Source organism: Chitinophaga sp. YR627, from assembly GCF_900114995.1.
Classification (GTDB): domain Bacteria; phylum Bacteroidota; class Bacteroidia; order Chitinophagales; family Chitinophagaceae; genus Chitinophaga.
On sequence record NZ_FOUX01000009.1, the window covers coordinates 173,015 to 230,685 of the forward strand.

A 57,671-nucleotide genomic window follows, 5' to 3' on the forward strand; every position below is an offset into this window, starting at 1 on the left:
GTGGCCATCATCTGAAAAGCCAGCCCTGTGTACCGGATTATCAGCCTGTTATCTGGCTTCTTCTTCAGCTTTTTGCTCGACTTTTGATTCGGATTTTGTTGAGGTGACTGGTTTTCCATTTTTTTCTTTCTGATTTGCAGCTGCTACTTCCTCAGGCTCCATATAGCAACGACCGTTGAATTTCGCTGTTGGCTCCATCTCAAAATGTGCAGTGTACAGATCACCTTTCACCAACGCATTGCCTTTCAGGAAAAGCAGATCTTCCACTTTAATAATACCAGTTACTTTACCCAGAATGTCTGCACTCTGACATATCAGATCACCGGTAATTTCTCCTTCCGGACCTACTACAATTTTAGCTTTTGTTGATACGAGGCCGTTCACCTGACCGTCAATGCGAATATCTCCTTCGCTTACGATATCTCCCTGAATGGAAGTTCCAGCACCGATAATGTTTACGTTGGAAGAAGGCATTACTGATTTACTCTCGCTTCTTGCATTACGATTGTTGTTGCTAAACATAGGATTCTAGGTTTTTCAGCTTTTAGTTAGTGTGATGTAAGATAGTATTATTTATTAACATATTATTTCCGATTGACAATCACTTCTTTCAGAAGTTATTCACATCTTCCCTTAACGGTATACGGCCCCCTTTGCGTATCTGACCTTCTTATATATTTTGTCCCGCAATATTTTATGTGCCTGACCTGAAATAGTTAGTATGTACTGTTATCGACTTTCGGAACTTTAATAGTAGTTGTGTCCAGTTTGCTTGTGGAATAGTCTCCGCTGATAACCTTCTGAATATTGTCCAGGTATTTATCGCGGGCATTAATAGCAGCTTCCAGTGAATCTGTGCGCATTTTTAACCGGATGAATTCCCTCCGTTGCTTCAGGTCACCATATCCCGGGATATAATAACGCAACGGTGTAAATACAACGGTGGCGACCGTAATTGTCACCAGCAGCACAAATAAAGTACTTAAAGCAATATACACACTCATTCGTGATAATTTAAACGATGTCACCTCTTCGTAGGTATTGTCGTTCATAATTACCAGGCGGTATCGGTTACCGATCCGTCCCACATTTCTGCCCTTTTTATCACGCTTATTAGCCATATCCGCTATAAAACTGAATAATTTTTCTGATTATCAACCGGCTAAAGTTAAACATTTATATTATTTCGTATTTAAAAAATTGGATAGGACTCATTTTTAATCGTAATATGCACTTTTGACAGCCTCAAAAAAATAATCCTATCTTTAAAAAATAATTTCCTGACATATAAGTTATATAGGTAAGCCTATACACCCTGGCATCCATGAATTATTACAGATCAGTTCGCAATTTTCTATCATATACCTGTTTAGTAAGTCTGTTCTTGTGCTGTATTGAAATTAACAGGGTCAGCGCCCAGCGACGGGATACCACGGTTACAAATAACCAGTCCAGAAATAACAATAGCAGGGCCCCTCAGCGGACCATGCAAAAGCCGCTTGTTCCAAAAGTAGCGCAGCCGAAAGGTGAAAACAGACGTATTCCCGCAGAAATGCTGGCTGAACGCAGATGGACCATTAAACGGAAGCTGGTACAGAACATGCTGGCCAGGTATAACTATTTGTTCAATGCCCGCAAAAAACTGGCCCTCATCACCCACAACGTGAGCCGCCAGGGACAGGATAACTACAATTACCTGCTCCCCTTTTACCCTTACAGCCTGCAAAGTCTTGGCCTCAGCGTCGGTGACCTGGATACGGTCATCGAAAAAGCCTCCATCAACATACAGATACACGATCCCCGCAGTAAATGGATCGACGATAGCTATCTCCTTATCGGTCAGGCATATTTCTTCCAGGGAGAATGGGATAAAGCCAACCGTACCTTCCAGTTTATCAACACTACCTACGCACCTAAAAAGAAATCAGACTATAAAGCCGTAGTCGGTTCCAGCGAAAAAGACCAGCTGTCTATCGCTTCCCGCGAAAAGCGGAAACCGCCTTTCGGCTACTTCAAACATACCTACGCCCGTAACGACGCCTTCGTCTGGAGAGCTAAAACCCTCCTGGAAATGAAGGAGTTTGACGAAGCCCGTTCCATGATGAACATCCTGGAACAGGACCCCTACTTCCCTAAACGACTGGCTGGCGAAATGGCTGAAGTAAGAGCCTACGCCCTTTACAAACAGGAACGTTTTGCAGAAGTGATCAATCCCCTGCAGATTGCTGTAAAGTCCAAAGGCAACAAAGATGAGCGTGCGCGTATGTACTTTATTCTGGGTCAGCTGTACACCAACTACAGCAAACCGGATTCTGCTACCATGATGTTCCATAAGGTGATCAAACAGAAGCCCGACCCGATCATGGACTTCCAGGCGCGTATCCAGATCGCCAAACTGGACGCTACCCGTGAAGGTGGTTCACTGGATGAAAGCCTTGCCCGCCTGAAACGCATGGTCCGCAAAGAGAAATACTTCGAGTTCCGCGACGCGATCTACTATACAATGGCTAACCTCATATTGCCAAAAGATCAGGACCAGGCAATGGAATACCTGCGCCAGTCACTCAAGGTAGAGAGCAACAACACCATGCAGAAAGCGCTGTCTTTCAAAGGTGTAGCTGATATCTACTACGGACAGCGCCGCTATCGTCTGGCCCGGGACTACTACGACAGTACCGCCTCTGTAATGCCGCCTGAATTCACAGATTCCGCCATCGTCAATAAACGTAAACGCGTTCTCAGTGATGTAGCGACCCGTGTGGAAGCTATTCAGCGTGAGGATAGCCTGCAACGTATTGCCGCTATGCCGGAATCTGACAGGACGATCTTCCTGGAAAAGATGGCTGGTCAGATGCGTAAGGAAGCTGAAGAGAAAGCGAAAAAAGACAAGGAAAATGCAGAAAAAGGGATTGTTGATCCACAACAGATGGCCAACAATAACCCGCTCTCCAATATGATGAATAACAATAGCCCTGCCGCACCTAAAGCGGATGATAAGGGTGAATGGTATTTCTATAATAATGCTACCAAAGCAGCTGGTTTTTCAGAGTTTAAAAAACGCTGGGGAAACAGACCATTGGCGGATAACTGGCGCAGAAGCCAAACCGGTCCTGTTGCAGCCAACCAGCCTGTAACACTGGAAGACGAAAATGGCAATCCGGTTAGTGGTGCTGGTAAAACACCTGCCGACAGCACCAATGCCAAATCACTGGCCGCTGGTCTGCCACTTACACCAGACGACCTCCTGAAATCCAATATCATCGTAGAAGACGCCTATTATGACCTGGGTAAACTCTATAACGATCAGCTGGACAATACAGAACTCGCTATCGAAACTTACGATACCCTGCTGAACAGATATCCACAGCACCCGCATAAGCAGGAAGTGATCTATTCATTATATATCTGGCATACCAAGCTGGGACATACCGCTCTGGCAGCCAAGTATAAACAGAATGTAGTGACGCAGTTCGGCGACTCCAAATTTGCCAGCATTATCAAATATGGTGCGCTACAGGACATCAACGAAAGCAAAAAGAAAGAGATCTCCACATCATACGATTCCGTTTATGTGAATTACCTGCGGGGTAACCTGGAAGAAGCCTACAATATGAAAAAGGCGGCTGATTCCAGCTACGGACTGAACTTCATGCAGCCTAAATTCGACCTCCTGGAAGCCATGATCATCATGAAAATGGATACCTGTGAGTTTGGCCGTCAGGCAGTTGTGAATGTTATCAACAAGTATAAACAGGATGATGCAGTACAGGAAAAAGCCAAATCACTGCTGGAAGCACTGGATAACAGGGCAGCTCTCGTGGTGTACCTCGCCAGACTGGAAATAGAAAAAAGCCGGGATAATGGCAATGTGGTGGATGAAAACATATCTATCCAATACCCATGGCAGAAACCGGAGCCTAAATTTGAAACAGATAAGGTAAAAACAGCTGCTACTGACTCAGTCAAGGTGGATGCAAGCACCGCCAATGCAGCGCTGCAGGTAAAACCTTTGCCGGCGCCACTGAAACCTGTCACTATCTATAAACTGGACGCCAAGAACCCACATTTCGTCATCATGTATTTCCTGCGTACCAATAAAGCCGCTATAGAGGAAGCACTGACACAATTCACCCGGTATAACGCTGAGAAACACGGCGGAGAAAATATTCAGGTGGCCAACTTTGTGTTGACCCAGCAGGATGTCATGCTGATATTCAGGTTGTTCCCGAATGAAGACAAGGCACTGGACTACTATGATGAGATCAGGAGTGATGCTGAGAAGATCGTTCCGCGTATCCGTCCGTCCGATTACACCATGTTTATCATTTCCAGGGATAACTTTATCCAGATGAACAGTACGAAAGACGTGGAAGGCTACCGGAAATTCTTTAACGATACCTACATTACACAATAAGGGACAATAAGATAGAAAACATATTAATTCATTTGACAAGATAAATCAGCCTTTTAACATTAAAAGGGGGGCATCACTCGTTTTTTTTAATAGTTTTGCCCGCTATTACAAGCTATTGCATTTAAGGCCCGCAAATTGCTATAACAGGGTTAGATAATATCCCTGTGCAATGCTGGCCAGGCAAATCAAATATTTTAAGCAAGTATGAAAAAATCGGTTAAAATATTGTGGATCACAGTGTTATCAGTAACCGGATTATTCCTTTTACTGATACTGCTTGTTAACTTCCGCATTATTGGCAACATGCCATCCATGGAGACCCTGGAAAACCCACGGGCTGCCGTCGCATCTGAAGTAATCGCCGAAGATGGAACCATTCTCGGTAAATACTATCAGGTAGACAGGTCCAGTTCCGACTACAACGAAATTTCCAAAAATGTGCTCAACGCACTGATCGCCACTGAGGATGTACGCTTTTATGAGCATTCTGGTATCGACCCTTATGCTACTATTGCCATTCCATTTTACCTGGCAATCGGTAAGAAAAGAGGTTCCAGTACCATTACCCAGCAGTTGGCCCTGAACCTTCAGGCCGATAATACCGGTACATTACGTGCAAAAAACTTTATCGCCAGATCCTTCCAGAAAATGCAGGAATGGCTGATCGCGGTAAGACTGGAACGTAACTTCACCAAACAGGAGATCATTACCCTCTATCTGAATACAGTTCCTTTCGGGGATAACGTATATGGTATCGAAAATGGTGCACGTACCTTCTTCAGTAAAGATGCAGCACACCTGTCCATTGAAGAAGCGGCTACCCTGATCGCAATGCTGAAAGGTACCAATCTCTATAACCCACGCCGTAACCCGGTGCTGGCGTTGAACCGTCGTAATACGGTAATAGAGCTGATGCAGAAAAATGACTTTATCACTGCTCCTGAGGCAAATGCAGCTAAAAGCAAACCTATCGTATTAAGATACAACAAGATAGACCATAACAAAGGATTGGCACCTTACTTCAGGGAAGTACTGCGTGACGAGCTGAAAGTATGGTGTAAAGAGCATAAAAAAGCGGATGGTTCTGAATACAACCTGTACCGTGATGGTCTGAAGATCTATACGACCATCAATCCACGTATGCAGCTGTATGCAGAAGAAGCGGTAGACCACCATCTGAAAGATCTTCAGAAGGTATTTGCTACACAGGCCAATATCAAATCAGGCAGTGTGTGGAAAAACTGGCAGACTTACGTTGATCGTTATATGAAGGAGTCCGATCGTTACAAATCGATGAAAGAAGATGAAGCGACTGACGATCAGATCAAAAAAGCATTCAATACACCGACCAGGATGAAGGTATTTGCCTGGAAGAGCTTTACAGAACCTGAGCTGAATGAACTGGATACTATCATGACACCGATAGACTCTATCAAGTACATGAGGGCAATCCTTCAGGCAGGTTTCATGGCGCTTGATCCGGAAAGTGGAGAGATCAAAGCCTGGGTAGGCGGTCCTGACTTCCGTTATTTCAAAAATGACCACGTTGCCAAGACCCGCAGACAGGTAGGTTCTACTTTCAAACCATTCCTGTACACCTTCGCAATCATGAATGGTATGCAGCCAAGCACCATGCTGCCTAACGAACCGGTATCTTTCCCTAAATATAACTGGACACTGAGCCGCAATTCTGAAGGTAGTGTAGGCGGTAGCATCAGCATGGCAGGTGCACTGGCTAAATCACTGAACCTGGTATCGGCTTACCTGATCAAACAGTTAGGTCCGCAGGCAGTAGCTGACTTTGCGAAAAACAAGATCGGCTTCAGCGCAGATATCCCTCCCTACCCTTCCATTTCCCTGGGTACACCGGAAATCTCCCTGTTTGAAATGCTGCAGGCTTACACCATGTTCCCGGCACGTGGTATCATCACAAGACCTATCTACATCACCCGTATAGAAGACAGAAATGGTAACATCCTCCAGACCTTTGCACCGGAAAAACGCGAAGTGATCAGTGAGAATGAGTCTTACACCATGGTGAAAATGATGCAGGGCGTAACTGGTCCGGGTGGTACTTCTGCCCGTCTGCGTTTCCGCTATGGCATCCAGAGTGAAGTAGCTGGTAAAACCGGTACTACGAACGATAACACGGATGGCTGGTTCCTGGGCTTTACACCGCAATTACTGGCAGGCGCCTGGGTAGGTTGTGAAAACAACTTCCTGCACTTCAGTTCTACTGCGAATGGTCAGGGTGCGAATACCGGTCTGCCAATCTGGGCATATTTCTTCCAGAAGGTATATGCTGATAAAACATTGAAAATAGACGATAAGGCGACTTTCTCTATCCCTCAATCTATCAATAGTGAATTCTATCAGCCGTTTGAAGATAATGTGAAACCAGGGGCTGAAGCGGTAGATCAGGGTAATGGTGGTGCTGATGAATACCAATCCGGCTACGGCGAAGGCTACGATGTGAATAAGCTGGAAGCTGAGGCTGATAAAGAAGCGAAGAAACGCGAAGAAGAAAAGAAAGAAGGTAAGGAAAAACCAATTCCTTCTACTATGCCAAAAGCTACTTATCCACAGAAACCGCAACCATAACGGTAACGATATAAAAGCAAAAGGGTCTGCCATATGGCGGACCCTTTTGCTTTTATAGGAAATCTGTTATTTCTTATCCTCTACCTTCTTTTCGTTCTCTACATAGTGCAAAGCAGGATATTTCATGGCGTTGTTGATCAGCTGAATACCCAGGTTTAACACCAGTGCTTCTTCTTTTGCCTTCAGTTTTTCCACATCGTCGGTTGGTTTGTGGTAATCATCGTGCGGACCCGTATGCAGGAAGATCACCGGCACATCATTCATATAGAAGTTATGGTGATCGGAGGCGCCTTTACCGGAACCATCTGTGAAATAATGAATGCCCGGTTCCTGTGCTTCCTTGAATACAGCAGGCCATTCCTGTGCGGTACCATATCCACCGATACCCAGGCCTCTTTCTTCATTGTAACGACCGATCATGTCCATGTTCAGCATGAAATGCATGGTGTTCAACGGGATGGTCGGGTTAGCGGTAAAGTATTTAGAGCCCTGCAGACCTAATTCCTCGCCACCAAAGGAGATAAACAGGAAGTTAAAAGGTTCTTTCTGACCATTCTCCGTGAAATACCTCGCCATTTCCAGCAGACCAGCTACGCCGGACGCATTGTCATCAGCACCATTATGGATCTGGCCGATGGGATATTTACCATCAAACAGTCCGGCGGTACCCAGGTGATCATAGTGTGCGCCTATTACAATGGTCTTTGCAGCACCATTATCCAGGAATCCGATCACGTTACGGGTTGCGATACCATGGTGTTCTTTCCTGTCGAAAGTGAAATGCTGAAAATAGCTGTCCCCGTTACCCGGTTTCAGTCCGAGTGATTTAAACTGTTTAGCAACAAAATTACTTGCTTTAACGCCCCCCTTTTCGGCTGTACCACGACCTTTTAATTTCTCTGACGCCAGGTAGGTAACCGTTTTCTGAATACGGCTGGCGGATGGTTGGTAGTCCTGTGCGTAGGCACCGGCACAAACAGTTGTAGCTGTGAATAGAAACAATAAATACTTCATTAGGTATGATTATGCATGATTTCCTCAAAATACAGAAGGCTTCCTACGTGGGAAGCCTTCTGTTAATATACTATGTCAAATAGATGTGATACTATTGCTTTTTACGCTGTTGTATATCCTGTTGACGTTTTTGCATGTCTTTTTGTTTGTTCTGCATATCCTCCAGTTTCTCCTGCCATTTAGATTTGGAAGCAGGTTTCTTTTTATTCTCCTGGATCTGTGCATGGATCTTATCGTGGTTCACGAAGAACTTCTGGATCGCCCACTGTAAACCGATACTGATCACGTTGGACAGGAAGTAGTAGAAGGTCAGCGCCGAAGCCAGACGGTTGAAGATACCTAACAGCATGATCGGGAACACATACGGCATATATTTCATTACCGGATTGCTCTGATCAGCCATACCACGGTTATTGAATGCCAGCATCAAACTGGTGGCAGTCATCAGCAGGGTGAACAGGCTGACGTGGTTACCATAGAAAGGAATGGTAAATGGCAGGTTCAGGATAGAATCGTACGCAGAAAGGTCAGTTGCCCACAGGAAGCTTTCCTGTCTCAGTTCGATAGAGGATGGGAAGAAGCTATACATCGCAACCAGGATCGGCAACTGCATCAGGGCTGGTAAACAACCTCCGAGCGGGTTCACACCGGCGCTTCTGAATAATTTCATCTGTTCTACACCGAAGGACTGCTGGTCATCACCATATTTTGCCTTCAGGGCATCGATTTCCGGTTTCAGTACCTTCATTTTAGCCTGAGACACATAGCTCTGGTAAGTGAAAGGTGCTATCAGTAAACGGATAAAGATGGTCAGCAGGATGATGATCAGACCATAGTTACCAATAAATCCGCTCAGGAAGTTGAACACAGGGATAATGATCCATTTGTTCACATATTTTACGAAAGCGAAGATACCGGAACCCAGCGGGATGATACTTTCCAGGCCGTTATCGAAAGATTTTAAGGTCGAGTAGTGGTTAGGACCGTAGTAGATTTCAATCGGGAAGGTGAAATCATGTGCACGGTTATAAGGAATTTCCAGCGTAGTGAAGGTCTGTCCTACGATATTTGCACTTTCAGGCACTTTAGCATTCACCTCTGCACTGTTGAAATGTGCGTCTTTTCTGGCGATGAAAGTAGTATTGAAGAACTGCTGTTTTACGCTCACCCATTGTAACTGGTTGTCCCATTTCTCATGAGTCGTACGCTGTAAGGTAAAATAGTCATGTTTGCCATTCACATCACGGTAGTGTACCTGGTTGTTCTGGCGTTCGTTCTGCATATCTTTTTCCTGCTTATCATTTTCCGCATCCCACTGTAAGGACAGGGTTTTCTGATTAGAAGGCAGGACGTTTTCCAGTCCGATAGCGTGAATATCAAAATCTACTGCGTAACCGTCCTGTTTCAGGGTATATACATACTCCAGGTATTGTTCAGGATTGGAGGTAGGCAGACGGTAAGAGATGGACTGACTGCCATCTGCTAACTGCTGTACGGAACCACCGGTGAAATAAAGGTCTGCAGTGTTTAATTGCGTATTGTTATTAGCAGGAACCTGCAAGGAAATACGGTTGAAAGAGCTGTTTGCCAGCATCAGTGGTTTTCCTTCGAAATCCTTGAATTGTTTCAGTTGTACTAAAGTTGGCTGACCACCCTGGCTAGAGAAGGTAACTTTCAGCACTTTGTTTTCCAGAACGGCTGTCTGAACGGTACCATTGGCAGCGCCGGCGAAGGTGCCATATGCGCTTGCGAGCTTGCTGGAATCAGCAACGCCCCCGTTTACGTAGGCAGTAGTGTCAACCGGTTTAGGCTTATTTACGTTAGCTATAGAGTCCTGACGATCTTTTTCTCTTTTTGCAGCAGTCTGTTGTTTTTGGTTAAAGAAGATGTAACCAACGAACAACACGCCCAGCAACGCGAAGCCAATGACTGAGTTTCTGTCCATGAAATTCAATTAAAATTTAGGCAGCAAAGGTAAGTAAAAGCAACAAGCTTTCAGCCGTCAACAATAAAGTTAATGCCTTATTGTTGCTACTGAAAGCCTGTCAGTTATAAATAAATATTATTGGTGTGCGATCTTTTCTTCTGCAACTTTTGCCTTAATTGTCTTGTCCTCAGCGTACTGTTTAGCAGCAGCGATGAAATGAACGAATAAAGGTGCAGGCGCTTCTACGGTGCTTTTCAGCTCCGGATGGAACTGACAGCCTACGAAGAACGGATGTTCCGGCAGTTCAACCATCTCTACCAGACCACTTTCCGGGTTACGGCCGGAAGGTACCATACCCGCTTTTTCGAAATCGGCCAGGAACTGGCTATTGAATTCGTAGCGGTGACGGTGACGCTCGCTGATAGTCGTATTACTATAGATGGTAGCCGCTTTTGAACCAGGGATCAGTTCGCAGGTATAAGCGCCCAGACGCATAGTACCACCTTTCACAGTGATCTTCTTCTGCTCTTCCATGAGCCCGATCACCGCGTGTGAGGTATCTGGGTTCATTTCTGTAGAGTGAGCATCTGTCCAGCCGATCACGTTACGTGCATATTCTACAACAGCCATCTGCATACCAAGGCAGATACCGAAGAAAGGCAGGTTATTTTCACGTGCGTACTGAATAGCCACGATCTTACCCTCGATACCACGATGACCAAAACCAGGTGCTACCAGCAGCCCATCCAGGTTACGCAGCTTTTCAGCTACATTTTCCTGTGTAAGGAACTCAGAATGAATGTTCTGTACTACTACTTTACATTCGTTCATGGCACCGGCGTGAATAAAGGACTCCAGGATGGATTTGTAGGCATCCTGTAATTCTACGTATTTTCCGATCAGACCAATCGTTACTTTGGATTTTGGATATTTCAGTTTATCCAGGAATGCGCGCCATTTGGTCATATCCGGTTCCTTTTCGATAGGAATACCGAGTTTCTTCATACAGATCACATCCAGTTTCTCACGCAGCATTTCCAGTGGCACCTCATAGATGGTGCTCATGTCTGTTGCTTCAATCACCGCATCAGGCGTCACATTACAGAACAGCGCGATTTTCTTTTTCAGATCATTGTACATAGGCTCTTCCGTACGGCAAACGATCACATCCGGGTGTACGCCGTTTTCGCTCATCATCTTAACGGAGTGCTGTGTTGGCTTGGTTTTCAGCTCTTTAGCAGCACGCAGGTAAGGGATGAGGGTCAGGTGTACGACCAGGCAATCCTGCTCGTCCAGCTCCCACTGTAACTGACGAACCGCCTCTATATAAGGCAGGGATTCGATATCCCCAACGGTACCACCCAGCTCGGTAATCACGATATCGTGTTTACCATCTTTACCCAGCAGGAGGATACGACGTTTGATCTCGTCAGTGATGTGCGGTACTACCTGTACGGTTTTACCCAGGTAGGCGCCTTCACGTTCTTTATTGATAACAGTCTGATAGATACGACCTGTAGTCACGTTATTAGACTGTGATGTAGGCGTATTCAGGAAACGCTCATAGTGACCAAGGTCCAGGTCAGTTTCAGCGCCATCTTCAGTTACGAAACACTCACCGTGCTCGTAAGGGTTTAATGTTCCCGGATCCACATTGATATATGGATCAAATTTCTGAATTGTCACTCTAAAGCCACGCGCCTGCAATAATTTTGCCAGCGAGGCAGCTATGATTCCTTTACCCAACGAGGAAGTAACACCTCCCGTAACGAAGATATATTTTGCCATAAGATCTAAAAATTCTGTAGAATATACTTGACCTAAAGAGAAGTGCCGGACGACTTTTGATGTAACCAGTCAAGTAAAAATAACTTCCGAAGGTCATGCAAAGTTAAGACAAATTTAAAGTGCTCCCAAACAGCATTTTCACATTTCGTCCTTGCCATACATATAACAACTTAATTGCAAGATGGTTACAATGTTTTTTTAGCCTTATAAATTTATCCTTAAGGAATTCCTTGTAAGCTGCAGGCATTTATTGCGTCCGTCCGCAAACTTCTTGCTAATTTTGCGCCCGTAATAAATCAGCATATGACATTAACGCCCAAGCGTGCGCAGGACTCGGTGATCCAGATGACGGAACTGGTACTGCCCAATGACACCAACACTTTCGGTAACCTGATGGGTGGCCGCCTTATGTACTGGATGGACATAGCGGGTGCCCTTGCCACCATGAAACACTGTAGTGCTCCCGTGGTAACTGCCTCTGTAGATAACATTTCTTTTGAAACCCCTATTAAACTGGGCAACGTAGTACATATTGAAGCCAAGGTCAGCAGAGCTTTTTCCACTTCTATGGAAGTGCATCTGCGTGTATGGGGTGAAGACCCGGTACAGCAGTACCGTTATAAATCCAACGAAGCGTTCATGACTTTCGTCGCCCTGGACCCTAATGGTAAATCCAGAGCGGTGCCGCAGATCATTCCGGATACGGAAGAAGAAAAGCAGCTGTATGAGGGCGCTATGCGCAGACGCCAGCTGAGGCTGATCCTGAGTGGTAAGATGAAACCACAGGATGCGGAAGAACTGAGAGCGCTGTTTCTGTAATCAATCAAGAATTAGGAATTAAGAATTGAGTAATTAATGCTTTTCATGCATGATATTGTCTCAATTATCTTTTGTACGATACTATTAAGGGTGTCCGCCATAAGCGGGACACCCTTAATTTTTATAAATGACATTCGTTATTATTCTCCTGAGTTTCCCCAGCCACCTATTACCTGTTCTTCCGTCCTATCCCGCTAATTCCTAATTGTTAATTCCTAATTGAATCAACTCTCTCCCTCCCACTCCTCATAAAACTTCTCCAGAAATGTCTCCATAAACGCATGCCTTTCCTCCGCCAGCTGACGACCGGTTGCTGTATTCATCCTGTCTTTCAGCAATAGCAGCTTCTCATAAAAGTGATTGATCGTAGGGGCTGTGCTGTTTTTATACTGTTCTTTGGTCATGTGCAGATCCGGCTGAATACCAGGATCATAGATGGCCCGGTTTTTAAATCCGCCATAGTTAAAGGTCCTGGCGATGCCAATAGCTCCGATAGCGTCCAGACGGTCTGCATCCTGTACGACGCCCAGTTCAGGGGAATAGAACCCGCCGTTATTATGTCCGCCCTTAAATGAGATATGCACAATAATATCCACGACATGCTGGATGGTCGCTTCCGGCGCCCCTATTGATTCCAGGAATTCCCGGGCTTTACGGGGACCGATACTTTCATCGCCGCCATGGAATTTTGAATCGGCAATATCGTGCAGTAATGCACTGAGTTCCACAACAAGCATATCCACCTGTTCACCGGCCGCAATCTTACGCGCCGATTTCCAGACCCGGTAAATATGCCACCAGTCATGGCCGCCTTCGGCACCCGCCAGTTCTTTTCTCACGAATTGTTCGGTAGTGGTGATCAGGAGATCTGTTGCAGCTGCATCTTGACTCATAGGGCCAAATATACATCAGGGCTAACAATAACAAGAAAAACGAAGAAAAGGAGAAGTTGTTTCTCCCTCCCGGGATTCCGGCATGCAATTTTAGAATTGTCCAGGGACCTTGCTTCACTAAGATCTTCTCCGTTTTTCCTTTACAATAAGGGCGGGGAGAAAAATGTTGACCCCTTGGATAAGGGGACAATCGACATAATCGCAATTAAGCGGTATAGATTCTGGTTGATAAATCTGGTTGATCTGATTGATCCGATTGATATCTGGTTGATAAACTGGAAAGACCTTTTGCTGTCCCGGGAGAATACCTTAGCGAGGCCCCTTTTGGGCCTCGTGCCATAAGGTATATACTTCAGGGAAGCGGGAATATTTTTATGCTTGGCGCGGCTCAAGGCAGGGGACTTAGGGAATCGCCCCGCCTTTGACCGCTGATTGTTTGTTAAGTTGTGCCATACCCTTTTGGTACGTGGCCAGTTTTCAGCGTCCGGTGCTGTTGCTGGCCGGGAAATCATAGGATAGTACTAGTCCATTGGCTGGTTTTAAATCTTTTACTGTCTGATTTGAATTTGCGATGGAAATATGTTGCTTAACCGTAGTTCCCGTGTTATTATACCAAACCCTTTTTATGACAAGTCTGCCAAATCTGTTTCTTGAAGCTATCCTCATACCGCTGGAGATGATATATTATAAAAAATACAATTCGTTTTTTATTCGATTCAAATTTCGAAATAATACAATCATCTATCATGATTTCGATATAAAAGTAGGAATCATGATCGATATTTTAAAGCTATTTGCTCCAAAACACATATATATTTTTATTACTAATATTAAATATAAGTGCTTAAAAGAAGCTGAAACAGATTGAAAGGCCGTATTATTTTAACTGAAACAAATCAAATGCAATAACTATCATAACGATATGGCGGCTAAACCACATATAGAATTAAGTAAAATATGAGAAGGTGTAAGAGGGAGATGTTGGTTAATCTTTTCTGACCAGGACGTCTGTGATCCGGTTCAGTTGTTTTACTTTTTCGGTAAAATCACCTTTGATCCTGTCACGGATGACCTGTAATTTATCCAGTACATCGTTGATGGAAGAAGGGATCACTTCCTGTAATACCTCTTTGAGGCGTTTTGCTACGGTCGGGGATTTACCGTTAGTTGATATGGCTATTTTGAGTTGTCCTTTCTGTACAATGGAACCCAGGTAGAAATCACACAATTCCGGTGTATCTGCCACATTGATCAGCACCCGGCTGCTTTTGGCTTTCTCCCATACATACTGGTTCAGTTCACGGTCAGCGGTAGCGGCAATCGCCAGGTCTTTTCCAAGCATATCGCCACAGGAGAATGGCTTCCTGATCAGCTCCACGTTAGGCGCATCCTTCACTAATTCGATCAGTTCGGGCTGAAAATTGATCGCCACGACAGTAATATATGCTGATGGACAGTTTTCCAGCAGGGCATTTACCTTTTCGTGACCAATGTTTCCACCTCCGACTACCAGTACGTGCAACTGGTTCAACTTGAAAAATACCGGGAAAAGATGATTGTCTTCCATAATGATCCGATTACTGGTTACACAACGACGGACTACACTGCCTGGCGGCTGATGTAGTCCGTCATATGTAATATATTAAACTTAAACTGCAATTTTCAGTTGTTCTGCGATCTTTTCCTGTACTGTCTGGAAAGCTTCATGGAATCGTACCACTTCACCTACCACAATAATAGCCGGATTACGCAGATTGTCACGCAGGGCAATTTCCTGGAGATCGGCTACGTTTCCGATGCCGATCTTCTGATCAGGCATAGTACCGTTCTGAATAATGGCCGCGGGTACATTGCCTTTACCCTGTGCCACATATGCTGCTGAGATCTCATCCAGTTTGCCCATCCCCATGAGTACTACTACGGTAGTATCTGCCTGGACAGCATAAGCCAGGTCACGGGATAAGCTCCCACGCTGTGTGGTACCTGTCAGGACCCAGAATCCTTCACTCACGTTACGGGCGGTAACTGGTATTTTGTTGATGCCCGGAACAGAGATCGCGCTGGTGACACCTGGAATGACTTCTGTATCGATATTGAATTGCTGCGCAAAGGCCAGTTCTTCCTGTCCCCGGCCGAATACAAAAGAGTCCCCGCCTTTCAGACGAACCACACTACCATAGGTCAGTGCGTATTTCACGATCATGCGGTTGATCTCCTCCTGTGAGTACATATGCATACCTGCACGTTTACCTACAAAACGTTTCAGACAGTTGCAGGAAGCATGTTCCAGCAATTCATTGTTAGAAAGCGCATCATAGAGTATCACTCTGGCCTGTTGTATTGCCTTCAGACCTTTTACGGTGATCAGCTCCGGATCGCCGGGCCCCGCGCCTACCAGTGTCAGTTTCGGATGAATAGTCTGCATAGTGTACATTTAAGAGTTGATAACCGCAGTGAATTACTGTGCAGTAACTGCTGCTGCCTGATTTCTGAAAGCGTGTGCCTGTTTGTAGAAGTCTTCCGCCTGCTGATAGTATTCTTTTGCAAAGCTTTCAGAAGGTTCGTTCTGATTGATCTGCAATACCAGCGTCTTGAAACTACCATCCAGCGGCCATTTGCCTGTTTCTACAAAGTGTTTATCGAAGTCGTTGATGATACCGGTCTGGGTATTACAGCTTACGCCTTCACCCAGTAACAGTGCCTTCGCGGTCTGAACGAAAGTAGAGTAGGAATGATAGATACCATCCGCATACTGTTTTTCGTCCAGGGCTATTTTACCTGACTGCAGTTTTTCCTCGCCTTCAAACAGCAGGGTTGCTACCAGGTCAATTACCACGCTGGCGCATTCGCCCACACCAATAGCGGTTGCGAACTTATCGCCCTGACCCCAGTCTACGAAGTCTTCATCTTCCAGTGTACCCAGATCGGTCAATGGTTTCAGGAGGTCGTAGAAGTATTTTTCGCCCTGACGGTCGTAGTATTCGTTGAATTTCTCGTGTTGCTGTGCGTTAGCCTCGTAGTTCAGCAGCAGGGCACGCAGTACATCAGGACCACGTTTACTTGGTACTTTGATCACTTTATCTGCCACACGGCCCACGCCATCACCTACAATACCACCGCCCAGCAATACCTGGAGGGCTGGCAGTACCTTACCACCGCTTTTCAGGGAGGAACCGTGGAAACCAATGGAAGCGATACCGTGCTGTCCGCAGGAATTCATACAACCACTGATCTTGATCTTAATATCTTTATTATAAACCAGGTCCGGGAATTCTTCTGCGATTACCAGTTCCAGTGCAGTAGAGATACCGGTGCTGCTGGAGATGGCCAGGTTGCAGGTATCAGTACCAGGGCAGGCAGTGATATCTGCGATACTGTCGAAACCTGGTTCTGCGAAACCTGCTGCTTCCAGTACACTGAATACATAAGGCAGGTGTGCCGGCTGGATGTATTTGAGTAATAAACCCTGATTCGCAGTTACCCTTACATCATTGGCAACGGCTGGTCTGAGTGCTTCTACCAGCTGACGGGAGATCACTGAGCTAATGTTACCCAATGGTACACGTACATAGGCTGCATAGTAATCAGCCTGACGCTGACGGAAGGCGTTGGTCGCTTTCCAGGCCTCGTATTTCTTAGCATCCTTTACGGTATAGGCAGGCAAAGTAGCATCTGCTGCGGGTAATTCCGTCTCAGGCCATGCTGCTGCATCAATAGGGTAAGATTGCACCTTATTGGCAATACGTTCTTCTGCAACCAGTCTGGAAAACTCTTCAAAACCTAGTTTCTGTACCAGGAACTTCATACGTGCTTTATGACGGCTGGCTCTTTCACCATGACGGTCAAATACACGCAGTACGGATTCAATATATGGGATCAGCTGATCGGCTTCCAGGAATTCGTGTGCTACATGTGCCAGATAAGGCTGTGCACCAAGGCCACCACCTACCAGTACTTTGAAACCACGTACTTCTTCGCCGTTCACGATGCGTACTTTTGGAATAGCCCCCATGTCATGCATGAATGACCAAGCAGTATCTGCATCGCTGCTGGAAAATGACATTTTTATCTTACGACCCATATCCTGACAGATAGGATTACGCAGGAAGTAACGGAAGGTCGCATCAGCGTACGGCGTTACATCAAACGGCTCCTGCGGATCAATACCGGCTCTGTCAGAAGCTGTAATATTACGAACGGTGTTACCACATGCCTCACGGATAGTGATATCATCCAGGTCCAGTTTGCTCCATAATTCCGGTGTTCTGTCCAGGCTAACGAAGTGGATCTGAACGTCCTGACGGGTGGTCAGGTGGAGGTTTCCGGTTGAAAACTCATCAGACACATCAGAGATACGTTTCCACTGTTCCAGGGTCATTTTACCATAAGGTAATTTGATACGGATCATCTGTACACCAGGCTGACGCTGGCCATAAATACCCCTCGCCAGACGCAGGCTACGAAACTTTTCCTCAGGGATCTGTCCTTCACGGAATAAACGGATCTTCTTCTCCAGCTCTATAATATCTCTCTCAACGACAGGATTTTCCAGTTCTGTTCTGAAGCTTTGCATAAGTAATATTTTCTTGGTGGTAAATTATCAGAGATTAAAATGTTATTGTTCCTTATCAGATATAAAGTAAAAAGCCTCCGTGTAATATGACGGAGGCTTTGTATATTTTGTTTGATTCTTTTGATTGATCATTCGCCTTATACATCTGGGCCTCCGCAAAGCGCTTCCTATATTCCCCATTACTTTAGTAGACTATTACAAAGTTAGAAATATAGGCGAGAATACCAAAAGTATTTTAGGCCCCTGACATAGGAGATCCAGACCATGTGTCACCTTGCCTTCACACGTGAAATATGCCTGTATGGCGCGCTGTGTATAGGATAACAGCTCCGGCGTCGTGATAGGAGCCATAACCCCTGATTATAGCGGATAACTATTATTTATGCGCTGTAAGTCAATTACGAATCAGGAATTAGGAATTGAGGCTGACAGTGAATAAAGTCAACAACTCTTAACTCTTAATTCTTAATTACAGCATTTCAAATACCCTCCTCTTTAGTATAATCAGCCAGGCTGTCGTATCTTTGCGGCGCAGAAACAAATGAAAAGCACATGATAAACACGGTGATTTTTGATATGGACGGGTTGCTGATTGACTCTGAGCCACTTTGGGGCAGAGCCATGAGAGAAGTTTTCGCTACCGTAGGCGTTGACCTGACCATGGAACTGGCTAGTCATACTACCGGCCTTCGTACGGCTGAGGTGGTAGATTACTGGCATAACTACTTCAAATGGGAGGGTAAAAACAATGAGCAGGTAACCACCGAGATCATCGATGCGGTGATTGCCAAGATATTGGCTGAGGGTGAAGCGATGGAGGGACTGGAATACATCCTGGATTATTTCGCTAAAAAGAACTTCAAAATAGGACTGGCTTCTTCTTCTCCCCTGCGGCTGATCGAATCAGCGGTTGACCATATGGGTATCAGGGACCGTTTTCAGGTGATTTCCTCTGCGGAGTTTGAATCACATGGTAAACCGCACCCGGCAGTATATCTTACCTGTGCTAAAAAGCTGGGGAGTACGCCGCTGGAATGTGTGGCATTTGAAGATTCCGTAACGGGTATGACAGCTGCCAAGGCTGCCCGTATGAAGACGGTAGTTGTGCCGGAAGCACATAACCGCCAGAATAAGCGTTATGCGCTGGCGGATATACAGCTGAATTCCCTGCTGGATTTCAATGATGAAATTCTGAAGCAGCTGTAATTTGAAATTAAGAATTGACAATTAAGAATTAAGAATTGATACTTAATGACTTATTATTAATTAAGTATCGTCAAAAGTTATAAAAATAAAGTCCCGGTTGGCGATAGCTAACCGGGACTTCTATTTATAGTTACTGATACCAGACTGCTGTATCGCATCGTACTTTTACCGTCTACAGTCTCCCCTTTTCTCTATTTCCCACCTCTCTACCTGACATCTCTTATACTATCACCATCCTACGTTCATCCTAAGTTTGAATCGCAGCATTAAGGAAAGATAAGTATAGTCAAACTATAGTCAGACTATATCCACTAAATCCCAACCACCAGGCAACTCAACCTATTCCTTCTACTCATCCAACACTGATCTCCGAAGCAATCCTCCGCTGCATTCCAATTCTTAATTATTAATTCCTAATTCCTAATTAAAAAAAGAAGGGTGCTCCTTTCGGAACACTCTTCATGTATTTCAACAACCTAAAAAAGCTTATTCACCTTTTTTCTCGTCGCCTTCGTTCTGCTTCAGCTTCTCTCTCAGTTCAGCCAGTGCTCCCAGATCGCCCAGGGTAGCTTTTTCTACCTTGTTCTGGATAGTTTTCACAGCTTTACGAGTTTTGTCAGCTTCTTGCTTTCTTTCTTTGGCAACTGCTTCTTTCTCCTCATTTTTCGCTTGTTCCCACACTCTTGTATGAGATACCAGGATACGTTTTTCGCTACGATCGAATTCAATGATCATGAATTCTTTCACATCTTCAACGTTGATTGGTTTCTCATCTTCAGTGCGCAGGTGACGTGCAGGAGCGTATGCTTCCAGACCGTACTGCAGCTGAACTGTAGCACCTTTTTCGTCTTTCTTCACTACGGTACCTTCATGGATGGATCCAATCGGGAAGATAGTTTCGAAAGTGTTCCAAGGATCTTCTTCGATCTGTTTGTGACCCAGGGACAGTTTACGGTTATCTTTATCGATACCCAGAATAACTACCTCGATCTCGCTACCCACTTTAGTGTACTCACTTGGGTGGTTGAAGCGTTTGATCCAGCTCAGGTCAGAGATGTGGATCATACCACCGATACCAGTTTCCAGCTCAACGAATACGCCATAAGGAGTGATGTTCTTCACGATACCTTTGTGACGGCTATCCAGCGGGAATTTAGTTTCGATAGTAGCCCAAGGATCTTCTGTCAGTTGCTTGATAGACAGGCTCATCTTACGCTCTTCTTTGCTCAGTGTCACTACCACTGCTTCGTATTCTTCGCCTAATTTGAAGAATTCTTTAGCATTGATAGGAGTAGAAGCCCAGGAGATCTCAGATACGTGTACCAGACCTTCTACGCCAGGCAGAATTTCCAGGAATGCACCGTAATCTTCGATGTTCACTACCTTACCTTTTACGCGCGCACCTTCAGTGATGTGTGCAGGCAGGGTATCCCATGGGTGCGGAGTGAGTTGTTTGTAACCAAGGCTGATACGTTTTTTCTCGTCGTCGAAGTCCAGTACAACCACATTGATCTTCTGATCCATCTGGAGTACTTCGCTTGGATGAGAGATACGTCCCCAGCTGATGTCGGTGATGTACAGCAGACCATCCAGACCACCAAGGTCGATGAATGCGCCGAAATCGGTGATATTTTTGATAGTACCTTCCAGAACCTGGCCTTTTTCCAGTTTGGAGATAATATCCACTCTCTGCTGTTCGATATCGCTTTCGATAAGCGCTTTGTGAGAAACAACTGCGTTCCTGATGGCTTCGTTAACCTTAACCACCTTGAATTCCATTGTTTTGCCTACAAACTGGTCGTAGTCTGTAACAGGCTTAACATCGATCTGAGAACCTGGCAGGAATGTTTCCATACCATAAACGTCTACGATCAAGCCGCCTTTGGTTTTGCTGGTAACAGTACCAGTAACCACTTCGCCGGTTTTGTAAACTTCCACGATTTTTTCCCATGCACGCTGTTGACGAGCCTGTTTACGGCTCAGGTGCAGGTTACCATCACGGTCTTCTTTTTCAACAACCAGTACTTCAACTTCGTCTCCTACTTTCAGACCCTGCAGATCACGGAACTCGTTCAGTGAAATCAGACCGTCAGATTTGAAACCGATGTTGATCACTACGTCTGTTTTGGTTAAACCAACTACAGTACCAGTGAGCAGGCCGTTTTCTTCGATCACTTTGAAAGTGTTGTCGTACGTTTCATCGTACTTCGCTTTCTCTTCTTTGTTATAAGAAGATACATTACGTTTGTCTACGCTCCAGTCGAAATCATCGTGAGCTGTAGCCACAACTGGCGCATTTGTTGTCGCTGTTTCCTGAGCTGCTGCTGCAGGTGCCTGTTGTTCAGCGTTTTGTTCGTTAGAAATGTTGTTTTCTGCCAAAATTTGGTTCCTCCTTTTGTTAAATTCCCCCGGATTTTTAGGGCCCGGAAGTTTAAGTTGGACGGCAAAGATACTTAATATTCATAAAAAAATCATGATTTTTCACATGTTTAACGCATCTCCAACCTCTTCCATCTCAATGCTTCCTTAGCACCGTTCCGGCAAAAAAAATGTACTGTTAAATCGATATACGATTGCAGATTTTGTACTAATTTTCAAGTATGAACGGGACCTCATTCAGCGCTGATATTCGCTACTGGCTTAGACAGGGAAACACAATTAATCTTCTTCTTTTCTGGAATGTAATTGTTTTTCTCGTCGTGGGAATTGTGTACCTGATCGGCAAAATAGCTCCATCGACCGGTTTCATTTCCCTTTTTATTGCTGACAATCTCTCTATACACTCCAATGTGTTCGCTTTCCTTAGAAAGCCCTGGGGATTAGTCACTTACATGTTTACTCATTTCGAATTCCTGCATATTGTCTTTAATATGCTTAACCTGTACTGGTTCGGGAATATCTTCAGATCTTTCCTGGGAAACCAGCGTGTACTGCCGCTTTACCTTCTCGGCGGGATCGCTGGTGGTGTTGCCTATCTCCTGGTCTATAACCTGATATTTGGCGGCGCCAATGTTCCCATGATCGGCGCTTCGGCATCGGTGATGGCGATCCTGATCGCCTGTGCCACCAAATTGCCCAACTATGAGATCGGACTGCTCCTGATCGGTACTATCCGGTTAAAATGGCTGGCTATCATCGTGATCGTACTGGACCTGGTATCACTGACTCAGGGAAACATAGGCGGCATTACCGCACATATGGGTGGCGCGCTCTTTGGCTTTATCTATATCCAGCTCCTCAACAACGGTACAGACCTCGGACAACCACTGATCTGGCTCTTTAACAGACCAGTGCGTACAGCAGCTGCCAGACGCCGCTCTTTCAAACCCAAGAAGTCGCCGCTCAAAGTGGTGAAACCTGGTATGGAGGAAAATAAACAGCTCCGCCTGGACCAGCTCCTCGACAAGATCAACGACAATGGCATCGAAAGCCTTAGTCCTGAAGAAAGAGCCTGGTTAAAGAAAATGAGCCAGGAATAGCCGGCCCTGCCTGTCAGCCATTCAAAATATGTAACTTCGCCGCCAGATGAAAACATTTAACGTTCCTATTATATATCGCAGTCCGCTGATCACGGCGATCAAAAATCGCCGTAAGCAGCAGGACCGTATGAAAAAGGATTTTACGCCAACCGTACTGGATTTCGGTCCGTTGAAGATATTACTGGCCCGTCACTTCGGCTTCTGCTACGGAGTGGAAAATGCCATCGAGATCGCCTTTAAGACAGTAGAAGCCAATCCTGACAAAAGGATCTTCCTGCTCAGTGAAATGATCCACAATCCACATGTCAATAATGACCTGCTGGAAAAAGGGGTACAGTTTATCATGGACACTGCCGGTAAACAACTGGTGCCATGGGAATCACTGACATCTGAAGATATTGTGATCATCCCGGCTTTCGGCACCACGCTCGAAATAGAAGAGAAACTGAGTTCCCTGGGCATCGCTCCCCTGCAATACAATACGACCTGTCCTTTTGTGGAAAGAGTGTGGAACAAGGCAGAACAGATCGGTAAACAGTCCTACAGCGTCATTGTACACGGTAAACCTGGTCATGAGGAAACCCGTGCTACCTTCTCTCATAGCCGTAGCAATACACCGACTGTCGTTGTAAAAGATATAAAAGAGGCCCGGTTACTGGCAACCTTTATCACCGGAGAGAAAAACCCGGAAGAGTTCTATACCCTCTTTAAAGGACAATACTCCCCTGGTTTTGATGTGATCAATGACCTGCAACGCGTAGGTGTTGTGAACCAGACCACTATGCTGGCAACGGAAACACAGGCGATCGCTGACTATATCAAAAATGTGATCATGGACAGATATAGCCTCGATGCTTCGAATGTCAGTGAACGCTTTGCCGATACCCGGGATACCCTCTGTTACGCGACCAACGACAACCAGAGCGCTGTGACCGGTCTGCTGGAAGAATCTGCTGACCTGGCTATTGTTGTAGGCGGTTATAACAGTTCCAATACATCCCACCTGGTAGAACTCTGCGAAGTGAAACTGCCTACCTATTTCATCTCTTCTGAGGAGAAACTGGTAAGTGCCGAAGAGGTACATCACTGGGATTTCCATCACAAACAGGAATTACACAGCCGTGCTTTTCTGCCTGGCAAAGAGCAGGTAACCATTATGCTGACAAGTGGCGCCTCCTGCCCTGACGCGATGGTCGAAGCGGTGATCAGAAGACTCCTGTCCTTTTATAACCTGGAAGATAAAATGGAAGCAGTGGCGGCTACATTCGCAGAATAGCAACACGATATAAAATAGTATAAAAGCAAAAAAGACACCAGGCGGTGTCTTTTTTCTTTGGGGCTAATCAATGCTAGTAATGCAGAGAAAAAAAATTTTATATCGTAATAAGTTTAAACCTGAGTCAAAAGTAGTTTTTCAGACGTATGCCCGCAACAGAGAATTATTATCCGGTGGTCTATTTCCTGTAAGTGGCGTAAAACAGGTTAAATCTGGTTAGAACTGCATCGCCTTTTTCAGGAAATCGGCCTTCCTTCTGCGTGAAATTTCCACCTGTGTACCATCGCTCATCAGTGCAAACCCGCCCTCACCCTGTATATAAGATTGCATCTGCTGTAAGTTGATGAGGTGTGAATTATGTACCCTGAAAAAATCAACGTCAGTCAGCAGCTCCTCAAATTCCTTCAACGGTCTGGATACCATGAGGTTCTTTTTATCTGTAAAAAAGATCCGGGTATAGTTGCCGGTTGATTCGCAGCGTACTATATTCTGTACCGGCATAAAAACCAGTCCGTTAATGGTTGGGAGCGCTATTTTCTTGTGTGTCTGATGCAGTGTTTTCATATTCTGGAGGAACACTTCCAGTGGAGAAGTGGTCGTTTCCGGCTGACCATTACTGGCGTTACTGCTACGACGGGCGATACATTTCTGGATGGCATCCTGTAACTCTTTCACGCTGAAAGGTTTCAGTAAATAGTCCAGCGCATTGAACTTGATCGCTTTCAGGGCGTACTGTTCATAGGCTGTAGTGAATATTACATCAAAAGTGATCTTATCGAACATTTTCAGCAACTCAAAGCCATTCTGATGTGGCATTTCCACATCGAGGAACACCACATCCGGCTGTAATTCCGTTATCAGTTCCTTTGCTTCTTTTACACTATTCACGCCTCCCAGTACAGTCACTTCCGGACATTTCTTCTGAAGCATTGTCTGAAGAGCATCTATACAGTGTTGCTCATCATCAACGATGATTGCTTTAATTTCGCTCATGCTGTCTGTGTAGGTTTTTTAAAATATAAATTCCACCGGTAAGATGAGTGTCACCTTTGTACCTAATGCTTTACCTGTCTCATCTTCCAGGTCTATAATCGTCACATCTGCTTCTTTGGTATTGTTGATCTTCCTGATGAGGTCTATACGGCCCTCTGTTACTTTCATGCCCATTGAGCGATGGGTCTGTCCCTTTTTTTCCTTTATTTCTATTGCCTTTTTCCGTCCTATACCATTATCTGTTACCGTACAGGTCAGGGTTTTTCCTTTCAGTGTGACTTCTATATCCAACATGCCCCGGCCGGATTTATGTACCAGGCCATGCCAGATTGCATTCTCTACGTATGGTTGAATGATCATCGGTGGGATCATTACTTCTTCTTCGTTAATATCTTCTGCTACGATGATCTGGTATTCAAATACGTCATTACAGCGCAACTTCTCCAGGTCCAGGTACAGGCGTAATGATTCCAGTTCCTTATTCAAAGATATGAATGTGTACTGCGTATTATCAAGTATCATTCTCATTAAGCGGGAAAATTTCGTCAGATAGTCTGACGCTTCTTCCTGGTTATTACTCCAGATAAACCGGTGAATGGAGCTGAGAGAATTGAAAATGAAGTGAGGATTCATCTGTGCACGCAGGGAACGCAGCTCCAGTTGCAGGGTCTGTTTTTTAGTTTCCAGGTTTCTGTGCCGGATATAGAAGAAACCACCTACTCCCAGCATCAGTACAAATCCGGCCATTGACAGGGTATAGACTACATTCCGCCGGGTACGCAGTTCACTAATCTGTTTATCATGTTCCAGCAGCTTGATCTGGTTGTCTTTACGATCCACTTCATAGATCGCCTGTGTTTGAGCCCATGCCAGGGAAGACTTTTCATTGATCAGGCTATCCTTGTATACCAGCGACTTATCCAGCGCTTCCATGGAACGTTTGAAATCGCCTGAAGCCTTATAGTCGCCGGCCATTGCCTTGTATGCCTCCATCAGCAGGTATTTGAACCGCCAGATAAGGCTCAGGTTAATGGACTGCATGAAGTATTTCCGGGCTTCATCATGTTTACCCCGGAGGCTCCAGAGCTTTCCGATGTTCAGGTAACTTTCTGCGACATGCACCTTGTCATCCACATTTCCATTCACTTCCAGTGCCTTATTCAGGTATTCCAGGGCGAGGGCATAGTCTTTTTTCTCCTGGTAAACAGAGCCGAGGGAGTTGTAACAAATGGCCAGTCCGACGCTATTATCGAGTTGCTGATTGACAGCCAGTGATTTCTTATAATATTCAATAGCCAGGTCCAGTTTTTTCAGTCCCTGGTAAGCATAACCGATATTACCGAGGTTGATGGCTACGCCCAGGTTATTCTTACTTTGCCTTTCCAGTTCGAGGGCCTTTTCAAAGTGATTGATCGCTTCCGCGTATTTTTCGGTGGAGAGATGAATATTCCCGATGCTATTAATAGCGATACAGATATTACGGACGTCATTGATCTTTTCGGCCAGCTGTAACGCTCTGAAATGGTAGTCGAATGCTTTTTCCAGCTGATCGTCCATACGGCGGTAATCAACGCCGGTATTGTTCAGGGCAATACAAAGCCAGAGATCATTTCTTGCTTCTTCAGCGTATTTAACAGCTTTCTGATGATAATCGGCGGCGAGCAGATATTCCGATTTGTTTCTTTTGGAGGTGCCGGTTTCGTTGTATGCATTGAAGGCGCCACGCGCATATTTCATGCGCAGCGAAAGTGTAATTGCCTCCTGAAAAAAGGGGTTTTCTGTCCCACGTTTATCAAAGTACCGTCCCAGCGATCTGCCTTTATCGATCAACCAGTTTACTTTACCGGTATCACCGGGGAGCCGGCGGGCAGAATCGAGTGTGCGGAATACAAGCACGGAATCCTGTGCCTGAATATCATTCCCTTTTACCAACAATAGCAAGAAAAGTAGATAGAAATAGCCTTTAAACATGCATCAGCCGGGTAATACCACAAGTTAATTAAAAAAGCGAAAGGGCGAAAGAATTCGCCCCTTCTTCCTATTAACCGAATACACCTACTGAAAATATGGAGCAAAGGCAGGCATCCCTGCCCTGCACCACATTAAGTTTAATAAATATCAGCCCACAAAGCCACGATATATAAAATATAGTTTAGTAACGGTTAATAGCAACAGGTCTATGGATATAGTTATACTAAGATCTGTTGAGACCTTATACGACTTCTCTTGACCACGTTGGGTATAATATATTGTAAACGGCACACTGTTATGAACCGGTCAACACGATACAATAAAAATTGCAGGAAATTCGAGAGGATGTGGAAAATTACCGAAAGGGTTTCTCCCCGGTTATGACCGGGAACACAACAAATTTAAAAAGGATTTCTTAAAACTAAAAAATAATTTCAGGACTGCACCAAAGTAGCATCTTCAACCCACTGAATTACCAGTTTCAGCTGTTCATCCTGGCTTAGTTGGCTATTGTCCAGAATAATGGCATCTTCTGCTTTTCTGAGGGGGCTGATTTCCCGGTTGGTATCGATATAATCCCTGAGTTCCAGGTTTTCCTTTACCTCATGAATGCTGATATTTTTGTTTTTCGCATAGAGTTCCTTGAAACGGCGTTCTACGCGGATAGCTGCATCAGCGGTCATGAATATTTTCAGTTCTGCATCCGGGAATACGGTGGTACCGATATCCCTTCCGTCCATTACGATTCCTTTTTTAACGCCCATTTTCTGTTGCTGGGCCACTGCGAATTCGCGCACTTCTTTTACGGCGGCTACTTCGCTTACTTTTTCTGCTACGAGCATTTCCCGGATCATGTGCTCTACATTTTCCCCGTTGAGGGTAATTTCAGAGACCTGGGAGATCGGGTTGAATTCAAATTCCAGGTGGATGTCACGTAAAGCTTCCTTTACCGCATCATGATTTGTCCAATCCACCCGGTTCTGAATAAAATAAAGGGTGATAGCACGGTACATGGCGCCGCTGTCAATGTAGACGTAGTCCAGTTGCGCTGCCAGTTGCTTTGCCAGCGTACTCTTTCCACATGAAGAATAACCATCGATCGTGATAATAATCTTTTTCAAAACCCCTTTTATTAAATGCTGTATGAAGTAATAGACGGTGTAAAGTTAAAGGAAAAATGGAATATCATCAGCATCAATGGTCTATTACGACAACTTTGCAGACGTAAGCTTGTTTTCCGCTCTCTTTGTGCGTCAATACCAGGAAGTAGGTACCTGTAGGCATATCTCTGATATTCAACTCGCTCTGACCCACCATTTCCTGTTTGCGGATCTGCTGACCCCATGTATCGAATATCTGTACGATCAGCGGCGTCTTAATACCTTTGACAGTTACCTTGAACTGACCATAGTTCGGGTTCGGGAATACGGTCGCCTGAATCAATGGCCCTACTTCCCTTACGTCTGTATAGACATATTTTCCGGTAGCGGATACAGCTTTTATACGGTAATAGCTCCAGCCGTCGTAGTCATTGGTATCCTGGTAATAGTAATCCAGGCGGGTTGTGCTGTTGCCATTCGGCGCTTTGGTGGCCACGGTAGCGATCTTCTTAAATACCGTTTCATTATCCAGCATACGCTCGATCTCAAATACGGCATTGTTGGTCTCGCGGGTAGTAGCCCACACGATATCCACCAGTGAATAGCTGATCCGGTATGCATTGAAATGTATGAAATCAGCGGGGAGATAACTATAAGATAAGGATGCCAGTTTGGCGAAATAACTATTGTTTCCAATGCCGGCCATACCGCGGGAATGCATGGTAGCAGACTGACGCATAGGTTGTGTGGTCAGGGTACCGGGCCCCATATTGTCGTTAGCCGACTTACGCAATTCCCAGTTACCATCCAGGAATGCGCTGATATAACTGCCGGAACGGTTCAAACTATATTCAGCCGCTTCGTCAGCATCCATGTGTTGTAATGAAACGGCGGTCACGCCGGTACCATTTCCTTCCTGACCCAGGTTCCATGTTTTGAATACGACACTATCATACACTGTTCTACCTGCAATAGCCTGGGTGTAAACGCTGTCAAACACTCTTGCTTTAAAGTCTTCCGGACTTCCTTCATATCTCACACCGGCAGGTGCATAATTCGTAGCATTTGTCCCTACGGGGAATACTACCTGTCCGGCGGTACTGCTCAGTTTTGCACGATACAGAAATCCACCACCTGTTTCCGGTCCGGTAACAATAAAACGCTGATCACTGTAACCAGTGATCTTACCCGGATTATTCACACCTACCTGTAAGTTCCATCCATTCAGATAGACGTGACCGTTGGTAAGCTGTAAAGTATTTCTTACCTGCAGGTCATTCAGATCTGCGAGGATGATCCCGTTTGTATTGCTGACTTCCAGGTTGGGGAAGCTGGGGCCTGCTTTAGCGGCTACGTTATATCCGCCGGCAACGATCTGCTGGCCTTTATTACCGGCAAAACGGAAGGTACCGCCTGTACCATCTTTACCGGAAGTGCTTTCATCTGACAATAAAGCGGTATAACCATTTGTCCATTGCTTTCCGAGGAAATAAAGCACGGAGGCCGGACTAGAGCCCAGCGTTCCATCATTGGTCACATCGCCAAAGAAGGCAACGTTTCCAAAGCTCCATACTTTACCATCAGCAGGAATATAGGCAGCCTGCTGGGCATGTATGGTATTTATTGAGAGAACCAGAAAACATAATATGAGTAAATATCTCTTCATGCAGGTATTATGCTTTTAGTATCGCTTCCTGTGCTTTTAATAGTTATTGAACAAACGCTGTAACAATCCATCTGCTGTCGTCACCTGAATAAACGAGAGTAACCGTACCATTACCTGTAGTGGTAATATTATTATTACCATTATTGGTCAGTATCCTGTTGGCATTAGCGCCACCAGTGTCATTCGCAATCGTCATATTACGGCCAGTCGCGTTATAGATCGTAATTGTACGACCATCTGTTCCATTCGCAATACTATTAATCGTGAAATCATTATTTGTAGGGGCCGTTATTTTGATAAAAGTCACATTACCAAAATTGACGTTATTATTATTACCAGTGGATAATGTCGCAGTACCACTACCTACAACAACCGTGTTGAGCGTCATACCATCCAGTGATGTTCCTTTTGTAATGTCTCCATTGGAAGCAATTACCAGTGGTGTACCACTGCCAGAAGACAGGTTCGTAACACGTATAGCATCATTATTCGCGTTAATGTGCAGACGTTTTGCCGGTGTTGCGCCACCCAGGCCGATCCCCACATTACTATTCTGTAGTCTCATGATCTCCGTGAATGTAGGTCCGCTGTAGTTATAACTCTTAAATACAATCGGTTCATCACCATCATCCCCAATAATAAATTCAAAACCGCCATTATTAGCAGTACCGGTTGCACCAAATTCAAAATAGTCTGTCCCCGCAGAACAACCTTTCATACGGAAGTTACCATCTGCAGTTGTCCACATTTTCGGATTATAAAAACTTACAGTTGATGGAACCGCGAACTGTAACGCAGAGCGCATATATGTCACCATCTCGTTATTATCGTTGTAGTCAGGATAGGTGTCTGTCAGTCCTAATGTCTGCCTGCGACCAAATTCCAGCAGGGATGTATTATTGGATTTGATCACCATTTTATTATCATCGGTTGTACCGAGGAACTGTGTAGTAGCATCTACCGCACTGTTACCCGTGATCAGCCAGTTGCTCGCAGCAGCATTCTGTGTCACGATCACATCGCCATTGTTATTGATGGATAAAACCTTGCTATTATAAGGTTGAACGGTGGCGCTATTCAATGCTCTCAGACGCAGACCGGAAACACCGGTACCAGCTACAGTACCGCCTACGTCCAGTGTATTGCCTGGAGCGTTAACACCTACGCCCAGACGGTTATTGGTATTATCCCAGAAGAAGTTAGCGTTCTTTTGCGTTACCAGTCCGCCGGCACCTGCAAACAGGACAGAACCTGTTGTCATAGACTGGATAGATAAGTTATTGCCTATACTACCATTACCATTGATCCAAAAGTTGGCTGTCTGTGCACTTGCATTGTTATTCTGAATGTAGTTACCTGAACCAGCAGGAATATCAGCAGCCGCAAGATTGCCCCCTGTTGTAACACGCCCTTTGGCATCTACGGTCACTTTGGTATAAGTACCGGCAGTGACACCACTGTTAGCGAGTGTTACTGGGATGCTGGTTGTACCGCTACCCGTTGCGTCACCAGTTAAAGTGATCGTGGTAGAAGAAGCAGAAGGCGTATAATATTCAAAGCCGTTACCGCCACTGTTCACACGGATGGATTGTCCGGCGGAGCCGAAATAGTTCAGTCCCAGACCACCTCTTGCGATCGGGAATACACCATTGATGATCTTACTTGCATCAAGACCGGGAATATCGGTATCCTGCAATGTGGTACCATTGGTTACCCTACCTTTTGCATCGGTGGTTACTTTCGTATAGGTACCGGCGGTACCCACATTAACAAGGGAAGTATTTACAGAATAAAAGTTACCCGTAGCGGTCACATCACCATTGAAGTTGGGTGTGGAAGTCAGTGCCACATAATCATTTGACCATTCGATCCCACTGCCGTCAGCCTTTACCTTCATCACATCCTTAGCGGAACCGAGGTAATTGATACCGGTACCACCCTGTGCTACAGGCAATACACCACTGGTGATCTTGCCTGCATCTATATTAGGAATATCGTTTGCATCCAGTGCCCTGAAAGACGGTGCACCGTTTGACCATACCGGGGAAGCGAAAAACAGTCTTTGGTTCTGGTTATTAAATGTCGCGGTTAATGTACCGGATGTAGTAACCGGGCTATTGGTCACTGTGAATATGGAAGGCAGTGATAAGCCTACGGAGGTTACTGTACCAGATCCGCCACCGGTAGGTGCTTTTGGCATCCAGGTACTGGTTGCATTGTCCCAGGTCAGGACGTAGTTATTCGTTGGAGCAGTATTAGAAACATTTCGTCCCTGGAGCTGTGAGGCATTCCAGAGCGCAGTTGTATTTAAGGCTGAGATCACACCACCTGCGGTGATGCCGATACCCGTACCGGCACTGAATGCGGCTCTCGCCCTTGCATCAGTATAATACAGGTTTACAGACTCAGTAATATTGTTGGTGGTTAAGGTAACAGCAGGACCAGTTTGTCCGTTCACGGATGTAACACCGCTGGTTGTAGCGGTTTCGTCGATCAGTTTTCTCCAGATACCATTTTTTCTGACATAGAGGGTTTTGTCAGGAACATAGTAAATGATCATACCGTCAGGTGCAGCATTCAATGGAGCCACGCTATAATTACTTACGCGGGGCAATAAAAGTCCCTGTTTATCACTGTTCAGGTCTAACAATGCAGATTTCTCGATCACTGTAGGAGCGGATCCCAATTTTAGCTGCTGTGCGTGTGCCAGTACGGGAAGTAAGAAAGCACACAAGCTCAGGAGACCGCCGCGACAATTCAATATTTTCATAGGTCTTTATAGGTAGGTTACTGGAAATGCAGCATAACAATGAGTAACAGGAGCAGCGACAAGCTGCTCCTGTTAAATAAGATGCTTATTATTTTCTGATGATGTACCAGTTAACGCCATCAGTCTGTACTGTAATGAAAGTCCAGTCGTTGTAGATCATGTAATCAGCACCGCCTTCGATCGTACCAGCAGCTGGCTGGATCTTCACAGCGTTGTTGATATCACCTGTACCGATCTTTTTGATCGTGTATATACGACCAGCGATACCAGCAGCAGGAGCTGGCAGTGTGATAGTGAGTGCACCAGCTGTTGCGTCAGCCAGTACAGTATTATCAGTCTCGCTTAATGTATAAGATACCGCTGTTCTGTAAATTCTCATCTGTACAGAACCGTTCACTTCCAGTGTTGAGTTGGCAGGAGCGCTTGTACCTACAGCTACACCAGCAGCGAAGCTTTTATTACCGGCGAAGCTCTGGTTACCAGTTGATACCACACCTCGTTGAGCTGTCGTATGAGAAGCGTCTACAGCACTTGCGTTTGGCAGGTTGAACGACACATCGTTAGTAGTCGCCTGAATATCGAAGTTTGTACCAACGCTATCAGTTTTGAAATTCACGTTCACGTTATCAGTAGTACCTGTACCTGCTTTAATTGTGCGGATCGCTTTTGCGATAGCATCGAGGTCAAAAGGTCTTTTAGTCACTGTGCTACCTTCACGAACCAATACATCATAAGATGTAGCGGTAGCCGCGTTGGCTACTGTTGTCAGATCTAAAGTCCCATTGAGCGTAGTTGCGTTGGTTACTGCCAGTGTGTTGAGGGTAGTTCCACCAGTTACCGTCAGGTTGTTACCCAGGTTGGTAGCACCGGTTACTCCGAGTGTACCGCCTACTGTAGTTGCACCAGTCAGTGTAGAGGTACCAGTTACTGACAGATTATTACCCAGTGTAGTAGCACCGCTTACGTTGAGCGTGTTAGCTACAGTGGTTGCACCATTAAAGGTCTTATCGCCACCGAAAGTCTGTACACCGGTAGTTACGATACCCGCTTGTGCAGCGCCTGCGGCAACGAGTTCCAGTTTATAGCTGGCAGTAGCAGCATCATAAGTGATACGGCCACCTCTGTTTACTTCAGCAGCAGCAACAGTGGTGATGAAGTCAGCGATAGACATATTGTTACCGCTGGACAGTGCCTGTAATTTATCCCAGTCAGATTTTTTCAGGAAACCGTAGGTGGCGGTGGTAGATGGCGCCAGGATCGGTGCATTTACAGTTACCTCACCGGTTGCCACGTTTTCAGTCACGTTGAATGCTGCGTTTGCAGAGTCAGCGGTAGTTTTAATGTTGTTGAACAGGGTGTTGAAGGCTGTCTGCGGTAATGTTCTTTTAGCAACGACACCAGCAGCGCTCAGCATGATCACTTCCAGGGTGGTGTTATCTGCATTCACCGTGGAGAGTTTCACTTGTCTGTCAGCCTGTACGCCAATTGCTTCTACACCATTTGTACGGATAGACAGTGGCTGTGCGTCGGAAGTACCGATGTAATCAGTAGCAGCAGTACCTGCATTACCTTTCAGGCTCCAGTTAGCCAGTGCGTCAGCAGTGCTTGCGATTTTCACCCAGGCGCCTGCTTTTCTCATGTAGATACCTTCAGTAGTAGCACTACCGCTTGCCAGGTATACAACCATTCCATCTACGACATCAGTTCCGATGGCGGCGTCGATAGCGGTAAAGTTTGGAACTCTTGGCAGCAAGAGACCCTGCTTGGTACTATTCAGCTCGAGAATAGCTGATTTAGTGATCTGGGAGGGGTTGTCGCCAATCTTCATCTGAGCGTTGGCGGCGGTAGCTGCCAGCGTGATGCCACCAGCCAGAACGAGTGTACGGGAAGTGTTACGTATAACTGATTTCATAGTATAGGGATAGATAAATTTTATGTTTAATTAATTGTTCTGATGTAATTGCAAACGACCTCCACCATGATTAAATCATGCACATCTATCGGCTGATAGTTTATTCTTTTTAATAAACTACACAGACCAATTACCCGCGTTTGCCAGGCATTCAGTTTTTCAGTAAAAAATGTCAGGTTAAAAAAGGTAGTGGATGTGGTTATTGTTCACGTGTCTGTTTACGAAACGATTTATGCTGATGCCAAGTGAAACAACCTTAGCAGTATTGTATGGTGCAAATATCTAATATTATTAACAATCATGTTATGACATGAACGTATGATTTTGATTTATAAATAGGTTTTACATAGTATTGATTTTCATTTGTTTATTTTTTAAATATATGAGGAGCACTGATTACCATATCCCTGAATTCAGGGATATAGCAGTATGGTAACACTTTCATGTTATATTTAATACAAGTAGCAGATAGTCATATTAATATACGGTGGGTCATATAAATATCTGATAGCGGGAGCTGCTTATTGTTGGGAGTTAGGGGCGTTACTGCGGGTTGAGGTGGGACGTCGGGCTGACGCCCTTTTTCGAGGCGTGCTATTGGGCGGTGTTGTATTGGGCCTAGGGATGGTTGATTCCCCCCTTGTCAAGAGGGACACTGGTTGTTGGTAGTTTGGTTGAGGTGAGTTGGGTAGTGGCTGCGGGTTGAGGTGGGACGCCGGGCTGACGCCCTTTTTCGAGGCGTGCTATTGGGCGGTGTGGGGCGTATTGGGCGGTGGGATGGTTGATTAAATCCCTGTCAAGCGGGGCAGACTCTCAAAGGGCTAAGGCCCTTTGTCTCCACCTTAACCCCTCCGCTGACGTGACTGTCTCTTAGGTAGTAGTCGTATATGAGAACTGTCGATCTGTTTATCTAAACACTTATCTATTCCATATAGTCATCTAATCATCCATTTTCCCATCTCTTACTTTATCTGTCTGTCCATCTATCTAAACATTTATCGTTTCTATGTAATCACCTAATTATCTGTTTACCCATCTCCTACTTTATCTGCCAGTCCATCTATCTAAACACTTATCTATTCCATGTAATCACCTAATCATCCATTTACCCATCTCCTACTTTATCTGCCTCGTCCATCTATCTAAACACTTATCTTTTCCATGTAATTACCTAATTATCCATTTACCTATCTCCTACTTCATCTGTCTAGTTATTTATCTAAACACTTATCTATTCCGTGTAGTCACCTAAGCATCCATTTACTTTATCCGTTGGGTTATCACAAAGGGACATAAACAAAAAGATCCCGGACTATTCGTCCGGGATCTTTATCAAAACATTTCTATCAACTATGGCTTATTATGCCTCTGATTTTTCGGATTTGTTACTCTTTGAAGAGTTCTTTAAAGTGAAGATCAGTTTCTGATTCTCCTTGTCCAGGTCTGCAATGAGGACATCTCCGTTATGGATGTTCATATTCAGAATTTCCTCTGCCAGTGGGTCTTCCAGGTATTTCTGGATGGCTCTGTGCAGCGGACGGGCGCCGAACTGCTGATCGTAACCTTTCTCTGCCAGGAAGCCTTTGGCCTCTTCTGTCAGTTCCAGGCTGAAGCCCAGGTTCTGCAGGCGTTTCAGTACACTCTGCATAGTGATATCTATGATGGTATAGATATGTTCTTTGCTCAGAGAGTTGAATATGATCACATCATCGATACGGTTCAGGAACTCAGGAGAGAAGGTACGTTTCAGTGCTTTTTCAATTACTGATTTAGTATTGTCTTCTTCGTTGTTTGCTTTTGCGGAGGTTGTGAAACCAACGCCTGCACCGAAATCTTTCAGCTGACGTACACCGATGTTAGACGTCATGATGATGAGAGTGTTCTTGAAATCCACCTTACGACCCAGACCATCGGTCAGGATACCATCGTCCAGTACCTGTAACAGGATATTGTAGATGTCAGGGTGAGCTTTCTCGATCTCATCCAGGAGGATTACGGAGTAAGGTTTGCGGCGTACTTTTTCAGTCAGCTGACCACCTTCTTCATAACCAACGTATCCCGGAGGCGCACCAATCAGACGGCTTACGGAGAATTTCTCCATATATTCACTCATATCGATGCGGATGAGGCTATCTTCTGAGTCGAACATATAACGTGCGAGGGATTTTGCCAGCTCGGTCTTACCAACCCCGGTTGGACCCAGGAAGATGAAAGTACCGATTGGTTTCTTAGGATCTTTCAACCCTACCCTGTTACGCTGGATCGCCTTTGTAACTTTTGAGATGGCTTCGTCCTGACCAACCACAGCGCCTTTCAGGTCTTCACCCATACGACGGAGTTTTTCAGTTTCAGCCTGTACCATGCGTTTAACAGGGATACCTGTCATCATGCTTACTACTTCTGCGATAGCTTCTTCGTCGATCGGATAACGTTTGTGCTTCACTTCTTCTTCCCAGACGTTCTTCGCTTTTTCCAGATCTTCTCCGAGTTTCTTTTCTGTATCGCGTAATGCAGCAGCTTCTTCAAAACGCTGGCTCTTTACGACTTTATTCTTTTCCTGCTTGATGTCTTCGATCTGTTTTTCCAGGTCGAGGATATTTTGCGGAACATTGATATTTTTCAGGTGAACTCTTGCGCCTACTTCATCCAGTACGTCGATCGCCTTATCAGGTAACAGACGGTCTGTCATGTAACGGTCGCTGAGTTTTACACACGCTTCGATCGCATCCTGAGAATAGCTTACGTTATGGTATTCTTCGTAGCGTGGTTTGATGTTATTCAGGATCTGAATAGTCTCATCCACGGTTGGAGGTTCTACCATTACTTTCTGGAAACGACGGTCTAACGCGCCATCTTTCTCGATGTACATGCGGTACTCATCGAGGGTCGATGCACCGATGCACTGGAGTTCTCCACGAGCCAGGGCCGGTTTGAAGATGTTGGAAGCATCCAGGGAACCTGAAGCACCACCTGCACCTACAATGGTATGGATCTCGTCGATGAACAGGATCACATCACGGTTTTTCTCCAGTTCGTTCATGATGGCTTTCATCCTTTCTTCAAACTGTCCGCGATATTTTGTCCCTGCTACCAGCGCCGCCAGATCAAGGCTTACCACGCGTTTGTCAAACAGTACGCGGGACACTTTACGCTGTACGATACGCAGCGCGAGGCCTTCTACGATAGCTGTTTTACCAACACCCGGTTCCCCGATAAGGATCGGATTGTTCTTCTTACGGCGGGATAATATCTGCGATACACGCTCAATTTCCTGCTCGCGACCAACAATAGGGTCTAAGCTGCCACTCTCGGCCAGCTTGGTAATATCCCTGCCGAAATTATCGAGCACAGGGGTTTTGGACTTGGTATTGGTTTGTTTAGCCTTGGAGGCAAAGCTCTTACGCTCATCTTCAAACTCCTCTTCTCCAGGATCATCAAACTCTGCCTTAGGATCGGCTGATTTTACGAAGCCCAGTTCGTTTTTAAAAGTGTCGTAATCCACGTCAAACTGTTGTAAGATTTGTGTACAAACGTTTTCTTTATTCTTGAGGATTGAAAGCATTAAATGCTCGGTTTCCACGGTTGGGCTTTTGAGGGCTTTTGCCTCGAGCACGGTAACACGTATAACCTTTTCTGCCTGCCTTGTAAGCGGTAGACTGTTGATATTGGCAATATTTTTTCCTGTTTTATCTTTTACGGCCAACTCAACCTCTTTACGAAGTTCATAAAGGTCTACATTTAAGGCCTGCAGAATTTTAACAGCTGTCCCTTCCCCTTCTCGAATTATGCCTAGCAGCAGGTGCTCTGTGCCGATGAAATCATTTCCCAAGCGTAAAGCTTCCTCTCTGCTAAACGAAATGATCTCCTTTACTTGCGGTGAAAAATTCTGGTCCATTGTGAGAATATTAAATTATTAAAACCCTTACGGGGACTTGCTTATACAATATTAGCAAATAATTTTGATTTACCTTTACCCTAACACTTTAATAGTACAAGTGTACAATTGAGGGCTGTTAAGTAAGAAAGAAAGCTGTTATCTGGCAGGATTCCCGATTACTATTTACTAACTTATAAAAGAAAATCTTACTTATGGAATTCAAAATTGATACCAAAGAAAAAATCCTGATCGTACAGCCTCAAATTACGCAACTGGATGCTAATTTGTCAGCCGGGTTTACCAGGGAGGTATCAGAATTGCCAGGTCTGGATGGACGTAACCTTATACTGGACATGGCCTTAGTGGAAAAAGCCGATGCTGAAGGGATTAAAGCCATTTTAACAGTATATCACCAGCAGTATGACAGCGGACTATCCTGCGCGGTAACCGGCCTTAACAGCACTTTAACAAATGACCTTAAAAATGCCGATGAAACGGCGTATAACCTCGTCCCTACAATGTCTGAAGCCATTGACATGGTCATGATGGAAGACCTTGAAAGGGAATTATTGCAGGATGAGGAATAATTTTTTCCCTCCTCTCACATTGATGCCATATTTTTCCGGAATGTGGAATTCAATTCCATTTTCCGGAATAAATAAGGATTTTTGGTAAATATTTTTTTTCGTTCATGTTTGCAGTCACCATTTTAGGTAATAACTCAGCTCTTCCCACGTTAGAAAGACATCCGACGGCTCAGATAGTGACATGTAATGATCAGCTGATACTGGTGGATTGCGGAGAAGGCACACAATTACAGTTTGCGCGCTATAAGATCAGAAGGAGCCGCCTGAGATATATTTTCATCAGCCACCTTCACGGAGATCATTATTTCGGCCTTATCGGGCTTATAAACAGCCTTAGTCTGCTCGGACGGCAAGACCCCTTAACAGTGTTTGCCCCGCCCGAACTGGAGGCTATTTTACGGCTCCAGATGGAATGTTCCGGCACCATTCTGCAGTTTGAACTGCAGTTCGTACCATTGCTGGAAGAGAACCAGGGCGTTATCCTCGAAGATAAAGATCTGAAAGTCAGCTTCTTTCCTACCCAACACCGTATTCCCTGCTATGGATTTGTCTTTGAAATGCAGAAACGCAGGCGGAAGATCATTCCTGACCAGACCAAAGCGTATGAGATACCAGCCGCTTACTTCAGTAAATTACAGCAAGGCGCTGATTATCAACGTAAAGATGGTTTGCTCGTCAAAAATGACTGGGTGACCCTGGCGCCGCCCACGGGTAAGAAGTATGTTTATTACGCAGATACACGTTTTTCTGAGGACCTGATCCCTTTTGCCAAAGACGCCGACCTGGTATACCATGAGACCACCTATCTGCACAATCTGGCAGAAAGAGCGGCAGAAAGGTTCCATAGTACGACCATAGAAGCAGCCACACTGGCATTAAAGGCAAACGCCCACCGGCTCATTATAGGGCATTTCTCTTCGAAATATACCGATCTGACCCCATTTGAGGCAGAATGCCGGGAGGTATTCCCCAATTCCGATCTTGCACTGGAAGGCGTCAGTTATATCATCTGACCCCTCCACATACCACATAAAACACAGCGCCCCGTCCTGCCAGGCAGAACGGGGCGCTTTATTTCTACCGCTTCGCGGTTTACCTGTAGTTTTTGTTGAAAGCGGCGATACGGCTGTGTAAACCTTCGCTTACCGGCACTACCGGCAGGCGGAATACATTTTCGATCAATCCACCTTCTGCCATGAATGCTTTTACGCCGGCAGGGTTATTCTCTTCGAACATCAGGTCGAAGGAATCCTGCAGTTTATAATGCAATTCACGGGCTTTTACGTTATCGCTGGCCAGCGCAGCCTTCACCATGTCAGATACGTCCTTCGCGAAGTAGTTAGCTGCCACGGAGATCAGTCCGTCCATACCGGTTGCGATCTGAGGAAATGCCAGTGCATCGTCACCGCTGACAACCAGGAAATCCTTTGGTTTGTCCTTGATGATCTGCATACACTGTACCATGTCACCGCTGGCTTCTTTCATTGCCACGATGTTGGCTACCTCTTTCGCCAGGCGCAGGGTTGTCTGCGCTGTCATGTTACGACCTGTTCTGCCAGGTACGTTGTACAGGATGATCGGTTTGGGAGATGCTGCTGCAACGGCCTTATAGTGTTGGAACAATCCTTCCTGGCTGGGCTTACTGTAGTAGGGAGCAACGCTCAGTACAGCAGCAGCTTCATCCAGCGGACAGGTTTCGAGTCGCTTGACAACGTCGCGGGTATTGTAGTCACCAATGCCTACAACCACCGGTACACGTTTATTCACCTTTTCGAAGGTAAATTTCATAATGTCCAGCTTCTCTTCTGAGCTAAGTGTAGGAGTTTCTCCGGTCGTCCCCAGGGATACTACGTAGTCAACCCCGCCGGAAATCACATGATCAATCACTTTCTCCAAAGCATTCCAGTCGATGCTTTCGTCTTTTTTAAAGGGCGTAACCAGTGCCACACCGGTGCCTTTCAATTGTTCCATATTGAGTGTAGATTCCAGATAACAAATTCCAAATCGCCCTCTTTATCAATCGTAAAGAGGTGCAAAGATTATAATTTGGAATGGTATATAACGAAATATTTTTAGCGCTCTTCAAAAAAGCCCATGTTGCTGAACTTGTCGATACGCTGCTCGATACGGGTATCGGCGTCGATCTTTTTCAGTTCTGCCAGGGTATCCTTGATCTTCTTCTTGAGAATTTCCGCCATTTCGTCCGGATTCACATGGGCACCACCGAGCGGTTCCTTGATAACACCGTCCACCAGGCCAAAGCGGCTCATATGATCTGAAGTCAGCTTCAGCTCTTCGGCAGCTTTCTCTTTGAAATTCCAGCTACGCCAGAGGATCGTGGAGCAGTTTTCCGGAGAGATTACTGTATACCAGCTGTTTTCCAGCATCAGGATCCTGTCGCCAATACCGATACCCAGTGCACCGCCAGAAGCGCCTTCACCGATGATGATACAGATAACCGGCACCCGTAATTTCACCATTTCGAAAATATTACGGGCGATAGCTTCCCCTTGTCCGCGCTCTTCAGCTTCCAGACCAGGATAAGCACCAGGAGTATCTATCAGGGTAACAATAGGCTTGTTGAACTTTTCAGCCAGTTTCATGAGGCGAAGCGCCTTTCTGTAACCTTCCGGGTTGGCCATCCCAAAGTTGCGGATCTGACGCATTTTGGTATTTATCCCCTTCTGCTGACCAATGAACATGACAGTTTCACCATCGAGTTCGGCGAATCCACCGACCATGGCTTTATCGTCTTTCACATTCCTGTCGCCGTGCAGCTCCACGAAATTGGTACACATCTTCTCGATGTAGGCGAGGGTATAGGGCCTATCGGGATGCCTACTGAGCAGTACCTTCTGGTAACTGGTCAGGTGGTCGTACACTTCAAGGCGGGTATCAGCGATCTTCTGCTCATACTCCTTTACTGTAGCTGTAACGTCTACACCCGACTTTGCGCCATTCTCCTTCAGTTTTGCCAACTGATCATACAGGTCCTCAATAGGTTTCTCAAAATCCAGGAATTGCATATTTGTGTATAAAATTGGTTAAAGTACGCTGTAAAGATAAACGCTAAAATATTTTTTAAAAAAGATTTGCAAAATTGATTTGTTTGTTGCTATCTTTGCTGCCCCGAAAACAAGGGAAGGATCAGTAGTTCAGTTGGTTAGAATGCCGCCCTGTCACGGCGGAGGTCGCGGGTTCGAGTCCCGTCTGGTCCGCAAGCTTTAAGCCTTCAAGTCGAAAGATTTGGAGGCTTTTTTGTTTTACATAGTTGAGAATGAGGGAAGAGCGAGACCTTTACAGGTTTGAGAAAATTTGACCTCATCGCTAAATTTACCGTTTTTACTCAAACAATCTGTGAATCAATATTTCTAAGAAATAAACGTCCCTATAAGTTTCATTTCATCATAATCTATCGTCAATCAGTAAGTTCTCCAAAAATCCATCAGTAGCATAATATGCTACCGTCAGTGAGAAAAATCGTTTAAATAGAGGAGATTTTGCAGTTCATTCGTAGTGACAGCAGCTGACTACTTTTTAACTCCCTCTAAATTGTGCCTTTTTGCAACAAATGAATGCTATACCGCAAAACATATTTAAAAAACTATATATTTTCTCTAAAAGAATATAACTTTATATTCCGATTGTGGATTGTTCGTACTCAATTAGCAAAAAACTATTCTTGTACCTAAATGAAAGCTAAGTCTGGGATGTTATTAGCGGGGATGGTGTTATTGATGATAACATATTTAAGCTCCTATGCCTTGCCTGGTCCAACATTGAATAATAATCAACCCCAGAAACAACTGTATTATGCAGCGTTCTCTGAAATAAATCAAATGCTCTCCGGAGGAAAACCTCCTAATTTCAAAAAAGCGGTTTTCCTGATGGAAAATGCATATCTGAACGGAGCCTGGTCTTATGAACAGTTTAATACCAAAATATCCGAAATCGCAATAAAACTGCGGCAGATGATTGAGAAAAGACACCTGGAAAAGTTCCGTACTGCGGGCAACTGGGCTGCGTTCACCTATATGACGGATTCTATTCAAGAGAATAATTTTCGCCCCTTCACCTACGACTTTGATCACTTTCTGGATGATAAGGATCCCACTGTAGGATTTGTAACAAAGTTGTTACGAACTAATAAGGGGAACTGTAATTCATTACCCTTTCTTTATAAAATACTTGTAGAAGAATTAGGTACCTCAGGGTTTCTCGCATTGGCACCGATACATTGTTACATTAAACATAAAGATGAACAAGGTAAGTGGGTTAATCTTGAGATGACAAGTGGAAGCTTTGCAAGAGATGAGTGGATTATGCAGGAAACCGGGGTTACGGTAGAACAAATTAAGTCTGGCATCTATATGCAAGCTCTTACACTTAAAGAGTCAATAGCACTCGTTCTAAAAGAATTAGCTGTTAACTACCAGTTTCAATTTGGTATTGAAGATTTTGATCTGACCATTTGTAATACGGCATTACGCTACTTTCCTACATCAGTTAATTTACTGATGGTAAAATATGAGCATTACCGGTTGGCATTGCGACAAACTCAAAAACTGCAGAAAGATCAGGAAGTAGAAGCATATCAAATGCTTAAGACCATTGATGCCAGATTAATTGAATTGGGCTATAAATATTCATCAAAAGACGAGTATAATAACTGGATAAAGCAGAACAAACTAAGTAAGAAAACAACAATAACTGCAAATAAATAATCATCTACTAATGAATATTAATAAAAAGACTGTCTGGACCATTGCTATACTATTCATATTCAAAACCGGATATACGCAGATCAATAATCCATACGAACAGTTCGGATATACTATTAAGTCAAACTATGTGAGAACGAAAGATAATGCCGGTATATATGTTGCAAACAGGGATACAACAAATAGCAACCGGTCATTATTAATTGCAGCAAAAGATAGGAAAATCTATATGCTGGATAGTAAGGATAGTATAATCGGATATGTGAATGTTCCAGAAAATACATTGGCTAAATTTCTTTCCGTCGACCCGCTAACAAAAAAATATCCGGAACTGACTCCCTATCAGTTTGCTTCAAATAGTCCCATACAAGGAATTGATCTGGATGGTATGGAACTGTATGTTTCAACTAAAGGACAATTACTGGGTAGTTTTGGGAAGTCAACCTCATTGAGGATTGTAAGCGACATAAATGTTGCAAATCATATCAAATCAGTAGCCAGGGATCCTAGCATCAATCAAAATCCTCAGGAATTCGACTCCTATCATACATCTCTTACTGTATTACAAACTACAATTGACATGTTAAAGAAGACTGCGAGTGCAACAGTAGCAGAAGGATATGTTTCCGTCGTTAATGGAAATGAAGTAACACCAGGAATTTCTCAGCCTGCCAGGCTTCAGGGGGGCGTTATGGCAACTCCTGAAAATATCAATGAGTTTGTATATTCAAATAACAATGACGAAAAAAACCAGGAGATTACAATAATTCATTCCCATGCTATCGGGGCTTTTTTCTATAATACAACAACGCAAAAGTTTGATTTAGCCCCTTACCATTTCGAACTTTCAAAGTCCGCTAGTTTTAAAACAAGCGACGGTTCGATATATAATACAGGCAACATTGTGAGACCATCAGAAGATGATGTAAAACAACCTCTTGGTGGACAAAACTTCAACTGGGTACTTATTGGAAATTTAAAGCCGAACACATTAAACACCAGTACTAACACAGTTAGCCAAGGTAAGCCTGGAGCAATCTTTTACCAAAGGTCTATCGCCAACGCTCAAAGTTTTAGTTTGACTGAACGTCAACTTTCAACGCTGCGGAAAAATGCGCAAAGGTATATAAACGCGAAAGAAAAAGCCAACGCTTCAAATAATACAGATTCTCAATAATAATATCCAAATAAGTACATAAATCATGATAAAAAAATTGCTACTAATATGTACACTAACTTTCATATCAGTTGTAGTAGCGAAGGCCTTCAGTAGCACTATTAGCGATTCACGGCAAGTATATTTTTATATATGGGAGGCTCCTACAGAACTTAAAGTAAGAGTTCGTAAAATATGGCGGAATAAAGCAGATAGCCTGAGAGTTGCCCGTATTGATCTGATCTGTGAAAGTGATGACCATACTATTGATACAATACCATGCATCTATACCCGGAACAGCATATATTTTAACGCGATTGATACCATTCAGCACAAGTTGGTTAATATGTCATTATCATTTGAGGTCAAGCCGGAAAAGGGAAGTTCCGGACCCAATGAAAAATTGACGGTGCCATTTCTTGTCTTTTTTATGCATAGTTCAGCAACATCTCCTTTGTCTTTTGCATTCCAACGAAAGGAAGGTTCACATTTTGACGTCAACATGTCAAAAACAGATTACCCTTTTATCGCATTGTCTCAGAAAATAGAATCAGCATCTTTAGCGGAGTAATATCTCAGGTGAAGACTAAGAAAAATTGAGGTTAAATACACTAACGGACTGTAAAGGGGTTAATAACAGGAATTGCCACCTGTATTAACCCCTTATTATTACCTCAGCTTCTTTCGCAGCCAGGCACGTACCGGCTCATCAAATAGTTTCAAACTCGCATATGCGACCGCAATTGCCCCTAAGAAAGTTGCTAACGCATATGGCCAGGACGCTGCCATTGTTATTCCTTTATGGTCGCTTACCCATCCCACATAGAAATAAACAAGGGTATAATGGGTCATGTACAGCGGATAAGATATATCACCCAGTAATTTACAGATCTTATGTTCGCTGTTGCCTGTTACCGTTGCTCCGGCACCCATCAGCACTATTACGGGGAAAACCAGAATGATACATACTGCCTCATACAGCCCATTGAGCCACAAATGATCTGCCCCGCCAATACGTGGCATGAACAATATCGCCGCTACCAGCAAGGTGCACCAGAGAAAAGCATTTTTCACATGTATTGGTTTCCCTATCCTTGATAATAATAGGCCTGCAAAAAATGGATACATCATGCGCGTCATCCCTACCCGCACCTGTTCTAATGTTAATGTCCAGCCGCCTGTTACATCACCATTAGCATTGGTTACAGCAAAATGTACCAATGCTGCTGCTGCCAGACTCACCAGGATCGCCAAAGCCCAGTTGGGTAATTTTCTGATCCCTAATGCGTACAGTATATTGGCGATGTATTCAAAAAATAAAGACCACCCTACACTGTTCAACGGATGCATCTCCTGCCAGCCACGTATGTCCATGGACAATGGAACCGGCAACATGGTATAACCAATGAGCATCACCAGCAACATTTTCCATACGGGTACGGTATGGATCAATGGCCAGATGGTAGACTCCGTAAAATAGAAACCAATTGCACCCAATGTCATCCCCAGGATCACAAGAGGTTGCAGACGCTCAAAACGACGTCTTAAAAAGGTACCTACTGTAAGTTTGTCCCACCTGTCGTCGTATGCATAACCTATTACATAACCGGAGAGTAAAAAGAAAAAGTCCACCGCAAGATAGCCGTGGTTGATCCATTGTGTCAGGTGACTGGTAGCATGTGGTTCACAAAGATGGAACCATACAACGATGATCGCAGCCACACCACGTAATCCATCTAATACCTGGTAATGAGGTTTTGTAGGAAGGGCGTTGTTGTTCATTTAATTCGCTTGATTAGAATGAAATACAGCAACTATCAATTGTGTTAATTGATAGTTGCTGTACAGACCTGTATTTTTATGATATCGTATTAGTTAGTGTGTAATTTATCAGACAGGACTTTCATGTAGAATCCGCCTACAACACTTCTTGCTTTGAAGTTTTCACGGATACCTGTTTCAGAATCGTAAAAATCATTCAGCGGTACACGGGATGGCGTCTCCAATGCATGTATGTAAAGTGGTTTGATCAATGCTTCAAACTGCTCTTTTTCCGGCGCAAAGGTAGCTGTCCATACGATCCAGTCGTTTTTAGTATAGGATTTACGGCTGTCCAGTGGTATACCAAATTTGTTTCCTTTTGTGAGATAGTATTTCGTCTCCGTGTCATATACTTTTTGCGGGAACAGATTAAGGTCTAATACCTTGTCCCATATCAGATTGTATTTCTGGCTCCAGGTGTTTTTGTTGTCGAATGTGAGTGCATAGTGGTCTCCGGCATCAGCCATCTCTATCCATTTTGGCACCATGCTTTCAGCAATGGCACGGTACTTTTTGGCTGTTTCATGCTCTCCCAGTTGCTCTGCCATCTGTGCATAACATCCAATGGCAACGATTGCTTTAACAGATAAATTGGCATTACGCGCCAGGTGACCGGCAAAATCATCCGTACACAACTGTGTCTTAGGATCAAGTCCTTCCTTGGTAAGATAATCCACCCAGGTAGTCAGTGTTTGCCAATGTTTCTTAGCATAATCTGTATTTTTCTGCGCTTTAGTAATAGCAGCACATAAAATAATCATGTTACCTGATTCCTCGACAGGCATAGGTTCGCCGTAAGTCTGACCATTTGCCTTAGGATATGTTCCCAGGTCATGCGCAGCCCATGGATGCGGATACTTACCGGTCTCACTGAAGTGGAATATGCCTGTTAACATACCCTGCATCAGTTCCGGATTGTATATGAGATAAAGCGGCGCAGAAGGATATGTTACATCCACTGTGTTAATAAAACCACCACTATTATTCTCTTTTGACAACCACAATAATTCACCGTCCGGACTTTTCACCAGGGTGTGTGCAGCAATACTCTGACGATAAGCCAGTACACAGATGTGTGCATACTCTTCACCACCCGATTTCAATGCAGTAGCATATACTTCCTTGTCAAAGTCATTACATCTCTGCATGACAGTATTATATTCATTGTCTGCACTGATCAGCTGTCCTTCTATGGTTTCGTTGCCAGCAGCATTCCACCAGGGTCTTAAGTTGTCATTGAAGTACTGAACGGCATACACTTCATCGTAGCCCAGTTCAACAAAGCGCTCAACCTTATTACTGCCAACAGTACCAAATGGGAGAACTGTATTCAGCGATAATGATTTTCCTTCTGATGCGGATGACACAGTCACGCCTTTCTTAAAGGTCTCTATCGCATCAGCGCCCTTTGTGATGTATTGAACGGCACCTTTGTTTTTCTCAGCAGCTACATAAAAGTATCCCCAGTCAATACGCATATCATCTGCACCTTTTTGCAATACAGGCTGCTCTGTAGTACCTACTTTCAGAACAGACAGGTTGCCTGCATCATAACGTTTTGCCGCAACAGGTTGAGATGGCTGATAAACTGCGATATCAGATGATGCACTCATAAAGACCTTAACAGCATGTTGTTTTCCGTCGTTTGCTTTTACAGCATACGTAATATAGGATACCGGACGGGATAACAGCTTCAGATCATTCAGCAAAAGCGGTGACGTAAATTTGAGTTGCAGGTCAACATTACCGGCAGTAAACTCATAGGTAGTCTGCGTTGCGGCAATATCAACCTTTGTTTGTTGCGCAACCTGATTTTCACCCAACGCACTCTTTTGTTTATCTACCAAACCAAAGTCCAGGTAGCGGCCACCTGCACTATTCGCAAGATGAATGGCTATTGTGTTCTCACCATTTTTCAGCATGCTTTTATTAACCGGCAGATATTTGAAATTACTGGTCCAGCCAGTTGTTTCATAGATCTTGTTACCATTGAGAAATACTTCGACATTGTCATCATGATTAAGCTTTAACAACAAATCATTGATGCTGGCAATATTCTTCACTGTGAAAGTTCTTCTCACCCAGATATTGTCAGATTTCCATAATGTCTTTACATTTTTTTCATCATCACCAAATGGCGCCTGACCAGATTTCCAGCTGGCTGTTTTGAAATCGGGTGCAGTCCAGTTCGCATCAGGCTGCGTTTCTGTATAACTCACCTCATAAGGCGTCTCATCAGCTGCCGCCAATACCGTTTTATATTTTGTTACCTCTTTACCCAAAAAACGATACAACTTTCCATCTACACTGATCATTCCTAAAAGCGAATGATCGGCGCCTGTCCAGTGTGTCGTTGTCGAACTGTTCAGCTGATCCGTATTAGACCAGATACTAAAATTGGGATTGTGAGTAATAAGTGGATACGCAGGCGCTATCCTTTTTTGTGCCTGCATCTGACAAGTGTAAACTAAACACGCAAGTACGCTGAGACCTCTTAATCTGTTGAACTTAATCATCTTAGATTTTTGTAAATTTTGGAATTTTAGCGGGTTAAATTAGATAACCGGAATTTTTCAATTATGATTTCCGTGCCAAGATTAAAATAATTCAGGTCAATTTTGCATGTTTTTGCAATTTTCTGAGATATGGGAGTCTTAATGATTTTATTTTAGTGATATTAAAGGGGTGTTAGTAGAAATTTGTTTTGATAATATTATTTTGAGTATCTACTTGTTACCCCTACTGATAGTATAAGCTCTTGCCATCCAAACCTCAACAAACAAAAAAGGTGTCAATGATGACACCTCTTAAATTATATTGATTGAAACTTGTCAAGTACTTTTCACCCGGACCTTCGCAAGCCATTTCTTAGCATCTTCCAACTTCTCAGGAAACAAAACCCTATTCTTAAGTTTAAATGCCATAAGGACTAATAAATCAGCATCAGACGTACCCGACAGTTTTTTCATATCATGTAATTTCAAATTGTTGCTATTAGATATTCTTCAGATCCCATCACTTTTAAAAGTCAAAAATCTTCTCCAATGATATGACGTGTTTTCCTGCCGGAAGTACCCTTGGCGCCTTCGCCAATTTCTGCGCCAGTAAAGACGTCTCCAGTGGACGGAACTTCTTCATCAATCCCAGCCGATTCAGGAACTTCAGTATACCGCCGAATACATGCTCTCCTGACCTGTCTGTCTCCTTTCTTAACAACATGCCGGGTTTAAATATGATACACTGATCAAATGCCAGATTTTCAACACCCTCCTCCAGCTTACCTTTCATATTGGAATAAAAGACCTTACTCCTGGGCGAGGCCCCAAATGCAGACACTACTACCGCTTTAGGAACACCATTTCTCTTTGCTATCTCTGCAAACTTTAAAGGTATCTCATAATCGATATGCCACTGTTTTTCTTTTGAGCCTGCCGTTTTCAAAGTACTTCCCATACAGTTGAACCATACATCTCCCCTGATGGCATCCGCCACCTCTTCCAGTTTATCAAAATCTGTCATTATCTCGGTCAGTTTGGGATGACTGATCCCGCTGGAACGACGTACGAATATCACGACTGCTGTATAGGCAGGGTCCTGCAATAATACATGGGTAAGGTCTTTTCCGGTCGCTCCGGTAGCCCCGATGATCAGCGCTTTCATATTTCTGGTTTTCAAATTAACAACAAAATAAATATAACTCTTTTCAGTTTACCGGGAGGCAGGTGCGGCGCATTGCTGCTGACAAGGCTTAAAAACAAACACACCCAGGTAATGAAATAGCACGCCTGTTACCCAGGAAGCAGTACTCCATGCCGGCCATGGGTAAGTGGTATCGGTGAGATACCATGCCAGCCATACCAATGGGGTGACTAACAGAAAAACGAGGAAATGAATCCTGAAACCTTTCTTAGGATTGATAGCTGCAGCTGTATGTCTGGTATTGTGTTTCATAACTGTAGGTTTTATTGTTTGTGATGAATATGTTTGGTTGTTAGTCGGCAGAAACATTTGTCAGAATTATTTAAACTGTCTGCCTGATTGTTCTACTTTTTTCAGCCAGCTGTTGCGCAGCTTTTCGGTTGATTTTCTGATGAATCCGAAAGTAGAAAACCGGATAGGATCAAATCCTACATATCCGAAGACGATGGACTTAAGGATCTGGTATTGCGATGCGCGATAGATCAGGTAAAACCACCATTTGGGCGTATCCATTGTTACGAGTAAGCGCATGCTTTTGCCCTTCAGTAATTTTTCCGGAAAGACTTTGCCTGACTGGTGTTTGAATGCAAATCCGGGCAGTAATACCCTGTCAATAAACCCTTTAGCCAGGGCGGGCATAAAACCCCACCAGTTAGGGTAAGCCATCACAACATGGTCAGCCCATTGAATCTGTTGCTGTGCAGTGCGCAGGTCCTCTTCCAGCTGCATTGCTTCGCCTGTTTTATAACCGTCTGCAAGATTTACATCAAAATGCAGTTTTGATATGTAGATGGTCTGGGTATTAGCGCCGGCACTTTCCACACCTTTACGATAGGCATCAAGCAGCGCATTACAGAAAGAATTTTCTGAAGGATGACCGAGTATAAGTAAGATATTCTTTGCCATTGCAGTTTGTTTTAAGTTGATACTGCAAAGCTCCGGTATATGTGAAAGGGGGACCTGACGCAAATGCGTCAAAAACTATTTATGGGCTAATTTCTGGCGAATACGGGTAAGTGTCTGCCGCTCGATACCGAGATAGCTGGAAAGCTGGGATAATGAGACCCTGTTGAATAAGGGGGCATGGTGCTCCGCAAAATCAAGATAACGTTCTTCAGCGGTCTGAAAAACAAAGCTTTCTATACGCGCCTGTTGCCTTTTTAGGATCTCTTCTGCCACCAGCCGGCCATACCTCTCAAACTTTGGGTACTGCTGGTATATCCATTGCAGGTCTTCGAATGTCAGGCAGAGGAAGGTGGTCGGCTCCAGGCACTGGATCGTGTAACTGCTGGGTTGACGGGTGATAAACGCCGGGTAATGTGTTGCATAATCACCCTCCGCATAGAAACCAACATTGATCTCATTACCATTGAGGTCTACGAAAAACGACCGGATCAGGCCTTTGGTAACAAAGCCCAGCGCCTTCTGAACTTTACCTGATTGAATAAAAAGGTCTTTCTTATCCAGCTCCAGCAGGGTTAGTTTTGCGGCAAACTGAGCAAGTTCTTCATCAGTCAGGTCGGGGCAGAGCGCCCTGATCGAACGTACATATATTTCAGCGTCTGCCTGCATATCTGAATTGTTTTACCGGGTATAGAGATCTCTGTGAAAGTAAATATAACACTTAGCGGACTGTTGAAAAAGTAATCGCGCAACCCAACTGATCATTTAGGTGACAAATATCCTACTGATCCGGGCAATACCAGCCCTTTACCAGCCATATACATGGCGTGTATGTGGACTCGATCAGGTCATACCGCTCGCCGGGTAGCTGCCCTTTGTCTGACACTATCCCAATTCCCCCCACCGATGTAGATAAGATTAGCCAGCGTTAATAATTTCAAAACCTTTCCTTAACATTAAGTTCATCTGCCTTCTGTACTCTTGCCGCCTCAAACCTATATGCAAATATGAAATTCAAACACCTGTTACCATTTGCCATAATGGCTATCCTGGCGGCCTGTTCTAAAGATGACATGCCTGGTGAATCAATCGTTAATGAAGACGCTTCCACTTTCGCAGAAATTGGTACACTGGACATTGGTGAAGCTGGTGCAGCTGAGATCAGCGCTTATGATCCAACTACGAAAAGACTGTTTGTCGTGAATAACGGCGGCGTTAATAAGATCGATGTGATAGACCTGAGCGATCCCGCTAAAATGAAGGTGATCCACTCTATTCCAACCAACAGCGGCGCTGTAAACAGCGTATCTGTATTCGATGGGAAACTGGCTGCTGCTATTGAATCCCTGGACAAACAACAGCCTGGCAGAGTTACCGTTTACAATACCAATAGCTATGCAGAGATCAAGACAATCGCTACCGGTGCTTTACCAGACATGGTAACTTTCAGCCCGGATGGTAAATATATCCTGACTGCCAATGAAGGCGAACCTAGTGCAGATTACTCAAACGATCCGGTAGGTTCTGTTTCTGTGATCAGCGTGAGCGATAACTACAGTGTTGTAAACATTGACTTCAGCAGCTTCGCGTCTCAGCAGGCAGCGTTGCAACAGAAAGGTCTGCGCGTATTCGGTCCGAATGCCTCTTTTGCACAGGATATGGAACCGGAATATATCGCGGTATCACCAGATTCTAAAACTGCCTGGGTAACGCTGCAGGAAAACAACGCCATCGCGAAGATCGACCTGACTACTAAAACTGCCACCAACATCTTCCCACTGGGTTTCAAAGACTATAATCAGGATGCAAATGCGATCGACCCTTCTGATAAGGACAATACAATTGCTTTCGGTAAATGGCCGGTAAAAGGCATCTATATGCCAGACGCTATCGCTGTTTTACAGACAGATGGTGGTATTCCTTACCTGTTCACCGCAAACGAAGGTGATGTACGTGAATACACCGCTTTTGCAGAAGCAAGACGTATTAAAAGCCTTACGCTGGACGCAACTGCATTCCCTAATGCAGCTGACTTACAGAGCGATGCTAAACTGGGCCGTCTGAACGTAACATCTACCCTGGGTGATGTGAACGGTGATGGTATCTATGAATCCCTGTACTCCTTCGGTGCACGTTCTTTCAGCGTATGGAACGGTACCAGTGGTACACTGGTATATGACAGCAAAAACGAACTGGAAACAAAAGTAAATGCTGCTGGTTATTATGACGATAACCGTAGTGATGATAAAGGTGTAGAACCAGAAGGTATCACCCTCGGTAAAGTAGGTAACAAAAATATCGCTTTCGTTGGTATGGAAAGAGTAGATGCAGTTGCTGTATACGATGTAACCAAACCTGAAGCGCCATCCTTCCTGCAGCTCCTGAAATCAGGTGATGCTCCGGAAGGCGTACTGTTTGTATCAGCTGCGAATAGCCCTACCGGCAAAAGCCTGCTGATCGTGAGCAGCGAAGATGACGGCGTATTAAAAGTATATTCTCCGAAGACCTTATAATCGTCTCCTGTAACTGATAAGTAAAGGGCCATCTCAAAAATAAACTGAGATGGCCCTTTGCTTATTAATACAATAACTATTTCCGTACTGCTTCGCTTCCGCTAACAATCAGGAACCCCTTATATGTCTTCATGTTGGTCAATGCAAATCGGGGTGGCAGACCACTACCATAACGCTCCCAGCGTTGTTGTCCCTCAACCTTGCGGTAAACCCCATCCCACTGACCAGCAAAAACAGTTCCCTGACTGGCCACTACATTGAAAGTATAAAAGTCGTGCGGCATTCCCTGCTGTACACTCTTCCAGCTTGTACCACCATCAGTGGAGGCAAAGAGTTCATTATATGTCATCGCATACAGCGTATTTCCCACAGTACTTATGTTATGAAGAGAATGACCGGCTAATCCCTGTTGCCAGTCAGATCGCATTTTTGATGTAAAAAAAGCACCCTGATTGGTACCAATCCAGATATGAGCTCCATCAGCAGTAATCCCGTTCACCTGCATCGTATTGTTACCATACACCTGCACCCATTGTTTTTTATGTTCGTTATAGCTGAATAAACCAGCGTTCGTGCCTGCATATAATTTATTGTCAATTTCCACAAAGCGACGAATGGTCTGGCTTACCAATCCGGCATCAATATGTTGCCAGTGCTTCCCATTATCTTTTGAAGAAAAAACGCCTGCATGTTGTGTGCCCAGGTAAATAGCCTGCTTATGAAAGATCAGGGCTGCCGGATTGGCCGCCACAATATTTACCTGCATAGGAATCTCCTTCCAGCGATTTAACTTCTCATTAAAAAGATATACTCCATAATTCCGGACAGCAATAGCCACTATTCCCTCTCCGACAGCAATGGCCCCCAAGCCTATTTTCGCGTCAGCGGGTAATCCGTTGCTGGTGTTCTTCCAGCTGGCGCCATTATCCGAAGAAAAGAAAACGATCCCCCTGTTATCTGCTGCCGCAGGTTCCCGGACGGTGGATAAATGTGTTTCAGCAATAGTCCCGGAAGGGAAGTCCGGTGATACGTGCGTTACCCATTGTATGAGGCTTAACAGGGATGTGAGGGCTATTATTTTCATAACTAAGATTTCTGCTATGAATTTACTGAAATTCCGAGGCACTTCTTTCCTACTACGCATGTCCCCTCAACAGGTAAACACTTCAGGCCCAAGACAGTTTCTTTTGTAACTTTGCCCCCAAAGCAGGGAATATGTCGCAGGAACTGAATAAACGACCCGGAGAACTGATTATCAATCAGTCAGAAAAAGCCGGACTTAGTAAGGAACAACAGACCTTTAATAAACTCATACAGAAAATTGCCCAGCTACGGCAGGAGCTGAAAGATACCGCTGCCATCCTCGATAAGCAGCTGCAGCTTTATCTGAAGCAGATCTATCCACAGATGCAACAGGTGGTTGGTCTGCGGTCAGCCGTCGTCGTACTGATGAATGAGTTCATGACTATTTCCAAAGGACTCTCCGGACATGAGAAAGAAGCCCTTCGCCTGCTGATCATCAATCAGCTGCATGAGATATTCCGCTATCAGCAGGAAGAGCCGGAAGGCGAGTTACTGGAGATTTTCAATGCCCTGTCTGAAGTCACTTACCAGGACCTCACAGAACAATACCTTGCTAAACTGAGGGCCGCTACTGCTGCGAAAGAAAAGGAAGAAGAGACAGCTGAAACGACACTGCCGATGAAGACAACCGAACTGGAGCCAACAGGAAATGATAAACGTAAAACAAAACAGCAGCTACAGAAAGAAGAAAAAGAACGCCTGCTGGAAGAACTGCGCAGAAAAAATGTACACCATCTCTACAGACAACTGGCCAAAGTATTTCATCCCGATCTGGAACAGGATCCTGCCAGGATACAGTTAAAAGAAGAACTCATGAAGCAGCTGACCATCGCCCGGGAAAAGGGGGATCTGCTGACGATGCTGGAACTGGAACTGAACTGGATCCAGCAGGAAGACAGACATCCGGATCAGCTCACCAATGAAAAACTGCGCCTGTATAATACCACTTTACAGGAACAGGTGAAGGACCTGCAACAACAGATCAATAACCTGTTCAATCATCCCAGATATGCATTTTTACAGGGGTTTGCAAAAAATGTACAGGGCGTCCGGTTCATTGACTGGAAGACGGAAAAGAATAACCTCGACAATCTCGCACAGGGATTGAAAGAGATCATTGCGGGCCTGTCCATGGATACCAAGCATGCCCTGAAGGTGCTTAAAGGGGTATTAAAGTGGAATACCTAGTGCCAGCTATTCCTGCTGTGGTAAATGTTTTCTGATCTTTATCACCACACGTTTGGATGCAGGCATATTACTTTCATCCACTACATTATTGATTGAGACCAATACATTAGTTTCAGGAAAATAAGTGACCGTATCCTTTACAGGAATACTGTAAGGTACCACTATAAACAGGCGGGCAACTCGTTCTATGCCATCGTCATAATTAAAGAGATCTACTTTATCTCCTTCTGTGAAACCTGCCTTCTGCATATCAGCAGGATTCATGAAGATGACACGACGTTCATTTTTAATTCCCCTGTAACGGTCTTCCAGTCCGTAGATAGTTGTATTGAACTGATCATGCGTGCGCGTTGTAGCCATTGCATATTCATCATCGGCCAGTTGATTGAGAGGAACACTGGTCAATGAAAACGCCGCATGCGTATCTGAAGTAGTACTTTTAAAAACGCCTTCTCTAGGGCCATTTGGCAGATAGAAGCCATTGCGTTGTCTTACCTTGTTATTATAATCTTCAAACCCGGGTATACAGGCAGCGATGGCATCCCTGACAGCATCATAGTTATTTTCAAACAGGTCCCAGTCCACCACAGAACGTTTCCCAAGCGTCGCTTTTGCCATTCTGCATACAACATGTGTTTCATTCAGCAACTGATCTGACACCGGTGTCAGCATCCCTTTAGATGCCTGAACAACACCCATGGAGTTTTCCGTGCTGATAAACTGCGCCTCTCCATTTACCATATCTATATCACTACGGGAGAGCACCGGTAATATCAATGCTTCTTCGCCGTGTACCAGGTGGCCACGGTTTAGTTTTGTAGACACATATACACTCAGTTTCAGCTTTCTCATAGCAGCTGCAGTGAACGTCGTGTCCGGTGTAGCGGAGAGGAAATTACCACCCATGGCAAAGAAGACCTTCACTTTTTCTTCATGCATGGCTTTGATAGCTTTGACCACATCATATCCATGCTCGCGGGGCGGGTTGAAACCAAATACTGCCTGCAAACGGTCCAGCTGATCTTTATGTGGTTTCTCCATGATCATCATCGTACGGTTTCCCTGTACATTACTGTGACCACGTACCGGACAAACACCACCACCAGGTATACCGATACTGCCTTTTAACAGGAGCAGGTTCACAATCTCTTTCAGCATATCCACACCATTCTTCTGTTGTGTGAGTCCCATACCCCAGCAGATGATGATCCTTTTTTTATTCCGCAGCATCTCTGCTGCTGCCCTTATTTCACTAACCGGCACTGCGGACGCGGCGGCCAGTTCTTCCAGGCGGTAGGTTTTCAATTGTTCGATAAAGGCCTTATATCCGACTGTATTTTTAGCGATGAATCCATGATCAAAGACCTGTCCCGGCAGCTGTTCTTCTGCTTCATAGAGCAATAATTCAATGGCCTTCAGCAGGGCCATATCCCCGTTGATCTTTACCTGCAGGAACAGATCGGCCAGTTTAACCCCATGTCCCAGCACACCATTTGCCTGCTGCGGATTCCTGAATCCCATTAATCCGGCTTCCGGCAGTGGATTGATGGCAATGATCTTCGCACCCTTACGTTTACCTTTTTCAAGGGCGCTCATCATGCGCGGCGCATTGGTGCCTGGATTATGACCAATGATGATAATCACATCTGTATCGTAAAAGTCTTCCAGCTTTACAGACCCTTTGCCCAATCCAATGGATTCACTCAGGGCAACACCTGAGG

General features: G+C 44.7%; 40 protein-coding genes and 1 tRNA gene (2 of these 41 running past the window's edge). 13 read left to right on the top strand and 28 right to left on the bottom strand.

The window, feature by feature from the left end; genetic code table 11:
• From BMZ72_RS37270 to BMZ72_RS35980, 3 genes are all read right to left on the bottom strand, one after another.
• On the bottom strand, positions 1–119 hold the start of the coding sequence (locus BMZ72_RS37270; protein WP_089816355.1) for an AtpZ/AtpI family protein. 142 nt of this gene lie to the left of the window's left edge; the window shows 119 of its 261 coding nt (coding positions 1–119); it begins with the start codon at positions 117–119; its stop codon lies off the left edge, out of view.
• Entirely contained in the window at positions 49–522 is a 474-nt protein-coding gene (locus BMZ72_RS35975) for a bactofilin family protein (RefSeq protein WP_089816357.1), read from the bottom strand. Before BMZ72_RS35975 ends, BMZ72_RS37270 begins: the two co-directional genes overlap by 71 nt.
• A 194-nt stretch (positions 523–716) precedes the next feature.
• Entirely contained in the window at positions 717–1,121 is a 405-nt protein-coding gene (locus BMZ72_RS35980; RefSeq protein ID WP_089816359.1) for a hypothetical protein, read from the bottom strand.
• A 365-nt stretch (positions 1,122–1,486) separates the two neighbouring features.
• On the opposite strand from BMZ72_RS35980, the gene BMZ72_RS35985 reads away from it, so the two are divergent.
• Entirely contained in the window at positions 1,487–4,414 is a 2,928-nt protein-coding gene (locus BMZ72_RS35985) for a type IX secretion system periplasmic lipoprotein PorW/SprE (RefSeq protein WP_177223052.1), read from the top strand.
• 204 nt (positions 4,415–4,618) lie between these two features.
• Positions 4,619–7,015: a transglycosylase domain-containing protein gene (locus tag BMZ72_RS35990; RefSeq protein WP_089816363.1), complete on the top strand. Its 2,397-nt coding sequence runs from the start codon at positions 4,619–4,621 to the stop codon at positions 7,013–7,015.
• Between the two features lie 66 nt (positions 7,016–7,081).
• Here BMZ72_RS35990 and BMZ72_RS35995 read toward each other — a convergent pair whose 3' ends face one another.
• The 3 genes from BMZ72_RS35995 to BMZ72_RS36005 form a co-directional block, all read right to left on the bottom strand.
• Entirely contained in the window at positions 7,082–8,029 is a 948-nt protein-coding gene (locus BMZ72_RS35995) for a M20/M25/M40 family metallo-hydrolase (protein WP_089816365.1), read from the bottom strand.
• Between the two features lie 91 nt (positions 8,030–8,120).
• The gene (gene yidC / locus BMZ72_RS36000) at positions 8,121–9,974 is read right to left on the bottom strand and encodes a membrane protein insertase YidC (RefSeq protein WP_089816367.1); all 1,854 of its coding nucleotides are present in this window, start codon (positions 9,972–9,974) and stop codon (positions 8,121–8,123) included.
• A gap of 117 nt (positions 9,975–10,091) precedes the next feature.
• On the bottom strand, positions 10,092–11,744 hold the full coding sequence (locus BMZ72_RS36005) for a CTP synthase (RefSeq protein ID WP_089816369.1): 1,653 nt from the start codon (positions 11,742–11,744) through the stop codon (positions 10,092–10,094).
• A 303-nt stretch (positions 11,745–12,047) separates the two neighbouring features.
• On the opposite strand from BMZ72_RS36005, the gene BMZ72_RS36010 reads away from it, so the two are divergent.
• Entirely contained in the window at positions 12,048–12,563 is a 516-nt protein-coding gene (locus BMZ72_RS36010; RefSeq protein WP_089816371.1) for an acyl-CoA thioesterase, read from the top strand.
• A gap of 224 nt (positions 12,564–12,787) precedes the next feature.
• On the opposite strand, the gene BMZ72_RS36015 is transcribed toward BMZ72_RS36010, so the two are convergent.
• From BMZ72_RS36015 to BMZ72_RS36040, 4 genes are all read right to left on the bottom strand, one after another.
• A complete protein-coding gene (locus BMZ72_RS36015; RefSeq protein WP_089816373.1) occupies positions 12,788–13,456 on the bottom strand; it encodes an HD domain-containing protein in 669 nt (222 codons plus the stop codon).
• A 985-nt stretch (positions 13,457–14,441) separates the two neighbouring features.
• A complete protein-coding gene (locus BMZ72_RS36030; RefSeq protein WP_089816379.1) occupies positions 14,442–15,023 on the bottom strand; it encodes a precorrin-2 dehydrogenase/sirohydrochlorin ferrochelatase family protein in 582 nt (193 codons plus the stop codon).
• 81 nt (positions 15,024–15,104) lie between these two features.
• Positions 15,105–15,881, bottom strand: coding sequence for a uroporphyrinogen-III C-methyltransferase (cobA, locus tag BMZ72_RS36035; RefSeq protein WP_089816381.1), 777 nt, complete (start codon positions 15,879–15,881; stop codon positions 15,105–15,107).
• Positions 15,882–15,914: 33 nt separating this feature from the next.
• Positions 15,915–18,029: a HEPN domain-containing protein gene (locus tag BMZ72_RS36040; protein ID WP_089816383.1), complete on the bottom strand. Its 2,115-nt coding sequence runs from the start codon at positions 18,027–18,029 to the stop codon at positions 15,915–15,917.
• A gap of 552 nt (positions 18,030–18,581) precedes the next feature.
• Between BMZ72_RS36040 and hxpB the strand changes: the two genes are divergently transcribed.
• On the top strand, positions 18,582–19,235 hold the full coding sequence (hxpB, locus tag BMZ72_RS36045; protein ID WP_089816384.1) for a hexitol phosphatase HxpB: 654 nt from the start codon (positions 18,582–18,584) through the stop codon (positions 19,233–19,235).
• 486 nt (positions 19,236–19,721) lie between these two features.
• Here hxpB and rpsA read toward each other — a convergent pair whose 3' ends face one another.
• Positions 19,722–21,614 (bottom strand): 30S ribosomal protein S1, encoded by a 1,893-nt coding sequence (gene rpsA, locus BMZ72_RS36050; RefSeq protein WP_089816386.1) that lies wholly within the window; start codon positions 21,612–21,614, stop codon positions 19,722–19,724.
• A 221-nt stretch (positions 21,615–21,835) separates the two neighbouring features.
• Between rpsA and BMZ72_RS36055 the strand changes: the two genes are divergently transcribed.
• Both BMZ72_RS36055 and BMZ72_RS36060 read left to right on the top strand, forming a co-directional pair.
• Complete coding sequence (locus BMZ72_RS36055) at positions 21,836–22,714, top strand: rhomboid family protein (protein ID WP_089816388.1); 879 nt, start codon at positions 21,836–21,838, stop codon at positions 22,712–22,714.
• 46 nt (positions 22,715–22,760) lie between these two features.
• Entirely contained in the window at positions 22,761–23,990 is a 1,230-nt protein-coding gene (locus tag BMZ72_RS36060) for a 4-hydroxy-3-methylbut-2-enyl diphosphate reductase (protein ID WP_089816389.1), read from the top strand.
• Between the two features lie 216 nt (positions 23,991–24,206).
• On the opposite strand, the gene BMZ72_RS36065 is transcribed toward BMZ72_RS36060, so the two are convergent.
• The 7 genes from BMZ72_RS36065 to BMZ72_RS36095 form a co-directional block, all read right to left on the bottom strand.
• On the bottom strand, positions 24,207–24,983 hold the full coding sequence (locus BMZ72_RS36065) for a LytR/AlgR family response regulator transcription factor (protein WP_089816391.1): 777 nt from the start codon (positions 24,981–24,983) through the stop codon (positions 24,207–24,209).
• An 18-nt stretch (positions 24,984–25,001) separates the two neighbouring features.
• Positions 25,002–26,954, bottom strand: a complete 1,953-nt coding sequence (locus BMZ72_RS36070) for a tetratricopeptide repeat-containing sensor histidine kinase (protein ID WP_089816393.1) — start codon at positions 26,952–26,954, stop codon at positions 25,002–25,004.
• A 434-nt stretch (positions 26,955–27,388) separates the two neighbouring features.
• Positions 27,389–28,075 carry a (d)CMP kinase gene (gene cmk, locus BMZ72_RS36075; protein WP_089816394.1) on the bottom strand — a complete coding sequence of 229 codons (687 nt, stop codon included), beginning with the start codon at positions 28,073–28,075 and terminating at the stop codon, positions 27,389–27,391.
• Between the two features lie 73 nt (positions 28,076–28,148).
• Positions 28,149–29,720, bottom strand: coding sequence for a T9SS type A sorting domain-containing protein (locus BMZ72_RS36080; protein WP_089816396.1), 1,572 nt, complete (start codon positions 29,718–29,720; stop codon positions 28,149–28,151).
• Positions 29,721–29,763: 43 nt separating this feature from the next.
• Positions 29,764–32,490, bottom strand: coding sequence for a beta strand repeat-containing protein (locus BMZ72_RS36085; RefSeq protein WP_089816398.1), 2,727 nt, complete (start codon positions 32,488–32,490; stop codon positions 29,764–29,766).
• Between the two features lie 88 nt (positions 32,491–32,578).
• Positions 32,579–34,402, bottom strand: coding sequence for a hypothetical protein (locus BMZ72_RS36090; RefSeq protein WP_089816400.1), 1,824 nt, complete (start codon positions 34,400–34,402; stop codon positions 32,579–32,581).
• Between the two features lie 1,360 nt (positions 34,403–35,762).
• Entirely contained in the window at positions 35,763–38,297 is a 2,535-nt protein-coding gene (locus BMZ72_RS36095) for an ATP-dependent Clp protease ATP-binding subunit (protein WP_089816402.1), read from the bottom strand.
• A gap of 194 nt (positions 38,298–38,491) precedes the next feature.
• Here BMZ72_RS36095 and BMZ72_RS36100 point away from each other — a divergent pair, with 194 nt between their 5' ends.
• Positions 38,492–38,866, top strand: coding sequence for an STAS domain-containing protein (locus tag BMZ72_RS36100; protein WP_089816403.1), 375 nt, complete (start codon positions 38,492–38,494; stop codon positions 38,864–38,866).
• A gap of 104 nt (positions 38,867–38,970) precedes the next feature.
• Positions 38,971–39,879: a ribonuclease Z gene (locus BMZ72_RS36105; RefSeq protein WP_089816405.1), complete on the top strand. Its 909-nt coding sequence runs from the start codon at positions 38,971–38,973 to the stop codon at positions 39,877–39,879.
• 79 nt (positions 39,880–39,958) lie between these two features.
• Here the strand turns inward: BMZ72_RS36105 and dapA are convergent, their stop codons facing one another.
• On the bottom strand, positions 39,959–40,837 hold the full coding sequence (gene dapA, locus BMZ72_RS36110) for a 4-hydroxy-tetrahydrodipicolinate synthase (protein ID WP_089816406.1): 879 nt from the start codon (positions 40,835–40,837) through the stop codon (positions 39,959–39,961).
• A gap of 101 nt (positions 40,838–40,938) precedes the next feature.
• Positions 40,939–41,892 (bottom strand): acetyl-CoA carboxylase carboxyltransferase subunit alpha, encoded by a 954-nt coding sequence (locus BMZ72_RS36115; protein ID WP_089816408.1) that lies wholly within the window; start codon positions 41,890–41,892, stop codon positions 40,939–40,941.
• A gap of 118 nt (positions 41,893–42,010) precedes the next feature.
• Here BMZ72_RS36115 and BMZ72_RS36120 point away from each other — a divergent pair.
• From BMZ72_RS36120 to BMZ72_RS36130, 3 genes are all read left to right on the top strand, one after another.
• Positions 42,011–42,084: transfer RNA gene (locus BMZ72_RS36120), tRNA-Asp, on the top strand.
• Between the two features lie 474 nt (positions 42,085–42,558).
• Positions 42,559–43,590, top strand: a complete 1,032-nt coding sequence (locus BMZ72_RS36125) for a hypothetical protein (RefSeq protein WP_089816410.1) — start codon at positions 42,559–42,561, stop codon at positions 43,588–43,590.
• Positions 43,591–43,600: 10 nt separating this feature from the next.
• Positions 43,601–44,764 carry a hypothetical protein gene (locus BMZ72_RS36130; RefSeq protein ID WP_089816412.1) on the top strand — a complete coding sequence of 388 codons (1,164 nt, stop codon included), beginning with the start codon at positions 43,601–43,603 and terminating at the stop codon, positions 44,762–44,764.
• Between the two features lie 648 nt (positions 44,765–45,412).
• Here the strand turns inward: BMZ72_RS36130 and BMZ72_RS36140 are convergent.
• The 6 genes from BMZ72_RS36140 to BMZ72_RS36165 all read right to left on the bottom strand — a co-directional run bounded on the left by BMZ72_RS36140 (position 45,413) and on the right by BMZ72_RS36165 (position 51,835).
• Complete coding sequence (locus BMZ72_RS36140; protein WP_089816417.1) at positions 45,413–46,525, bottom strand: acyltransferase family protein; 1,113 nt, start codon at positions 46,523–46,525, stop codon at positions 45,413–45,415.
• Positions 46,526–46,614: 89 nt separating this feature from the next.
• Complete coding sequence (locus BMZ72_RS36145) at positions 46,615–49,080, bottom strand: glutaminase family protein (RefSeq protein WP_089816419.1); 2,466 nt, start codon at positions 49,078–49,080, stop codon at positions 46,615–46,617.
• A gap of 505 nt (positions 49,081–49,585) precedes the next feature.
• Positions 49,586–50,224, bottom strand: a complete 639-nt coding sequence (locus BMZ72_RS36150; protein ID WP_089816421.1) for an NAD(P)H-binding protein — start codon at positions 50,222–50,224, stop codon at positions 49,586–49,588.
• A gap of 48 nt (positions 50,225–50,272) precedes the next feature.
• Entirely contained in the window at positions 50,273–50,515 is a 243-nt protein-coding gene (locus tag BMZ72_RS36155; RefSeq protein ID WP_177223053.1) for a 2TM domain-containing protein, read from the bottom strand.
• A 66-nt stretch (positions 50,516–50,581) separates the two neighbouring features.
• Positions 50,582–51,169 carry an NAD(P)H-dependent oxidoreductase gene (locus tag BMZ72_RS36160; RefSeq protein ID WP_089816425.1) on the bottom strand — a complete coding sequence of 196 codons (588 nt, stop codon included), beginning with the start codon at positions 51,167–51,169 and terminating at the stop codon, positions 50,582–50,584.
• 75 nt (positions 51,170–51,244) lie between these two features.
• Positions 51,245–51,835: a Crp/Fnr family transcriptional regulator gene (locus BMZ72_RS36165; protein ID WP_089816428.1), complete on the bottom strand. Its 591-nt coding sequence runs from the start codon at positions 51,833–51,835 to the stop codon at positions 51,245–51,247.
• A gap of 338 nt (positions 51,836–52,173) precedes the next feature.
• Between BMZ72_RS36165 and BMZ72_RS36170 the strand changes: the two genes are divergently transcribed.
• Positions 52,174–53,679, top strand: a complete 1,506-nt coding sequence (locus BMZ72_RS36170; protein ID WP_089816430.1) for a choice-of-anchor I family protein — start codon at positions 52,174–52,176, stop codon at positions 53,677–53,679.
• A 76-nt stretch (positions 53,680–53,755) separates the two neighbouring features.
• On the opposite strand, the gene BMZ72_RS36175 is transcribed toward BMZ72_RS36170, so the two are convergent.
• On the bottom strand, positions 53,756–54,763 hold the full coding sequence (locus BMZ72_RS36175; protein WP_089816432.1) for a WD40/YVTN/BNR-like repeat-containing protein: 1,008 nt from the start codon (positions 54,761–54,763) through the stop codon (positions 53,756–53,758).
• Between the two features lie 131 nt (positions 54,764–54,894).
• Here BMZ72_RS36175 and BMZ72_RS36180 point away from each other — a divergent pair, with 131 nt between their 5' ends.
• A complete protein-coding gene (locus BMZ72_RS36180; protein ID WP_089816434.1) occupies positions 54,895–55,950 on the top strand; it encodes a hypothetical protein in 1,056 nt (351 codons plus the stop codon).
• Between the two features lie 6 nt (positions 55,951–55,956).
• Here the strand turns inward: BMZ72_RS36180 and BMZ72_RS36185 are convergent, their stop codons facing one another.
• Positions 55,957–57,671, bottom strand: the 3' portion of a protein-coding gene (locus BMZ72_RS36185; RefSeq protein ID WP_089816436.1) for an FdhF/YdeP family oxidoreductase. The gene runs 607 nt beyond the window's last position; 1,715 of the gene's 2,322 nt are visible here — the last part of the coding sequence; its start codon lies beyond the right edge, outside the window; it ends in the stop codon at positions 55,957–55,959.

Bases quoted from the DNA above. Each gene is read 5' to 3' on its own strand.
- BMZ72_RS36005 (WP_089816369.1), bottom strand. From the start codon at position 11,744: ATGGCAAAATATATCTTCGTTACGGGAGGTGTTACTTCCTCGTTGGGT.
- BMZ72_RS36155 (WP_177223053.1), bottom strand. From the start codon at position 50,515: ATGAAACACAATACCAGACATACAGCTGCAGCTATCAATCCTAAGAAA.
- BMZ72_RS36125 (WP_089816410.1), top strand. From the start codon at position 42,559: ATGAAAGCTAAGTCTGGGATGTTATTAGCGGGGATGGTGTTATTGATG.
- cobA (WP_089816381.1), bottom strand. From the start codon at position 15,881: ATGCAGACTATTCATCCGAAACTGACACTGGTAGGCGCGGGGCCCGGC.
- BMZ72_RS36165 (WP_089816428.1), bottom strand. From the start codon at position 51,835: ATGCAGGCAGACGCTGAAATATATGTACGTTCGATCAGGGCGCTCTGC.
- BMZ72_RS35975 (WP_089816357.1), bottom strand. From the start codon at position 522: ATGTTTAGCAACAACAATCGTAATGCAAGAAGCGAGAGTAAATCAGTA.
- BMZ72_RS35990 (WP_089816363.1), top strand. From the start codon at position 4,619: ATGAAAAAATCGGTTAAAATATTGTGGATCACAGTGTTATCAGTAACC.
- BMZ72_RS36085 (WP_089816398.1), bottom strand. From the start codon at position 32,490: ATGAAAATATTGAATTGTCGCGGCGGTCTCCTGAGCTTGTGTGCTTTC.
- BMZ72_RS36090 (WP_089816400.1), bottom strand. From the start codon at position 34,402: ATGAAATCAGTTATACGTAACACTTCCCGTACACTCGTTCTGGCTGGT.
- BMZ72_RS36100 (WP_089816403.1), top strand. From the start codon at position 38,492: ATGGAATTCAAAATTGATACCAAAGAAAAAATCCTGATCGTACAGCCT.
- BMZ72_RS36140 (WP_089816417.1), bottom strand. From the start codon at position 46,525: ATGAACAACAACGCCCTTCCTACAAAACCTCATTACCAGGTATTAGAT.
- BMZ72_RS36170 (WP_089816430.1), top strand. From the start codon at position 52,174: ATGAAATTCAAACACCTGTTACCATTTGCCATAATGGCTATCCTGGCG.
- BMZ72_RS36145 (WP_089816419.1), bottom strand. From the start codon at position 49,080: ATGATTAAGTTCAACAGATTAAGAGGTCTCAGCGTACTTGCGTGTTTA.
- BMZ72_RS35995 (WP_089816365.1), bottom strand. From the start codon at position 8,029: ATGAAGTATTTATTGTTTCTATTCACAGCTACAACTGTTTGTGCCGGT.
- BMZ72_RS36130 (WP_089816412.1), top strand. From the start codon at position 43,601: ATGAATATTAATAAAAAGACTGTCTGGACCATTGCTATACTATTCATA.
- hxpB (WP_089816384.1), top strand. From the start codon at position 18,582: ATGATAAACACGGTGATTTTTGATATGGACGGGTTGCTGATTGACTCT.
- BMZ72_RS35985 (WP_177223052.1), top strand. From the start codon at position 1,487: ATGCAAAAGCCGCTTGTTCCAAAAGTAGCGCAGCCGAAAGGTGAAAAC.
- BMZ72_RS36040 (WP_089816383.1), bottom strand. From the start codon at position 18,029: ATGCAAAGCTTCAGAACAGAACTGGAAAATCCTGTCGTTGAGAGAGAT.
- BMZ72_RS36115 (WP_089816408.1), bottom strand. From the start codon at position 41,892: ATGCAATTCCTGGATTTTGAGAAACCTATTGAGGACCTGTATGATCAG.
- BMZ72_RS36060 (WP_089816389.1), top strand. From the start codon at position 22,761: ATGAAAACATTTAACGTTCCTATTATATATCGCAGTCCGCTGATCACG.
- BMZ72_RS36070 (WP_089816393.1), bottom strand. From the start codon at position 26,954: ATGTTTAAAGGCTATTTCTATCTACTTTTCTTGCTATTGTTGGTAAAA.
- BMZ72_RS35980 (WP_089816359.1), bottom strand. From the start codon at position 1,121: ATGGCTAATAAGCGTGATAAAAAGGGCAGAAATGTGGGACGGATCGGT.
- dapA (WP_089816406.1), bottom strand. From the start codon at position 40,837: ATGGAACAATTGAAAGGCACCGGTGTGGCACTGGTTACGCCCTTTAAA.
- BMZ72_RS36010 (WP_089816371.1), top strand. From the start codon at position 12,048: ATGACATTAACGCCCAAGCGTGCGCAGGACTCGGTGATCCAGATGACG.
- BMZ72_RS36065 (WP_089816391.1), bottom strand. From the start codon at position 24,983: ATGAGCGAAATTAAAGCAATCATCGTTGATGATGAGCAACACTGTATA.
- BMZ72_RS36015 (WP_089816373.1), bottom strand. From the start codon at position 13,456: ATGAGTCAAGATGCAGCTGCAACAGATCTCCTGATCACCACTACCGAA.
- BMZ72_RS36080 (WP_089816396.1), bottom strand. From the start codon at position 29,720: ATGAAGAGATATTTACTCATATTATGTTTTCTGGTTCTCTCAATAAAT.
- BMZ72_RS36055 (WP_089816388.1), top strand. From the start codon at position 21,836: ATGAACGGGACCTCATTCAGCGCTGATATTCGCTACTGGCTTAGACAG.
- BMZ72_RS36150 (WP_089816421.1), bottom strand. From the start codon at position 50,224: ATGAAAGCGCTGATCATCGGGGCTACCGGAGCGACCGGAAAAGACCTT.
- BMZ72_RS36105 (WP_089816405.1), top strand. From the start codon at position 38,971: ATGTTTGCAGTCACCATTTTAGGTAATAACTCAGCTCTTCCCACGTTA.
- BMZ72_RS36095 (WP_089816402.1), bottom strand. From the start codon at position 38,297: ATGGACCAGAATTTTTCACCGCAAGTAAAGGAGATCATTTCGTTTAGC.
- BMZ72_RS36175 (WP_089816432.1), bottom strand. From the start codon at position 54,763: ATGAAAATAATAGCCCTCACATCCCTGTTAAGCCTCATACAATGGGTA.
- BMZ72_RS36160 (WP_089816425.1), bottom strand. From the start codon at position 51,169: ATGGCAAAGAATATCTTACTTATACTCGGTCATCCTTCAGAAAATTCT.
- yidC (WP_089816367.1), bottom strand. From the start codon at position 9,974: ATGGACAGAAACTCAGTCATTGGCTTCGCGTTGCTGGGCGTGTTGTTC.
- BMZ72_RS36180 (WP_089816434.1), top strand. From the start codon at position 54,895: ATGTCGCAGGAACTGAATAAACGACCCGGAGAACTGATTATCAATCAG.
- BMZ72_RS36030 (WP_089816379.1), bottom strand. From the start codon at position 15,023: ATGGAAGACAATCATCTTTTCCCGGTATTTTTCAAGTTGAACCAGTTG.